A 57,671-nucleotide genomic window follows, 5' to 3' on the forward strand; every position below is an offset into this window, starting at 1 on the left:
CTAATGCTTTTTCGATGTTAGCCGTTGTTTTTTGTTGTGTTGGCACTTCAAATTTTAAAGCAGCATAGGAGTTCTCCCAATAGATTTCTAAAAAGGCAAAATTATTGTCTAAACCACTAATTCCAATAGTAAATGTTTCCACACTTTTATTCACTGTTTCAGGCTTAACAGTAGCTCTAAGCGCCACATTTTCTTCTTTCCACTCTTCTGGATTACCCCAGTTATCAGTAGTTTTATAAAATAGTATCTCCCAGCTTTCTATTTTCGGAATAGTATACAATGAATATTTTCCTTTTTTCAATGTTTTACCATCAATAATCACATCATCGCTAAAGGAAACAGTTGTATTTTCATTAGCTCCAGTTCTCCATACTTTTCCAAAAGGAATTAAATTTCCAAAAACGGATCTTCCTCTGGCACTTGGTCTTGAATAGTTAACTTCTACATCAGTCAAACCAACTGTTTGCATAAGCGTCATTTTCGGACTTGATTGAGGTGTTTTTAACTGAGCCTCAGCGCTGAAACCGGCCATAAATAAAGCCAGTGCAATGATTATTTTTTTCATATTATAATTTTTAAATGTTTTCCAAATTTACAAATTCAATGGCTTTGTACTGTTAATTATTCCTTAATTTAGATTGAATATTCCTAACTGCCTCAAAATCCAATTCGTTAAAATGATTAATCACTACATCTGCTTCCGATAAATCTTGTGCTTCAGAATGAATACTGTTGTAGCCCACACAAAAAATCCCAGCAGCTTTGGCCGCTTTTATTCCATTTGTACTGTCCTCAATAACGATACAATTTGCTTTTGGTGCAACTGATAAACTTGCCGCATGTTCAAAAATAGCCGGATGTGGTTTTGATTTAGGGAAATCTTCACCGCTTACCACATGTGTAAAATAATCATGCAACTTAAACCGGCTAAACACGCGTTCAATAGTCACTTTGGATGCCGAAGAAGCCAAAATCAATTGTATTCCGTTTTGGTGTAATTCTTTAATAAGATGTTCCACGCCTTGCAGTAATTCTAAATCTGCTTTACTATCAAACGCATCATTAAAAATAGTTCGTTTTCTTTGAATCAAATCTTCCACTTCATGTTCAATTTCAAAAACCTTTTTCAATTTTTGAAATATATTCCGAGTAGAATTTCCTGTAAATGAAGTGTACATTTCCTCCGTAACAGGAATATTCAATTCCTCAAATTGTTTGAAATAAGCATAACGGTGTACGGGTTCAGTATCGACAATTACACCATCCATGTCAAAAATTACGGTTTGTATCATTTTTGTTAAATTATTAGACTTTATAGATTTTAAGACTTCTTAACTTTTTAGAACGGAACATTAAAAAACTGAATTCTAACCATTATTTCTTAAGTAAATAACGAATCACGGTTTCTGCAGCATACAAACCAAATAATCCAGGCATGTAACTATTGGTTCCATAAAATGATTTTTTGAAATTAGATCCATCCGTCATTTTTAAACTCGTTTCATCTTGAATTTCCGACGAAAAAACCACTTTCAGTTTATCAATTTTAAATTCTTTCAATCGTCTTCGAATGGTTTTGGCAAAATAACAATTCACGGTATTGGTAATATCAGTCACTTTCACTTTTGAAGCTTCCATTTTCCCACCTGCACCCATACTACTGATGATTTTTACTCTTTTTCGTTTGGCTCCAATAATCAAATTCAGCTTTGGCGTCACACTGTCAATGCAATCTAAAACATAATCAAATTCCTCCGATACAATTTCGAAAGCACGCTCTGGCGAAAGAAATTCCTGTACACGCGTCAATTTTAATTCTGGATTAATGTCCATCAATCGATCCCCAACAACAGTAATTTTTGGTTGTCCTACAGTTGAATGTAAAGCAGGCAATTGTCGGTTTATATTGGTAATATCAACTACGTCACCATCAACAATAGTCATCGTTCCCACTCCTGCTCTTACCAAAAATTCGGCCGCAAAAGAACCAACACCACCCAATCCAACAACCAATATATTTGCCTTTTTTAAATTATCTAAACCTTCTTTTTTGAATAAAAGTTCGGCTCTCTCTGTCCATTCTGCCATTGTTTTTTGTTTAAAGTTTAATGTTTTTGAAAAATTCTTAAATCAAAAACTTCATTATAATTACTATTCACAAGTTCCTGTATTTCTTCCAGCGAAATTCCTCTGTATTTTGCTGCCAATTCATAAACTGCTTCAATTCCTTCATCCACCGTATCTGTTTCCAAAAAAAATCGATTATCAGGAACGCTTTTAAAAACAGTTTCTAGTTCTGGATTAAGCAATAAATATTTCCCAAACGAAATATAAAATCCATTGTTCACTAATTGTTTAGCGACTTGGGCATTTTTGGAAAACCCATGAATCAGCATTGGAACTGAAATATTCAATTTTTTCGTAATTGCAATCACTTCCTGAAAAGCAGCGACACAATGTAACACCACTGGTTTTTGATATTTTTGTGCCAAAAGCAATTGCTTTTCGAAAACTAACAGCTGCAATTCCATCGGAACTTCAATCCGTTTGTCCAACCCACATTCGCCCACAGCGAGACAATTTGCTTCTTGTAATTTACTTTCGATAATTGCCAAGTCAGCTTCTATTCGCTCTTCAATAATAAACCACGGATGAATCCCGATGGAATAATACGGAATTGTTGCATCAAATTCCTGTGGATATTGATTCACTAATTCCAACACATTTGGTTGATTCGTATCTTTATGTGTATGCAGATTAAAGAAATCCATTAGTCGTGAAATTTTTTAACTCCCGCTTTTATCTCGATATTCAAATCATTTTCCAATGGTACTATTGGACAGGAATATGTAAAATTATACGCGCAATACGGATTGTATGACGTGTTAAAGTCAATCACAATAGCATCTCCTTTTGGGATTTTCAAATCAATGTATTTCCCGCCAATGTAACTTTCGTTTCCTGAAGTCAGATCTGAAAACGGTAAAAATAAATAGTCTTTATATTCCTCTTTTTTTGAGAGCTCCATATTCTTGTACACATTCAGTTTCAAATCCCGACCGTCAATTGTAAAAGAAAGCTCCCCATATTTTACATACAATGGTTTCCTGTCCGTTGACGTTTTCATTTCAAAAGGCTTCTCTTTTTTTGTTCTTACTAACTTAGCGACCACATAAAAAGTTTCGTTTGCAGGATAAAAATCAAGTGTTTTGAATTCCGCTAAATCTTTCGGAGTCAACGGACTTGTCTTTGCATCGGCATATTCTGAATTTAATTCCTTTTGAAATTTGGCTACAGCCGAAACGTCAAATTTATATTGGCCAAAGCCTAAATTCAATTGAATCAAAAGAAATAAAGTAAATAGCGTTCTCATGTTCTTATTTTTATGCAAAAATAGTTTAAAAGTTACTAGGACACAAAGACGCATCGGTACAAAGTTTTCTACCTTTGCAAAATATAACAAATACATGTTTCAAACTGCTTTTCAACGCTACATTAATAATTTCAAAGGCTTTACCAGAGAAATTTGGATTCTAACGCTAGTCACTTTTATAAATCGCGCCGGTACGATGGTTTTGCCTTTTTTATCTAAGTATTTAAAAGAAGATTTGAATTTATCCTACGCACAAGTGGGATGGATTATGGTTGCTTTTGGTTTTGGTTCTATGCTGGGATCTTGGCTTGGTGGCAAATTATCCGATAAAATAGGCTTTTATAAAATCATGGTTTTCAGTTTATTCACCAGCGGAATCCTTTTGTTTTTTGTACAATACATTCGGACCTTTTGGGGATTGTGCATTGGAATGTTTGTCATAATGACCGTTGCTGATATGTTTCGTCCCGCCATGTTTGTCTCCTTGGCGACTTATGCTAAACCTGAAAATCGTACCAGAGCACTGACTTTAGTTCGGTTAGCGGTAAATTTAGGCTTCACAGCTGGACCCGCTTTAGGTGGTTTAATCATTATGAATTTAGGTTACAGCGGATTATTCTGGGTGGATGGAAGTTCGTGTATTGTATCTATTTTAATTTTCACCCTACTGGTAAAAGAACGCAAAAAACCTGCCGATTTAGCCTCCGCCAATAGCGAAACTGAGATACCAGCCTCTGTTTTCAAAGACAGAATATTCTGGATCTTCCTTTTTGTTTGTTTCATAACAGCCATGCTTTTCTTTCAACTTTTCACCACTTTACCCTTATATCATAATGAAAAATTTGGATTAACCGAGTTTCAAAGTGGACTTTTATTGTCTTTAAACGGACTGTTAATTTTCTTTCTGGAAATGCCAATTGTAAGTTTCACTCAAAGAAAAGGCATCAGTATACTCAAAATTATTCTTTGGGGCGCATTGCTAATGTCATTGAGTTTTTATGTTTTACTCATCAATATGTGGGCTGGAATATTAATTGTTAGTATTCTTTTTATCACTTTTGGTGAAATGTTCATCTTCCCTTTCTCTAATTCATTTGCGTTGAGCCGAGCACCAAAGGGGCATGAAGGGCGTTATATGGCCTTGTTCACGATGAGCTTCAGCTTAGCACACATTGCGAGTTCTAAAACTGGACTGGAAATCATAGCCGCTTTTGGCTACCAAGCTAACTGGTTTGTCATGGGAAGTTTAGGTATTTTAGCAGTGGTAGGTTGTATCTGGCTGCAAAAACTCGTTCAAAAAGAACACAATTAATTCCATTATCATTCTTTGGGCGTGACCCTATAAAAAAAAGGGGCTTATCAACAAAATCGTTATTAGCCCCTTTTCTTTATAGCGTCGGGTTATACGCGCTACTTCGGTAGCTAGCTTCTACCCCTCACGCAGTCTCCTTGTGATGATAACATTTTTGATTAAAAGGATAATTAATTTCCAAAAAACTGCAAAAACACGTTAAAACTAAAAAAATAGTTAAAAAACTACATTTATAGTTTGATAACTAAAAAAATAGTTGTAGGTTTGGTTTAAATAAAAAATTATGCAAAAGTTAACCAACAAAGAAGAGGAAATCATGCACATTTTATGGAAGCTCAAAAAAGCATTCGTAAAAGAAGTCCTTGCAGAAATCACAGAAGATCAACCCCATTATAACACACTTTCAACCATTGTGCGCAATCTGGAAGAAAAAGGATTTGTGTCACACAATGCCTTTGGAAACACACACCAATACTTTCCTATTATAAGTTTAGAAGATTATAGAAAACGATTCATGAATACTGCTATTGATAATTATTTCAACAGCTCATATAAAAATATGGTATCGCATTTTGCCAAAGAAGAGAAAATATCTGCAGCTGAATTACGGGAAATTTTGGCTATGATTGAAAGTCATAAAGAGGAAATATAAACTTTAGATTAACAATATTAATTATGGAAGTATTTTATATTTATCTCATCAAATCCAGCGGATTAATTGCCTTGTTTTATTTGGCGTATCATTTTATGTTGCGAAAAGAAACCTTTTTCACAAGCAATCGTTGGTTTTTGTTATTGGGATTATTCACTTCCATTCTTTTGCCGTTAGTTGTTTTTACTAAAACAATATGGGTAGAACCTACTCCTATAAATTATGATTGGTCATCATTGCCCATAAGTACAATTATTGATGAAGACCACACGCAAGAATATATTTTTCTGGCATTAGCAGTGCTGTACTGCATTGGCACATTATGCCTTTTCACTAAATTTGGTTTTGAATTTTACAGTTTACAAAAAATAGTAAAAGGAAAAACCATAAAACGTCAAGCGAATTTTAAATTTATAGACTTAAAAGACAACCTCGCTCCTTTCTCTTTTTTTAATACTATCGTTTACAATTCGTCCTTGTACAGCAGCTCTGAACTAGAAAACATTTTAGAACACGAAAAAGTTCATAGTGAGCAAAATCATACTGTTGATGTATTAATTTCAAGATTGTTTTGTATTGTGTTTTGGTTTAATCCATTCATTTGGTTTTATAAAAAAGCAATTATCCAAAACTTGGAATTCATTGCTGACAGCGAAGCCACGAAAAAGATATCCGACAAAAAAGCGTATCAGTTGACGCTTTTAAAAATAACAACACATGAGAATTGTGTTGCCATTACCAATCATTTTTATCAATCATTAATCAAAAAACGAATCGTTATGTTAAACAAAAATCAATCAAAAAAATCGAATTCTTGGAAGTACGCAGTCGTTATTCCTGCTTTAGTAGCATTTGTATTTTTATTTCAAATTGATGTAATTGCTCAGGAGAAAGTAAAAGAAGAAACCGTCAAAGTAGAATCAAAACATCCAGTTACTGCTGCTTTAGAAATCCAGCAAGAAAAAGATAGTATTAAAAAAGCTAAAGTACTTATAGTCAGTAGTTCTAAAAATGACAGTATTGATAAAAATACAGAGATTTTTATCGATGGAAAAAAAGTAAGTAAAGAAGAATTAGATAGAACGAATCCTAATGACATAACTACGATGGATGTTGTTAAGGAGAATAACAAATCTATAATTAGAATTGTAACAAAAGGTAAAACAGCAAAAAGTACAAATATTTTTAATTCTAATACACAAGTAACGGATTTAAGATTAGAAAATGTGAATCCCAATAGTTTAAAAATTCTTCAAAAACCAAAAACCACGTATACGGTTACAAAGATAACGACAGAAAAAAATGGTATTCCTGACGATGCAGAATATTTTATTGACGGAAAAAAAGTAAGCCCACTAGAGGCTGAAAGCATGAATCCAAATTATATTAGCTCAGTAAATATTCAAAAAGATGGTGCTTCAGCTAAGAATTCAATCCGTATTATTACTAAAAGTTATTTAGATGGTAAAGAGATGATACCTGAGCCACCAACACCACCTGCTGCACCAACTTTTAAATCTAAAGCTGCAAAAGGCGACCCTGTTAAAAAGGATAATAAAGGTTGGGAGATCAATTTTGGAACATTTGCGCCAGAAGACAATATTAAGAGAATTCAAAATGATAAGAATGTAAACTATAAAGAAGCAGTTATAGTTATTAATGGAAAAATTAGTGATTATCAAGCTTTGGATAAATTAAAGCCAGAGGATATTTTTTCAGTAGGTGCACAAAAACCATCAAATGGACCCGAAAGCACAAAACAGAATGCGTTAAAAAAATATGGAGAAAAAGCATTAAATGGAATTATTGAAATTGAAACAAAAGAATTTCAAAAAAAATAAAATCCTCATAAAAACCCAGAAAGACGGTCCAGATCAAGATCGTCTTTTTTTATATCTTTACACCAAACAAAATGATATGTATAAAATCCTAGCCCAAATTAACAAAGTTATTTTACCTAGTTTCACCAAACAGCGATTGGATTTGGCTAAAGCCAAGAAATGGCAAATGGCAATTATTGGTTTTAGATATTACGTAACCACACGTGCGCTGGATTAATACGTAATTGCGGCAAAAATTTCATTTCCTTTGATTTTTGCCCTTCCATTTAAGAAAGCTAATTCCATTAGGAAATTGCATTGTACAATTTCTCTATCCAATCTTTTGACCAATTCACAAACTACTTTTGCCGTTCCTTCGGTGGCCAAAACATCATCGTGAATCAGAATTCGGTCTTCTGAAATTGGAAATTATGTCAGCCAATAATAAAATTATTTATAGCAAGAGACTTTTTAAATTACGATAAAAACATAGTCTACTTTATTGTTACCACTTCTCTGCTCCCAATAATTTTTTTCCCAATTCACTAAGCGCTGCCGTTTTATATTTGGTTTGTTCCCATTTACGGGGATCTCCAGGAAAGGCATATCCTTCAGGTGCAATTCTGTCTTTCCAGGAATTCACTCTCCATTGACGTAGTTCTTCATTTTCTTCTTCCGCTGGCATCATAGAAATATATTGTGCCATTCTCACTTTATCTTTTGTAATATTGGGGCGAATGCCATGCGGTTGTGAACTGTTAAAAATCAATAAATCTCCTGCTTCCATTTTTACTTTTACAAATTTGCCTTCAAATTCAGAGGTATCCGGTTGAAATCGATTTCTATCTTCCGGTTGTGTCAGTTTCCAAGTATCATAATTTCGATATAAATCAGGAATACATTGAAATCCTCCCATATTTTCATCCATTTGGTCTGCCAAAGCGAGAACTCCTTGTACGTTTTGAGGTTTTGTTTCAGGATCATAATCCCAATGTATAAATCCTTTGAAATCAAAATCCGGACGGACTGGTAAATTTAGATTTGCTCGGTCAATGGTTACCCATAATTTTTCCGTTCCCCAAATATCTACAAATGCATCGTATACTTTTTTCATTTGTCGATTATCCCATTGGTATTGATGATTGTACACTTCAACCATACCGCTATTGGTAAGTTCTTTCATTTGCATTTCGGCTCTTGGTGGCGCATACCAAGTTTCTGGGTCATTTTGATTTTTCTCTTCAAATTCCCACAGGAAATCGGCCATTTTTTTAGCGTTTTCTTTCGGAACAGCATTTTTTATTACAATATACCCGTTTTCAATCCAAAACTTCCAATCGGCTTCAGTAAGCAAACGCAGAGGTTTACCATTAGAGCGATCATTTAATTTTGTTGTGCTGGATTTTGCTGTCGATGGATTTCCCGGAATATCTTTGTGGGCATTGTTATGTGCCATTGTGGGAACCATTGTGGGAACCATTGATTGCTTATTCTTTTCCATAATTATCTATTTCGTGTTATTACTATTCCAAAATTAGAAAAAGTGAACCTTAATTACTTTCACAAAATGTACTGCTATTTGTACAATATTGATTTATTTTAGTAACTTTAGACAAGTATATGTATTATATTGAACAATTATAGCAGTAACGAGGTATGAAAATAGTTTTTGAGGATATAAAAAGATTAGCCGGTAGTTCCTTTAGAATATTGGTCAATCCAAAATTGAATAATTTTTATTATTGGCATTTTCATCCTGAATTTGAATTGACTTTCATTGTAGCACCAAATGGAACACGACGCGTAGGTGACCATATTGGGGATTTTGAAGGAAGTGATTTGGTTTTTATAGGTTCTAATATTCCGCATTTGAATTTTGATTATGGAATTAAAACCGAATATGAAAAAGTAGTTTTACAGATAAAAGAAGATTTTTTCAAAAATGACTTTATCACCACTCCTGAACTAGCTTTCATTAATCAATTATTTGAGAACTCTAAAAAGGTGGTTTGTTTTCATGGAGCTGTAAAAGATGAAATTGGCAAAAGGCTTCAAAAAATTCATCTTTTATCACATTTTGAACAATTTATAGAAGTACTGTCCATATTTCAGATTTTAGCAACAGCAAATGAAAAGACACTATTACACGATAAACCATTTGAGAATCTGTACAATAACAAAGAACAAGTGCGATTAAAAGTAGTATATAAATTTATAGAAGAAAACTACCAAAGGGCTGTTTCTATTGAAGAAATCTCTCGTTTGACTCATTTATCCAAAGCCGCTTTTTGTCGTTATTTTAAAAAAATGACCCGATTGACTTTTACTGAATTTTTAAATCAGTATCGAATAGAACAAGCTAAAATACTTTTAAAAACTGATAAAAATGCAACAGAAACGTGCTTTGAGTGTGGTTTTGAAAGTCTGTCATATTTTAATAGAATTTTCAAAAAAGTAGTGGGTGAAAATCCGATACAGTTTAAGAAAAGATAAAAAAAGGTATGTTTCCTAAATTTCAGAAACATACCTTTTGTAATTTATTCCGTAATATTAAAACTGGCTACATAAAAGTTTTTATCTATTTCCAATTTTGAATTTTCAGTATTTACAGAAACACGTTGCCATTCTGTCTCTGGTTGTAGCAATTCTTCATTGCCATTCAGCGTTACTTTAACAGGCATGTTAAAACCTGACACACAATTTGTCCAGCGATATCCTAATTGATTATCCTTGAAAAAATATTCTACTGTAGGAATTCTGGTATCTCTTAAATACTGATTAAAAAAGGTAGCTAAATCGATTCCAACTTGCTGACTTAAATAATCTTCAATTTGTTTAGTCGATACCGTTTGATGGTAAAAAGTACTGTTCAAACCTCTTAATATTTTTCTCCATTTTTCATCATCATTTACAATTTGGCGTAAAGTATGTAGCATATTCCCTCCTTTTGGATACATATCACCAGATCCTTCTTTGTTTACACCATAGTTTCCTATAATCGGCTTATCATTGTTTATTCCCTTTCTGGTCCCTCGGATATATTCAAATCCAGCTTCTTTCCCATAATAATATTCTACAAAAAGGCTTTCAGAATAGTTTGTAAAACTCTCATGAATCCACATATCAGCAATATCTTTGTACGTAATATTATTGGCGAACCATTCATGTCCGGATTCATGGATAATGATAAAATCAAATTTTAATCCCCAACCCGTTCCGCTTAAATCCCTTCCTAAATAACCATTTTTAAATTTATTTCCGTAGGTCACTGAACTTTGATGTTCCATTCCTAAATACGGAGCTTCAACTAACTTGTAACTGTCTTCATAAAAAGGATATGGTCCAAACCAGTGCTCAAAAGCTTTCAACATCTTTGGAACATCCTGAAATTGTTTTTTGGCTTTCGCCAAATTGTCTCTCAAAACATAATAGGTACAGTCTAAATCGCCTTTTTCTCCCTTATATTTTTCTGAAAACGAAACATAATCTCCTATATTTATGTTTACACCATAATTATTGATAGGATTTGAGACATACCAATTATAGGTTTTGGTTCCGTCCTTTAATTGCTTAACACTGATCAGACGACCGTTAGATACATTTGTCAAATTTTCAGGAACATTTACACTGATCAGCATATTTTCCACTTCGTCATACATGTGATCTTTGTTTGGCCACCAAACACTCGCACCCAATCCCTGACAAGAAGAAGCAATAAAAGAATTCCCATTAGCATCTTTTTTCCAAGTAATTCCTCCATCCCATGGCGGATTTACAGCAACTTTAGGTTTGCCTCCGTAAAAAACAGTCAACTTTTTTATGGCTCCTTTTGTTTGAGATGCAATCAATTCAATAAAAAATGCATTTCCTTCTCTTCTATATTTTAAAGCTACTCCATCCTGAATGACTTTATAAATTTCCATAGGATTTTGCAAATCAATTTGCATACTATTGTATTCCTGAACGACTTGATATTTTATTGTATTGGAACCTGAAATAGTACTGTCAGCAGGATTTACTTTAATATCAAGATAGTACTGTTTTACATCCCACCACGCTCTTTCTTTGGTGATGCTGCCGCGCAAAGTATCTTGTCTGGTAAATATTTCCTCTTTTTTTTCCAAAAGTCCTTGCGCATTTACACCATTAAAAATAAGGAAAGAGATCAAAATAAGACTGAATTGTTTTTGCATGGTGAATTTACTTTAGACAAAAATAAACTTTAAAACTCTATAATTAAACTTCCTGGAATTTATTTTCCAGGATAGATTTGGACATATTCTTGCAACAGCGTATTTTCTTTTCCACGAATTTCCATGATCACCTTATTGTTTTCAAAATCAAACTTCAGCAACCCAAAATTAATATCTTTGATCACTTCTCCTTTTACATAAGGATTTTCTTCGCCAGAAAAAGAAGCATAGGTATGGGTTAGTCCACTCGAAGTAAAATCGACTAAAGGATACGACAATCCGCGAACTTTTTTGGAAGAAAAAGTAGCAATATGGCGGTCACCAGAAATTATAAAGGTACCTTTTGCTTTCGTTGAAACAATCAATTGCTCTAGTTTTTCAATTTCATGGGGAAAATTTCCCCAAGCTTCAAAACCGTGTTTATTTGATAAAAATTGAATGCTGCTGACAATAACATTAAATTGTGCCTCAGAAGTTTGAAGTTCATTTTCCAACCATTTCCATTGTGCATTTCCTAACACCGTTCCTTCACCTGCTGTATTAGGTTGAAAACGTTTTTTTAAATCGGTGGCTTTAGTCAGTGCCGTTCTAAAAAAGCGAGAGTCCAATACAATGACTTTTATTTTATTTCCATTTACCTCAATAGTTTTAGCAGTATAAACTCCGTCTCTTTTTCGCTCAGAAGCGTTCTTTGAAGTGCCTAAAAAATCCAATAATAACTGTTGGCTTTTTCTTTTAAAGGGATATTCTTCCCCAGCGTCATTTGCTCCATAATCGTGATCATCCCAAGTTCCTAAAACTATTTTATCTTTAATAAAAGTTAGATAATCCGCGTCTTGTTTTTGAATTTCATAATTATTTTTAAGAAACTGCATATCTTCTGTATCCGAGTACACATTATCACCTCCCCAAATCCAAACGGAAGGATGATTTTTGTCTATCGCTGGCCAAAGTTCATTTTTAATCTTTTGATTGTCGCAGGAACCAAAAGCAATCGTAAAGTAAGTGTTTTGAGTAGGTTTATTAGTTTCAAGTACCTGTTGTGTATTCTGAATTTTACAACTAATAAGGGCAAAAAAGCTAAAAATAAAAAGTATTTTTTTCATGTGAAGGTATTATAAAATCTATTTAATTTAAAAAAATTTGTTGCTAAGGTATACTAATATGCTCAATTGAACTTTAAGTAAAGTTTAATAAAAAAGCGACTATCCAATTAAAATAGTCGCTTTTTCATTAGATTAAAACACAAAAATTAATGCAGGTGGGTTACTTTGCTTTGTTCTACTACAGCAGTAAAATCATTGGCTAAACGTTTGCCATACTCCTCTAGCAATTCTAAAATTCTTTCTTGATTATCTGATTTGACAATAAGTCCTGCATGATATTCTAAGGGTATTCTAAAGCAAACTTCCGGATCTGAAAACGAAGATAAATTAGGATGCTGGAATTTTGTTAAAGTCAAAACGATTCCGGCATATCCTTTTTTTACTTTTGGTAAACTGTACTTCGTTCCTTTGACCAAAGCGTCTTCAATTGCCGCCCACTCTTTCCATAAATTAATATTCGAAGCTTCAGCAACCATTTCGGCCAAATGCGCTCCTCCTACTCGTGAAGAAGTTTCCAAGAAATAAATCTGTCCATCTTCATTACTTTTGATGAACTCTGTATGAGCGGCTCCATGTTTCAACCCAAAACCTTTCATCACTTGTTCATTTAATTTTTTTATCGCAATATCATCCTCTGATTTGTATTTACTATTTGCAGAACGGAAAACGCCGCCACCTTGAGATATTTCCATTGGTGTAGCTAAATATCTAGAAGTCAAACTGAAGATTACTTTGCTATCCGAAATCAAACTGTCACAGTGATACACATCACCAGGTTTGAATTGTTCCAATAGATATTTGAATCTGTTATTCCCCATTTCATTAATATGGATCCACAAACGCTCTTTGTCCTCTATTTTTATAATTCCTGTTGCAGAAGCTTCGGAACGTGGTTTCAAAACCCATGGAGCAGGAATAGCATCTGCAAAAGTATTGATGTCATGGTCATTAAACAAAGAACAAAAAGCAGGAATAGAAATTCCACAACTTTTGGCTCTCATTCGCATCGCTAATTTATCTCTAAAATAACGTCCCGTAGTTTGTCCCATCCCATCAATACGGAGGTTTTCCCTTAGATACGTGGCTTTTTCTACATCATAATCGTCTAACGCAACAATGGCATCTACTTTAGTAGTTTTCATAAAATTACCAACACCTAATAACAGATGTTCTAAATTCCAATCGACATCTTGGCCTTCCATATAAAAAATCTCATCAATATGTTCGTGTGGCCATGGCTTGTCTCTGAGTTTTTCGCTTGTCACTAAATAGACTTTGTTGCCTAATTTTTTTAAATTAATTAAAAAATCGGCACCTTTGAAATAATTTGAAATACAAAGAAAGGTTTTAGCGTTTTCCATAGGTTATAAATTTTCTATGAATTTAGTTAATAAATGAACACCATACGCTGTTGCATGCTTACTTTTAGCAAATTCATCCTCACCAAATGCCACTCCAGCTACATCAAGGTGCGCCCAAGCGTTGTGTTCTTGGGTGAAATATTCTAAAAATTTGGCGGCACTTATGGCTCCGGCAACTGGTTTTCCGCTATAATTTTTCACATCGGCAATATCACTTTCTATGTCTGATTTGTAAACATCCCAAAGCGGTAAAGGCCACAAACGCTCTCCTATTGCATCTCCGTTTTCTTGCAATTTCTTAGCCATTTCTGCATTGTTGGTAAACAAAGCACCACATTCATACCCAAAAGTACCCACGCTGCTTCCAGTAAGTGTGGCGATATCCACAATATATTCCGGTTTGAAATTTTTAATCAAATACGATAATCCATCGGCTAAAATGAGTCTGCCTTCTGCATCAGTATCAATTATTTCTATTGAATGTCCACTGTAACTGTGAATTACATCACTAGGTAAAAAGGACTTGCTGTCAACCGAGTTTTCGGCACAAGGAACAATAGCAGTTACTTTGACTGGCAATTGTAAATCGGCTATAAGTTGCATCGCCCCAAATACTGCCGCACCACCAGCCATATCACACTTCATGTGGACCATTCCTGCCGTTTTTATATTTAATCCACCAGTATCAAAGGTGATTCCTTTCCCCACCAATCCAACATGTTTTAAGTGTTTTACTTCAACAACAGGAGTATACTTCATAATGATAAATTGAGGTTCATTCTCGCTTCCTTTTCCTACGGCTAAAAAAGCGCCAAGACCTGCAATTTTAGAAGCTTCATAACCCAGGACTTCCACATCAAATCCATAGTGATCCCCGGTTTCTTTAGCCCAATTCGACAAGTATTTTGGATTGATCGTGTTGGGTGGTAAATCGACTAAATTATAGGTTGCTAGTTGTGCTTTGGCAATTTTAATTCCTTTTTTGGCTGTAGCCAAATGCTCTTTTTCAGATAATAAACTCAAGCTAAAATCTGGTTGTAAAAAAGGATGTACGCTTTTCTCCGATTTAAAATGACCTAAATCATACGTTCCCAAAAACAATCCTGAAATCATAGCTTCAACCTGATCCTCAGTAAATTGTTCTGGTATAACTAAAGCTACACTCAAACTTAAATTTTCTTTTTGTTTCGATGAAATACGGCGAAAAATAGTTTTTAACGATTTATAATCTATCGTTTTTCCCAAGCCAATAAAAACATACGTATTATCATTTTTTTCGGCCAAATAGTGTGTGTCTTTTTTACCAAAAAAAACTTTGGAAGCAATTTCTAATCCATTAAATGTAATGGGAACAATACTTTTTGAATAGGTTTCAAAAACCGGAATTAAAATTGTACCTGAAAAATCATCTGAATTTGTTATTGTACTTGTTCTCATTTATTCTTTTTTTATGGCTGTTGTTATTGGATGAAATTCAACATTAATGTCGTTTTTTTAGCTATACTCTGTAATAGACGCGATAAATCGCATCTCTACACCTCTTTTTCATTAAAAAACAACCATTCAATTGCTTTTGGAAACTCGTCACTCCAATAGGTTTCACTATGTTTTCCTTGCTTGTTAATACTTAAATTAATATTCGATTTTTCTTTTACAAATTCAGTTGAAATCAAACTATCTTTAAAACTTTTGATATGTTCAATCATCTTTATACTTTCATCGCCACCGGCATATAAATAGATTTTTGTATCTGCTGAATTAGCTTTTTCAGTATTGATTTTTAATTCAGGAACGACCCAAAGCGAGGGCGAAAAAATCATTAATTTCCCATACACTTCAGGATTTCTTAATCCACTAAAAATACTAACTAATCCACCCATTGAGCTTCCTCCAATTCCGGTGAATTCCCGTTCTTTTTTGGTTCTAAAATTGCGATCTACGTAGGGTTTTAATGTATCAGTCACAAAGCGAATGTATTTCTTGCCTTGTCCCTTTCCTAGAACAGTTTTCCCTACATTGTATTCTTTGATGCGATCTTCTTCGGCGTGTTCAATAGCAATAATTATAATTTTTCCGATTTTATATTCTGACATAACTGCCAGTTTTTTATCAATTTCCCAATTGCCAAATTCAGCTGATTCATTGAATAAATTTTGAGCATCCTGCAAATACATAACCGGATAACTTTCACTCGATTTGTCATAATCATGGGGTAATAACGCCCATATTTTCCTGGTTTTATTGAGTTGGGGAATTTCAAATTCATCCGAAATCAATTGCACTTGAGGTAAAAAAGATTGTTTAAAAGGCAACCAGTTTTTTCTCCATCTCTCAACGTGTTCTTTTTGAATGCCAGTATGTGCTAATGTAGAGCGATTTTCGGTACGATTCCCATGACTGTTAATCTCAACATCGCTCCAATCTCCTTTCGTAAATTTATACAAAAGCATCTCTGGATAATCAAAATCATGTGGGAATTTGTAATGATACGAACGGTTCCCTATCTTCTCCATCAGAAATTCGTTGTCCTGTGTGCGCCAATTATTAAAATTCCCTGAAATATAAACCGGCCGAGCGTCATCTTCATCAGTAGTTAGAATTATGTGTAGTCCAGTATTTAGTATAAAATTGTTTGCATCAGGATTAAAGGTGGTATTGTCTGAATTCATTACTTGCATGTGCTGCTTTAATTTTAAAATAAAAGTAAATATAGTGGATTGCTATTGGAAATAAAAGAAAAAAGAAAACCCAATAGCAAATGAATTTTCTATTGGGTTTTATGTATAAAAAGTAAGTATGCTAATTTTTCTTCTGACGGCTTTTTAAAACTGTTACCACATCATCTAACTTAAACCCTTTGGCTTGCAATAAGATAAGATAATGAAAAAGTAAATCAGCACTTTCACTCAAAAACAAATCATCATTGTCATCTTTGGCTTCAATAACCACTTCAATCGCTTCCTCACCTACTTTTTGGGCAATTTTGTTCATCCCTAATTTGAATAAAGAAGCAACGTAACTTTTTTCTGAATCTGCATTTTCTCTTCGAAGTTGGATTGTATCTTCTAAATCCGAAATAAAGCCATAATCTGCTTTGTTTTCGTCAGCCCAGCATGTATCTGTACCTTTATGACATGTTGGCCCTTCTGGTTTTACCTGAATCAATAGCGTATCATTATCACAGTCGTTTTTGATGTCAATCAGATTTAGAAAATTGCCACTTTCCTCGCCTTTTGTCCAAAGCCTTTGCTTACTTCGACTGTAAAAGGTTACTTTTTTAGTGTCTATCGTTTTTTGATACGCTTCGGCATTCATATAACCCAACATCAAAACCGTTTTGGTTTCACTGTCTTGAATGATTGCTGGAATTAATCCGTCTGTATTTTTTGAAAAATCTATGTTCATGTTTTTAATTTAAAGATTGAAAATTTAAAGATTGAAAGATTATCTAATCTAACTTTCTTTTCTCTTTATTCTATTATCTATTTCTATATTCTAATCTCGATATTGTTATTTTTAAGGACTTTTTTTAATGTTTTGATTTCAATTTCTTTAAAATGAAATACACTTGCGGCCAATGCTGCATCGGCTTTTCCAGCTACAAAAGCGTCTACAAAATGTTGAATATTTCCTGCTCCTCCTGAAGCAATTATAGGAATATTAACTAACTCAGAAAGTCTAGCCAAAGCTTCATTAGCAAAACCGTTTTTAGTTCCGTCATTATCCATTGACGTGAATAAAATTTCACCTGCACCACGTTCTTCCACTTCTTTGGCCCAATCAAACAAATTCAATTCGGTAGGCACTTTTCCTCCTACTAAATGAACAATCCATTGCCCGTCAATTTGTTTGGCATCAATTGCAACCACTACACATTGACTTCCAAATTTTTGTGCCAAATCATTAATCAACTGCGGGTTTTTGACCGCTGAAGAATTAATAGAAACTTTATCCGCCCCGTTTTGCAGCAAAATTTCAACATCTTCAACGGAGGAAATTCCACCACCAACAGTAAATGGAATATTAATCGTGGAAGCGACTTTACGAACCAAATCAACTAAGGTTTTCCTTCTTTCTTCCGTGGCAGAAATATCTAGAAAGACCAATTCATCCGCGCCTTCATCTGAATATATTTTAGCTAATTCAACTGGATCTCCTGCGTCACGCAAGTCCACAAAATTAATACCTTTTACGGTTCTTCCGTTTTTAATGTCGAGACAGGGAATAATTCTTTTTGTAAGCATTATTGTTTTTATTACACAGAGATTCACGAAGTTTCACAGAGATTCACAAAATTCTTGGTGAATCTTAGTGTCATCTTTGTGTGTCTTTGTGAAACAATCTATTTTATTATATATTTTTCTAATTGTTTCAATGAAATTCGTCCTTCATAAATTGCCTTACCAATTATTGTTCCTTCACAGCCTAATTCGGCTAGTTTTGGTAATTCGTCAAAAGTAGAAATTCCTCCTGAAGCAATTAATTTTATGCCATTGGCTTGCGCCAACTTCTCGCCTCTCGACTGCGCTCGAGATGACGCGCTCGAAGTGACAGTGCATTGATTAATAATTTTTTTATATAAATCAAAGGATGGTCCTTCAAGCATACCGTCTTTGGCAATATCGGTACAAATTACATACTGAATTCCCTTATTTTGATACTCTTGTATAAAGGGAATCAATTCTTCATTAGAATCTTCTAACCAACCAGAGACCGCTACTTTTTCATTGTTGGCATCTGCTCCCAAAATAATTTTATCAGCACCGTATTCTGCAATCCATTTTTCGAATAGTTCTCTATTTTTAACGGCTATACTTCCGCCGGTAATTTGATTGGCACCACTTTCAAAAGCAATTTTCAAATCGGAATCGGATTTTAATCCACCACCAAAATCAATTTTCAATTTGGTTTTAGAAGCTATTTGCTCTAATATTTTATAATTCACAATTTGGCTTGACTTTGCTCCGTCTAAATCAACCAGGTGCAGGTATTCTATACCGTGAGCTTCAAATGATTTGGCCACTTCAAGCGGATTTTCATTGTATATAATTTTGGTATTGTAATCGCCTTTTGACAAGCGAACACATTTTCCATCAATGATGTCTATTGCAGGTATTATTCTCATTTATTTTTAATTTAAAGATTTAAAAATTGAATTATTTAAAGATTGGGAATGTTAATTAAAGAACTATTTGATTCTCTAATTTTTCAATCTTTGAATTTTTCAATCCTTTAATTTTAAGAAATTACCCAAAATTTGTTCTCCAACATCACCACTTTTTTCGGGATGAAATTGAGTTCCATAAAAATTTTCATTTTCCAATGCTGAGGAATATTCTAGCTCGTAATTAGTTGTAGCAATGGTTTCTGTACAAATAGGAGCATAAAAACTATGTACTAAATACATATATTCGTTCTCAGCAATTCCTTTGAATAAATCTGATTTCAAGTTGTAAATTTGGTTCCACCCCATTTGTGGTACTTTTACTTTTGGCGTGAATTTAATCACATCAACATCAAAAATTCCCAAACCTTTGGTATTCCCTTCCTCCGATTTGTTGCACATCAGTTGCATTCCCAAACATATTCCCAAAACAGGTTGTTTCAAGGTTGGAATCAAAGTCTCTAAACCACTTTCTAAAAGCATTTTCATTGCGGAACTTGCTTCTCCAACGCCTGGAAAGATCACTTTGTCTGCTACTTTAATTTCTTCTGGATTATTACTCAAAATGGCTTTGAATCCCAATCTTTCGATGGCAAACATAATACTTTGAATATTGCCTGCACCGTAATTTATGATTACTGTTTTCATTTATATTGGTCTTAATGTTGTAAAGTCAAAAGTCATAAAGTCAATGCCGGAGCACTTTAAGACTTTAAGACTTTTGTCTTTCGACTAAATTAAAGCATCCCCTTTGTACTTGGCAAAATCATTTTTTCTGTATCCCGCTTTACGGCTACTTTTATTGCTTTGGCAAAAGCTTTAAAAATGGCTTCAATCTTGTGATGTTCGTTCGTTCCTTCTGCCTTTATATTGATGTTGGCTTTCGCTCCATCCGAGAAAGATTTGAAGAAATGATAAAACATCTCCGTTGGCATTTTTCCGACCATCTCCCGTTTAAATTCGGATTCCCAAACCAGCCAGTTTCTGCCTCCAAAATCAATAGCCACTTGCGCTAAACAGTCGTCCATTGGCAAACAAAAACCGTAACGTTCTATTCCTAATTTATTTCCTAATGCTTTCGCAAAAACTTCTCCAAGTGCAATTGCTGTATCTTCAATTGTGTGGTGTTCGTCTACTTCCAAATCACCTTTTACAAGAATTTCCAAGTCCATTTGTCCGTGACGAGCTATTTGATCCAGCATGTGGTCAAAGAAAGCAATACCAGTTTCGATTTTGCTTTTACCCGTTCCATCAAGGTTTACGTTGATGTAAATATCCGTTTCATTTGTTTTTCTTTTTATTGAAGCGGAGCGTTCTTCTAATTTCAAAAACTCATAAATTACTTTCCAATCGGTAGTTTGCAAAGCAATAACGGAATCTAATTCCTCTCTTTTTGAAGCAATTTCGTCGCCTCCCAATTCTTCATCGGTATTAATAAAAATCGCTTTTGAACCTAAATTTTTGGCTAATTCAACGTCGGTTATCCTATCTCCTATTACGAATGAATTTGTTAAATCATACTCCGGATTATCAATGTATTTTGTCAACAAACCTAATGCAGGTTTGCGCGTTGGAGCATTTTCGTGCGGAAATGTTTTATCAATTAAGACTTCACTAAAAACCACGCCTTCATTAGCAAATGCTTTCATTATTAAATTATGCACGGGCCAAAAGTTAATTTCCGGATGCGAATCCGTACCCAAACCATCTTGATTGGTCACCATTACGAGTTCAAAATCTAGTTCCAAAGCAATTTTCCCAAGGTATTGAAATGCTTTTGGATAGAATTCCAGTTTTTCAAAACTGTCTAATTGATAATCATTTGGTTCCAAAACCATTGTTCCGTCACGATCTATAAAAAGTATTTTTTTCATTTAGCTATGTCTTAGTTATCTACTGTAAAATTATATTAAAAACATTTTGTGTCTTCTGACATTTTTTCTATTTTCTTTAAGGCTATTTCCTCCATAACTTCTTTAAAATAAAGGTAGTACTCAAAAATACCTATTTCATAGACTAATTGAACATAGGTTATTTTTCCTGCTTCAACTTGAACTTCAAATTTTTCAGCACTTTCCCCTGGCTTCTTTCTGCCACCTTTAACAAAACAATTATGCTTTCCTTCAGCAACTTCATGTACGGAGTATTTTTTATTATTCAGTTTACAAACAAATTTATCATCAATAAACATTTTGAATGCTGAACCAGAGCCAGAAATACCTGTAGAACGTAGGAAATAGATTTTACCAGTTTTTTCTTTGTGTTGAGCATTGATAAAAGAAGTGAAACACAAAAAAATTAAAAAGCTTAACAACAGGTGTTTATTTATTTTCTTCATTTCGTTTTAATTAAGTTATTTACTAATTGCTAATAACACCTCAATCAACTTCTTATTCTCATTCTCTGTTCCAACAGTTAAACGCAATGTATTTTCACAAAGTGGTTGGGTGGTTCGATTTCTGATTACAATTCCTTTTGCAATCAACTCTGCGTATCTTTTATTGGCATCATCCACTTTTACCAAAATAAAATTGGCTTCTGTAGGATAAGTTTTTTCGACAAAATTAATATCAAGTAACACTTTAAGTAATTCCTCTCTTTGCGCTATAATAGATTCAATTTCAAATTTTATCTTTTCCGGCTTGTCTAATCGTTCCAATGCTCTTTTTTGAGTCAGTTCATTCACATTATACGGTGGTTTTATTTTATTCAAAACCGAAATTACTTCAGCAGATGCATAACAAATTCCCAATCTGATTCCTGCCAAACCGTACGCTTTTGATAGTGTTTGAGTAATGACCAAATTTGGATATTCGTCTAATTCATTAATCCAACTTTCTTTTTTTGAAAAGTCAATATATGCTTCATCAATTACTACCAACCCCTTAAAATTTTGAAGAATATACGCCACACTTTCATCCGAATAAGAATTTCCGGTTGGATTATTTGGTGAACATAAAAAAATGATTTTAGTGGTTGCATCAACAGCTTTAATAATTTTTTCTATTTGCGGTTGAAAATCTTCTGAAAGTAATACTTCTCTGTTTTCAACTGCATTGATATTAGCCAAAACACCATACATTCCGTAGGTTGGCGGTAAGGTAATCACATTATCTGTTTTTGGTTCACAAAAAGCTCTGAATAATAAATCCAATACTTCATCACTGCCATTTCCAAGTAAAATTTGGTTGGTCTTTACATTTTTTTGTTTGGCCAAAACTGCTTTCACACTCATTTGTTGTGGATCAGGATAGCGATTTACGCCATTCTCAAACGGATTTTCATTGGCATCCAAAAAAATCATATCAGCAGTATCAAAACCCTCAAATTCATCGCGAGCAGAGGAATACGGCTTCATTGTTTTTACGTTCTCTCGAACCAAATTATTGATATCAAAACTATTTCCCATCTTCCAGTGCTTTTAATCGTAATGTAACTGCATTTTTGTGTGCTTGCAACCCTTCGGCATCAGCCATTATTTCAATAGCTTTTCCTATATTTTGGATTCCTTTTTCCGTTATTTTTTGAAAAGTCATTGTTTTTGTAAAACTATCTAAATTTACACCACTATAGTTTTTTGCATATCCGTTGGTAGGCAAGGTATGATTGGTGCCCGATGCGTAATCACCGGCGCTCTCCGGTGTATAATTCCCTATAAAAACCGAACCTGCATTTTCAATTTCGTCAATATAAAAATCATCGTTGGCAGTGCACACAATAAAGTGTTCCGGTCCGTATTCGTTTATTAAATCCAAAGCGATTTTATCATTTTCGACAAAAATTAATTTAGAATTAGCAATCGCTTTTTCAGCAATCGCTTTTCTTGGCAACGCTTTTATTTGGATTTGGATTTCAGCCTCAACAGCCTCAATTAACTTTCTGGAAGTAGAAACTAAAATTACCTGACTGTCCGCTCCGTGTTCCGCTTGAGATAATAAATCTGATGCTACAAAAGCTGGAACTGCTGTATCATCAGCCACAATCAATAATTCTGATGGACCGGCCGGCATATCAATTGCTACGCCAAACTGAGTTGCGAGTTGCTTGGCTACCGTTACATATTGATTTCCTGGTCCAAAAATTTTATACACTTTAGGGATCGTTTCCGTACCAAAAGTCATTCCGGCAATTGCTTGAATACCTCCTACTTTTAATATTTTAGTCACACCACATAAATTTGCAGCATACAATATTGCGGGATTTATAGCTCCATTTTTATCGGGAGGGGAACACAAAACAATTTCGTTACAGCCTGCAATTTCTGCAGGAACAGCAAGCATTAAGACTGTGGAAAATAAAGGTGCAGTTCCTCCTGGAACATACAATCCAATTTTTTGAATGGGTCTTTTTTCCTGCCAACAATTTACTCCTTCAATAGTTTCTACAGTTACTCTTTCTGTTTTTTGAGCAGTATGGAATTTTTTAATGTTTGACTTTGCAAGTGAAATTGCTTCTTTTAAGTCGGCAGAAATGGAAGCAATAGCCTCGTCAATTTCTGCTTTAGAAACTGCTAAATTTTCGATAATTGCACCATCAAAAAGCGAAGTGTATTTTGCAACAGAAAGATCACCTTTCTTTTGTACTTCCTTAAAAATTTCTTTTACTGTTGCTTCTATATCATCAACCGTTTTTGTAGGTCTTTCTAAAATGGAAGCCCAGCTTTCGGGTTTTGGATTGAATATTTTATTCATTTTTAATTTTATTCAAAGATTAAATGATTTAAAAATTGAAAGATTTTACTTTTAAATCATATCATTCATAATTCTACAAAACCATTTTCTCAATTGGACAAACTAAAATTCCTTCAGCTCCAGCTTCTTTCAATTGATCAATCACATCCCAGAAAGTGTCTTTGTCGATTACCGAGTGTACGCTGCTCCATCCTTCTTGTGCCAAAGGCAAAACGGTTAAACTTCGTAATACCGGAAGAATTTTTCCAACAGCATCAATTTTGTCATTTGGCACATTCATCAAGATATACTTCGATTTTCTTGCTCTTAAAACAGATTCAATTCTGAATTTTAAAGTGTCTATTATTTTTTGAGATTCAGGACTTACTTTTGGAGAAACAGCCAACACCGCTTCACTTTTAAAAATAACTTCAACCTCTTTTAGATTATTTTTAAATAATGTACTTCCACTGGAAACAATATCAACAATAGCATCAGCTAAACCAATGTTTGGAGCTATTTCAACCGAACCTGAAATCTGGTGAATATCGACATTTACACCTTTAGAACTAAAAAAATCAAGTACTGTTTTAGGGTAGGAAGTGGCAATACGCATACCGTCTAAATCCTGAACGGATTTGTAATCAAATGCTTTTGGTACAGCAACAGATACTTTACATTTTGAAAAACCTAATTTTTGAATTACTTCAATATCTCCGCCTTTTTCAACTAATAAATTATCGCCCACAATAGCAATATCCACAACTCCATCAATCAGATATTGAGGAATATCCGAATTTCTTAAATACAAAACTTCTAAAGGAAAATTGGATGCTTCTGCTTTTAATTGGTCGATTCCGTTATCAATTGAAATGCCTGCATCTTTTAGAATTTGAATGCTGTCTTCGTTTAAACGCCCTGATTTTTGAATTGCAATTTTTAATGTACTCATTTTGTTTTTTGTTTTTTTGTTTAAAATATTTTGATTGAGTACAAATATGGGGTAATAAAAAACCCGTTTGATGTACTCAAACGGGTTTTTAGAATATGATGATTTACACACATACCATTAACACATCGCTTGAGAGCAATAATGAAAATGATGATGATGCAATTGATTTGTAAACATTTTTGTCTGCTTTATTTTAATTCTTTTGCAAATATACGAGTTAAATTCTTTAGAAAGCAATTTTTATTTTAACTTAAATGCTAATTTTTGTTAAATGAATATCATTCTTGTTTTTTATTATATTCTTTTTTCACAGCTGTATTCTCATTCACGGGTGCAGAAACAGCGCTGTCTTCACTAATTTCTGTATGACGAATTTCATCCCCAGAATTTCCTACTTTTATTGACAAAAATTGACACTATCACAAACAAAATATACGCCGTATTTTTTAACGAATCTTTCTTTAAAAACATTCCAGCTATCAAAATTCCAATTCCGAAAAAGGTTCCGATAATTAGAATTTTGTTTTCAACCATTTACAAATGAGTGTAATATGTATTTTGGTCTTGATTCCGTTTTCGGTCTCTGAATAAAAATAGTGCAGTTGAAAAGAATTAATATATGCATCTTTATTATTTTTTGTAAATTTAGGGTTTATTGCATTACAAATTTGAAAGCAATGGTAGCAATATTAGCCGTCAAATTATCACTTCGTTTGTAATGATTGAATCTAAAATCAATATTTTTTAAGCCAAATTTCCAAATTTTCCCTGCAGAAAAAATATCTGTATAATTAACGCCAAAACCGTATTGATTGGCATCAAATGTGGCTAAATCAGCATCTGAAGTATAAAATTTTTCTGTTGACAAATGCGTTTCATAAGGCGCATAATATTTAGAAGCCGCTTGTGTATAATAGCGGTACATGGGAAAAACAGTAAACTTATCGGACAATTTCACAGGAAGTTCAATACTGGCGGTATGCGATTGTAAATCCCAATTATCTGAATAAAAACGATAATAAGTTCGTAATATAAATCGGTCATTGATGTAATAATTCAAACGCGCTCCAACGGGAAGTTTAAACCGTGAATCCGGTAATCTTTCGATATCATCTGCTAATTTGTAAACTCCGGTGTTGCTTGGACTTTCGTAATTGCTTATGTATTGCGCTTGTCCAATGTAAAAATTGGCTTTGTCTGCAAAATAAATTCGGTGGTAAGGAGAAGACAATAATCCTTGTTGTTGCAATACATCAAAGAAAACGGAAACTTGTAATTTCTTAGTCAAAACCTGAGAAAACCCTACAGAAGCTGAAAATGAATTTCTGTTAACAGTAGTAACCTGTTTAAATTCAGACGGCAAGTAATCTGTTGAGGATACACCGTTCTGATCCAAAACTGATACACCAAAAAAATAGCCTTGATTTAAAAAATTTGAACCATACAATGAATATTCGTGCAACTCTGTTGGATAAATAGGTCTCCATTGATCTATATATGCATTTACTTTCAAACTCAATTCTGTGTTTTTTTCATTAAAAAGACCAGTGATTCCGCCACCAAAACCAACTGAAGTGTAATCATATTCATTTGAAAAAGAAACATCTGTATTCCAAATAAAATTCCTGGAATCGCTACTATGACTGTAATTAGCAACAACGGATACTAACTCATCACTTCTTGAAGCACCAGATGAAGCTTGCCAAGGCGTTCCACTGGGTCCCGTAGCCGCCGCTTTACTGCCTGCTGTTGGATCATTAGCGCCTCTGCTGCCAGAAGCACCCGTAGAATTAAATGGATTTATATTACTGGACGAAGCTGATGAATAGGCTGATATTCCTAAATCAATAGTCAAGACATCATCCTCATTCAACGGCATTGCCACCACAATATTAGAAGCGACATCTGTAAGTTTCTCTGAACCAATACCCCCAGAAACAGCTGATCTTGATCCATCTTGCTCGTAATAACTCGCTAGAAAGTCCACTTCTGTACTTTCTAACACTCTTTTTTTAAAAACGGGTTCTTTACTATTTTCTTGAGAAAAAGCAGTTACAGTGATTAAGATAAAAAGAGATAAAATTTTTATTTTCATTTTCTAATGGATTGGAATTTACAATCTGAATTGATGCTTTAAATTAATTGCAACCACAGCCGCCACCTGATTTTCCACCATTGGCTCCGCCAGCAGCTTCACGATATACTTGAAAAGACGTTTCATACCGTTCCGCTGTTCGGGCAGAAAGCTTCATGTCAGGATCAGTTATTTTCTCTTTTTCGTATTCTTTTATGGAACTGCACGATTGCAAAATCAAAAGTGTAAAAAATACAAAGGCTATTTTATGTTTCATGAGTGCATTTTGTTATTAATTATATTTTTTGATATCAATTCCATTTGAAGAGTGAATTTTTCCTTTATCGTCAACAATAATACATTCAATCCCTTTAATTTGATTTACTAAATCCAAGCCTACTTCTACTCCAAGTACAAAAATTCCTGTGGCCAACGCATCAGCGATTTCAGTCTGCTTGGAAAAAACAGAGACACTGACCACACCATTTGCCGGATACCCCGTTCTGGGATCAATAATATGCGAATAACGAATACCGTTAAAAATCACATATTTTTCATAACTGCCGGAAGTTTCCACCGCACTGTCTTCTATCGGGAACGTGGCAAAAATTTTATTCTTGTTCAAAGGGTTTACTATTCCTACAGTCCAAGGTTTTCCGTCCGGTTGTTTCCCCCAGGCATTAATATCTCCCGAGACGTTTATAATTCCGGAAAGACAGCCTTTAGAAAACAATAAATCTTTTACTTTATCAGCAATATAGCCTTGTCCAATGCCGCCCAAACCTAATTTCATTCCTTCTGATTTTAGAAAAATAGTCTGTTCTTTCTGGTTTAGAATAATATTTTTATACCCAATTTTCGCGACTGATTTTTTTATGGCTTCATCGGTTGGCATTACTTTCATGGAACCATCAAATTTCCATATTTTGTCCATGGAAGCATACGAAATATCAAAAGCACCATTGGTAATTTGGGAGATTTTAATGGCTCTTTCGACCAATTCAAAAACTTCAGCATCCACTTTTACTGGCTGTATTCCTGCATTGCGATTGATTTCGGAGATTTGCGTTGTTGGAATCCAATCGGAGATTAAATACTCAATTCGTTTTACTTCGGCTACAGCCAAATCAATATATTCGTTGGCCTTTATAGTATCACTTGCAACAGCGGTAACCTCAAAAGGACTCCCTAACATAAACAACTTTCTCTTATGCGTAATTTGCGAAGTTGCTAATGCCGTTGTGAATATAAAACTGAGTACGAGTATTTTTTTCATTATTTCTCAAAGGAATGAATGATTTGAATGTATTCTTGCGGAGTCACATTTTTGTAACCAGTAATTCCTAATACGGTCCCTGTTTTATCCAGTAACAGCACTAAAGGGAAATTTCCAGATTTGTTGTACTGCTCAGCTAATTTTTTATTGCTAGCTGTTAAATTAGCAGCCAGTAAATTTGCTTTTTTCTTAGGAAAATCAGCTTTGTATATGACCCATTTTTGCTTTGCCTCATTTTTAAAATCTTCTGACTTCCAGATTGTATTTTCTAGTTTAATACAAGGCGCACACCAATCAGATCCTGAAAACACAAGAAGGATATTTTTGTTTTCTTTGATTGCTTTTATTTTTGCATCATTAAAATCAGATTCCCAATTTTGAGAATAACCAAATGTTCCTAAGAAAAGAAACAAAATCAGCGTGTATTTTTTCATTTTAGGGTTGTTTTTATTTCTATAAAAGTATTTGTTTTCCCTAAACAACAATTTAGCAGAGAACAAAATTAAGACAGAATTAATTTAACAATAAGAGACTTAAGTAATAACCATGGTATAATGTCGTATTTTAAAATCAGGATAAAATCATGTAAAAATCTGATTTAAAGCTGTTTTACTTAAAGTTAATTCTTTTGACTTTACGACTTTTAAACTTTCGACTTACTTATAGCTCTTTGTTTTAATTTTATTATACAAAAACAGTCAGTGCTGTTCCTGCTAATGAAGTCTTGTACTCTCTTAAATTAGATGCTGCAGGCCCAATTGTAACTACTCCCTTACTGGTAAATTGAGAATTATGTCTTGGACAAACAAATTTGTTACCTGCTTCATCATAATTAACAATAACTCCCTCATGAGGGCATGCAGCAGAGACTGCTAGAAAATCACCTGCGTTGGTTCTAGCGATAATTATTCCTTGGGTTACTAAAAAACCTCCGTTTTTAGCTAAAGTCCCCATGCTTACATCAACTGTGAAATTTGAACTTGCTGAAGGTGTCGGGGTGGTGGTACCTGATGAACCTGAATTTGTATCATCAGAGCTACAACTCACGGCCATGCCAGCAATACAAGCAGGTAGTAAAACTGTTGCTGCTCCAAATCCTACTCTGGAAAAAAATTCTTTTCTAGTCATAATTATTGATATTAGTTTCTAATAATAATAGTTACGTAAAAAACTCAAGTTTAGTTTTTTATTGAAAGAAATTATCAACCATTGCAGCGTATTTATCGATAGACTTAGCAATAGCATCGCCTTTTTCAAAACCACCAAACGGGCAATAATCCGGAGGATAGAATTTTATATTGCCAGAATTCATAGCAAAATTTTGATGCGTTTCTAATAACGAAAACCAAACTGGATTATCTAATTTTTTATCGTTTTGTGTTTTCATAATAATTTAGTTTTTGAAAGTTGATCATCAATTTTACGTACTTTTTCATCCGTTAAAATTAACGGTATTTATGTTTCACTCTTTTTGCGGGTAATGTTAGTTCCTTCAATATAAAAATTAAAATTCATTATTAGTGCTCTAAGAACCGTACTGAATCTAGTTTTGAGCCTAATTTCAAGCTGAATCAATATCTTAAGATAAGAAAAGAGTATATTTGTCCTTGATCTTTAATGTTTAAAATTACTGACACTCCCTTTTATAATTAAAATCCCTTGATTATTAAGCTATTATTGAAAAGCTACTAATGAAAATTGTACTAAAGAAGTGTTTTAAATTTAATAAATTAGGTTTACAAGCATCATTTAAAATGACTCTATAATAAACTTGATGCATTAAAGTCGTTTATTAGAGCGCACTCAGCACTTATATAAAAAATATCCTATGTACTTAGAGAGGTTTGAGATTAAAAAAAACATTCAAAAAACGGATGATAAAAATTTGTCCTTCCGGGTTTTTGACCTTGGGACAGCAAGTGCTGAAGATTATTTGAAACCACATAAAAAAGATCATTTTTGTATCATACTTGTGGAATCAGGAAGTATTAAAGTACATATCGAAGACAAAATTCATTTATTAAACTCAGGAAAAATTTCTATTCTGTTTCCGGATCAAATCCACTTTTTGTCAAATTTGTCAACTGATTTATCTGGCAAAATTATATTATTTGAAGAAGTATTGTTCTGTTCAGATATATTGAAAAATGAGCTCAGTGCCTATAATGTAAACTTATCGGCCCACCTTAATTGTACCGCACTTTCTAGCCTAGAATTTGAACAAGTCCTACCTATTATAAAGAACATACAGGATATTTATAATGCCCCTAGCCTAGTTAAAAAAGAGCAGGCCCGTTTTTATATCAAAATCTTCCTTTTGGGACTCATTGAATCAATCCATGGCCAACATCCTGTTTTACATCAGGACACTCAAGGTCCTGACCAGAATACCTATATAGCCTTTAAAAAACTTTTGAACCATCAATATAAAATGGAGCGCACTGTACAATACTATGCCTTAAAACTGGCTATCAGCACTAAAAAGTTAAATGCACTAAATAAAAAATATTCTGGCGAAACCGCAATAAATGCAATCCACAACCGGATCCTTACCGAAATTAAAAGACAATTACTGTTTACGGATCGCTCTCACAAAGAAATCGCATTTGACCTTGGGTTTAGCTCTCCATCAGCTCTTAATAAATTTGTAAGAGCTAAGCTAAAGGAAACGCCAACGGACCTTCAGAATGGCCTGGCGCAAATTTATACCGCATAGTCTTGTATATATAACATCCCTCCTTTCCTTCTGATCTATCTTTGCATCAGTAATTAATACTATTCAAAATAGAGATTAATTACTGTTGCAAAAAATCGATTACAGCTTTATTATTCTATTTAATTCTGAATAGAAAAAATTAAAATTATAAAGGCATCCTGTAATTTCAATCACGCAATACCTCACACACTCGAAAAAAAATCGATCAAAATTACCCAATTTCATTGGTGTACTAATTTGAATGATAGTAGGAGCGTATCGCTTATTTAAAAATAAAACAAAATGAATAGTAACACTTTGACAAACAAAAATCTGCATGTTATTTTGGAGGAAAACCTAAAATTAGCAAATGAGATTAATCCTCAAGAGATAAAGGTTTTGGTTAACGAAATTAAAGCAGCCAAACGAATTTTTGTAATGGCAGCAGGGAGAAGCGGACTTGCATTAAAAATGGCAGCCATGAGATTTATGCATTTAGGCTATACGGTATTCATAGTAGGAGAAACGAATACACCCGCCATTCTTGAAGGTGATTTGTTACTGCTAGCATCAGGATCCGGCACTACTTCTTCAGTACTCTCATCAGCGGTGAAAGCGAAGGCTCAAAAAGCAACAGTTATTGCGCTGACTGCCGATGCAGAAAGTAAATTAGCAGAAGTGGCAGACCATATCATATTCATAAAAGCGGCAACAAAAACTGACTTTGGGGCTTCGGTCTCCGAGCAGTATGCAGGCAGCCTTTTTGAACAGTTTATATTATTTATCCTGGAGAGCGTTTTTATGTCGCTTTGGCAAGAATCAAAGTTGACCAAAGAAGACCTATGGCCCAAACACGCCAACCTGGAATAACGATTTTTTTAATATTATTAATTTTTTTAAACATTTTAGACATGACAAAATTACAAGTCGCAATTGATTTACTTACTACAGAAGCAGCATTAGAACTAGCACACAAAGTAGCACCTTACGTAGATATTATAGAATTAGGTACTCCGCTTATTAAATCGGAAGGACTTAGTGTGGTAACAGCAATGAAAACTGCTTTCCCTGACAAATTAATTTTTGCAGACATGAAAATTGCAGATACCGGTTTTCTAGAAGCTGAGATTGCATTTAAAGCTGGAGCAGATCTAGTAACCGTTATGGGTGCTGTAGATGATGCAACTGTAAAAGGCGCGGTAGAAGCTGCAGCAAAATATGGTAAAAAAGTAGTAGTTGATACTATTGGAGTTAAAGATAGAGTACAAAGAGCAAAAGAAGTAACTGCTTTTGGAGTTGCGTTTGTTGAACTACACGCTGGTCTTGACGAACAAACATTAGCAGGATATTCTGTACAAACACTTATCAGTGAAGGTAGACTAGCAAAAGTTCCTTTCTCTGTAGCAGGTGGTGTAAACATTGATACAATAAAAGATGTTGTAGCTGCTGGTGCAGATGTAGCTGTTGCTGGTGGTGCCATTTATGGTGCTGAAGATCCAGCTGCTGCTGCAAAAGCATTAAAAGAAGCTATAAATAGTGTTACTGTAGCCTAATAATTGACTAATTTTGGCTGGACTTTATAAATAAAGTCCAGCCTTTTTTTTTCTAATAATAAATTTACATACTAATTATGAATACATTCGATTTTGGTATAGTGGGCCTAGGAGTTATGGGGCGTAATCTACTTTTAAATATGGCCGACCAAGGTTATGCTGTAGCTGGCTTAGACTTAGATGATGATAAAGTTCTTTCTCTCACAGAAGAAGCGAATTCCCAACACCGAATTAAAGCCACAACAGCCGTCGAAGATTTTGTTGCACTTATCAGACAGCCAAGAGCTATCCTGATATTAGTACCAGCAGGAAAACCTGTTGATGCTGTCATTCAAAACCTACTGCCCCACCTAGATAAAGGAGATATTCTTATCGACGGCGGAAATACATATTTTACTGATACTGACCGTAGATATACAGAATTATCGGCCAAGGGAATCCACTTCTTTGGAATGGGAATCTCAGGAGGCGAAAAAGGAGCCCGTTTTGGCCCTAGCCTTATGCCCGGAGGTAATAAAGAAGCCTATGAAAGGCTACGTCCTATTTTTGAATCCATTGCTGCTAAAGTAAATGGAGAACCTTGCGTAGAATACTTAGGCAACGGATCTGCAGGAAACTACGTGAAAATGGCGCATAACGGAATTGAATATGGGATTATGCAGCTTATTTCAGAGGCATACGATCTTATGAAACGCGGATACAAACTAGACGACACTACAATTCAAAAAGTATTTGAAGACTGGAATAACACCGAACTCGAATCCTACCTGATTGAAATAACAGGACACATCCTGAAGAAAAAAGATACCGACGGCCAGATATTAATAAATCTAATCTCCGACTGGGCAAAATCCAAAGGAACAGGAAAATGGACTTCTCAAAATGCCATGGACTTAGAAGTTCCCCTTTCAACCGTAGATGCTGCCGTTGCAATGAGGGAAATGTCTAAAAATAAACCGGAAAGAATTGAGGCTTCCTCAAAATTAATTTGGAATGCAGAACAAACCAATACTGACTTGCCTGCAGCCATAGAAACACTTAAAGGGGCTTTATATTTTTCCATATTAATTACTTATGCCCAAGGATTAGCCTTGCTAACAAAAGCTTCAAAAGAATATAATTACGAATTGAACTTGGAGACAATCGCTAAAATTTGGCGTGGTGGATGTATTATTCGTTCGGTAGTATTGGAAGATTTCCGAAAGGCTTACGCCAAAAATAGTGAACTGAAAAACATACTGCTCGATGATAGCATAGCAAAGACCTTAAATGAGAATCAATCCAGCATAAGGAATACCGTTCAATTTGCCGTTCAAAAAGGGATACCTATTGCCGGTCTAATGAACTCCTTAGCGTATTTTGATGCTTATCGATCAGAAAACCTTCCTACTAATCTGATACAGGCATTACGCGACTACTTCGGGGCTCATACTTATGAGCGTACTGATACTAACGGTATATTTCACACCGAGTGGAATGACTAAATTTTAAATGGAACATAATGGATAATCTCAATACTATAAACCCAACCATCATTCTTGTTTTTGGAGCTACCGGTGACTTAGCTAAAAGAAAGCTTTTCCCCGCTTTTTATAATCTTTATCTTGATGGTCGTATGCCGGAAAAGTTTGAGATCATTGCCTTAGGAAGGGCCGAAAACAGTGATGCGCATTACCGAAACCATGTCAGTGAAAACCTAAATGAGTTTTCGAGAAATAAAATAGCCTCCGAAAAAGAGTTCGAACAATTTGCTTCTCATATTTCTTATTTGCAAAATGATATCGACAAAGAAGAATCATACGTGTTGATGAAACAAAAGTTAGACGCCATAGATGCGTCTTTTGGGGTACGTGCCAACCGACTTTTTTACCTCTCAATAGCACCTTCTTTCATTGAAACCATATCTAATAATATTAAGAAATTAGATCTTGCCGCGAATCCGGAACAGGATCGTATTATTATTGAAAAACCGTTTGGTTATGATAAAAGTTCTGCCGAGCTCTTAAATAAGCTATTGGCAAAAACCTTTGAAGAGGAACAAATCTACCGCATAGACCACTATTTAGGCAAGGAAACTGTACAGAACATCCTAGCTTTCCGCTTTGGAAATTCAATGTTTGAGCCGCTCTGGAACCGTAACTTTATTGATTCGGTACAGATTACGGTTGCCGAAGAAGTGGGTGTTGAAGACCGCGGTGGTTTTTATGAAGGTGCCGGAGCATTAAGGGATATGATACAAAATCACCTGATGCAAATTTTAACGATGGTTGCCATGGAAGCCCCCACTTCGTTACAAGCTGATGAGGTCAGAAACCGTAAAGCTGACGTTTTAAAAGCAATACGCCGTATAACTCCTGATGAAGTAGAACACTACACAGTGAGAGGCCAGTACGAAAAAGCTTCGATAAAAGGAAAACCGATAGCTGGATACCTGCAAGAAAAAGGGGTGAAGGATAATTCCATCACAGAAACATTTGTAGCCATGAAATTTTATTTGGATAACTGGCGTTGGCAAGGTGTTCCCTTTTACGTTCGAACAGGTAAAAGAATGAAGGAAAAACAATCCTCTATCGTTATACAATTCAAACCGGTACCCCATTCTACTTTTTCTTTTGGAAAAGAAGGAATGATGCCAAACCGATTAATCATAAACATTCAGCCCGCAATGGATATTAGGCTGCAGTTTATGACTAAAAAACAAGGCTTGTCTCTTTCGTTAAAACCAGCTGAAATGGTTTTTGACTATTTTTCATGCTCTACCCAAGCAACTGAAGCCTATGAAACCCTTTTATTAGATGCTTTACAGGGAGACCCAACTTTATTCATGCGCTCCGATCAGGTCGAAGAAGCCTGGGATGTGGTAACATCCATTCAGGATGCTTGGGAAAACGATAAATTTTCAAGTCTACACAAATACGAAGCTGGAAGCTGGGGTCCTGAAGCGGCAAATGAATTACTTGCTCGTCAGGGGCATTCTTGGGCATCAAATACACTAGATGCCGAAGAAGAAAAGCTACGAAAGAAAGCAGAGAAAGCGGACAAGGCAGAAAAAGATAAGAAAGCAGTACAAACAAAACAAGTAGAAGTAGCAGCTGATGGTAAGAATTTTTAATACTAAGGAAGACATAACAAGCCAGGCTGCCAATATATTTGTAGCTGCTGCAGAAAAAGCAATACAGAAACGCGGTCGCTTTGTCGTAGCGCTTACCGGCGGTTCCTCACCTGTAGCTATCTATGCCCTTTTGGCAACAGCTTCCTACAAGACAAAAATAGATTGGGAAAAGATTTTTATTTTTTGGGGTGACGAACGCTGGGTACCGCTTGATGATGTACTTAGCAATGCGAAAATGGCTAACGATACGCTACTAAGTCTTGTAAATATACCAAAAAACAATATATTTCCAATGTATAGAGAAGGTGTTACTCCTGAGGATTACGCGTTGGAATATGAAAAATCTATTAAAAATATAACAGGCGAGGACGGACAATTTGACCTTATTTTATTAGGAATGGGCGATGATGGCCATACTGCTTCTCTTTTTCCAGGGCAAGCCGTATTGCAAGAACAGGATAAGTGGGTAGCAGCTTATTATCTTGAGTCTCAAACTATGTTTCGAATAACTCTAACTGCACCTCTTATTAATAGAGCGAAGCAGATTGTAGTAGTGACTTTTGGAGAAAATAAAGCCTATGCCTTAAACGAAGTTTTATATGGAGCGTATAATCCCGAAAAATATCCTATGCAATTAATTAAACCATCGGATGGCGAATTATTGTTCTTGACCGATAAAGCTGCTACAAGTAAGGAAAAATAATTTAGTGCTAAATTACATTGCATTATTAAGTTAGCGGTCTTGTTTAATTATCTTTAGCTACCACAATGCAAAAATATTTTTTTAATTTTATGACTATCCGTTACTAATACCATTTCGTTTTATTTTGTTATTTCGACGGAGGAGAAATCATATCAGTTGCTCTCGTTATGTGATTTCTCCCTTTGGTCGAAATAACAAAAGAGCTAAATTTCATTTGTAAAATGTAGTTTGGTACAAGTAACGGACAGCCATATTTAATTTTATGTCTTTCTGTAATTACTCCTATTAAAAGAAAACTGGCACGGATTCCCGGGTTATACATAGATTTTTTAAAATGGAAAAGCGTAAAATCTGTAGTAAAAAAATATACTTTAGGTATCAGATAAACATATATATTTAAAATATGTTTATCGGCTTATTCATCATTATATTTTTAGTTTTGAACCAAACAAAACACTTCAATAAAAAGCCAAATTCAAAATCCATTTTTCATTCAAATTGTTTATTTTTTGAGAAGGATGGTGTAGCGCTCTTACACGGTTAGATAAAATAAAATAATCTCAGATCATAACTAACTTACTCTACTGTTAGGACTCTAAGGAAAATATATACTTTAAAATTTTTTTTTATCAAAAATAAACACTAACTTTCTTAAAATCAATAAAATATATAATTCTAAAATTACCATTAAAAGTATCAAAAGACTACTATTTGATTGTAAATTCTCAATCCTTTTACAATAAAAAATAGGAAATTCCATTGTGTTAATGGAAACACCAAATTAAATTAACTAAAAGATACCCTTTTTAGCAAAAACACACTGTTTAATAACACTTAATACAGGAAACGTAACGATTATTACTTTTGTTTTTATTTAAAGAACTGCTGAGTACTATTGCTATTTATTGTTTTATTTTCGATACACAAAAATATTATTTTATTTTTTTTATAACATTCTAAAAATGAATACTATAGATTAATATCTAATGGTATTCATCGGTTTTAAAGATCAATTACCCCTTAAGTCCACACCTATGATACCTATTAATGCCGTAATTATTACGAAAGAAAAAGACACTTTACAAATTATTAAAAAATTTGAAAAAGAAAACTTTATAATTCTTAAAATAGTAAACGAAACGAGCTCTATAATTGAAGGAATCAATAGTATACAATTACAAAAACCAGATCTCGTATTTTTAGATATTTCCTTTACAGATGATACTTTTTTTGATATGCTCAATGAATTAGAACAGAGCATTCCTAAACTGGTATTCATTTCTGCCGATAAACAAAATGCTGTAATCGCATTTAAACAAAATGCGATTGATTTTATTTTAAAACCTGTCGATTTTAATTCTCTTCTTTTAGCTGTATACAAAGTAATTAAAAGAATTAAAATGGAGCGATCCTATCAAAATCAGGTAATCAAGGCACTTGAGCTATTAAACTCATTAAATCAGCCAAACGACTATGTTGCGGTTTCCTCCTTGGATAAAATTGAACTCATTCCTATGTCGGAAATAATTTACTGTAAGGCCGAAGGAAGGTGCACTACTTTTTTTCTACAAAATGGTAAAAAAATCGTATCGAGTAAAAATTTAGGAGAATACAGTACAATTCTCGATCCCAACTATTTTTTTAGAATTCATCACTCGTATATTATTAATCTGCGTCACATAGTAAAAATTTCTAAAAAAGAGGGGTATTTCTGCGAATTTCCTAATGGTGTACTTTTGGCTGTTGCCAAAAGACGACAAGATGGTTTTAATAAATTTATTAAACTTAAAGAATAACAATTACACAAAATGATAGGAGTTCTTTTTCGTTGTAAACTAATAAATATTTCCTGTATGACTGCACTTAAATACTAAAACCATGAAAACCGAGTTGAAAGCAAAATTCGAAAAAGTGCTATTAATTGATGATAATCCAATTGAACGCTACATTAATTCTAGAATAATTCTCCATAATAATTTTGGAAAAAAGGTTGTCGAGTTTTCACTTGCAAGGGAAGCACTGACATATTTAGAAGAAAATCAAGAAAGACATGGTCAGCTGCCTGAGATAATTTTTATAGATTTATATATGCCCCATTTTTCGGGTTTTGAATTTCTGGAAGCTTATGATAAATTTCCGCTTACTTTAAAAAATAAGGTTAAAGTATTTATTGTTTCAAACACGATTGATAATCATGATATTATTCGTGTTTGCAGGGACCCAAATGTAGTTTCCTTTCAGCAAAAACCTATTACACAAGAATTTCTGGATCGAATTATACTCAAATGATGCTAATTTTGAAACGTTTAAAAACAACTTGTTTTAAACCGCAAAGACACTCTTTTTTAATTTTCGAAACTAGTTCCATTCGTTTATAAATTATCTTTTTAAACCTTTTAAGAAAATACAATAAATGAACGCATAACTGTAGCAATAATACATTTTTATAAGAATTTTAATTATTAAAAATTCAAGTCCTTTTAGTTAATTTTAACTTTTTAATGTTTTTTTTATCCTTAAAAAGACACGAAAACAATAAAAATTAAGTTTCTCTTAATTTTTATCAAATAATTTTTACTTCGGTTCCTTTTCACTTATGCCTTAGTAGCCATCATTTATTACTTCTCGTTTTACATATATTAACGGACTAAATACATTTGCTCCGGAATTGGCACTTTTGCTAATACAAAACAAATTATTTAAACTGATTAAGGACCAGGGCAAAACCTGCACTTGCTCCTTAATTTTAACCCCAAATTATTTTTACAATGAAAAAAATTACATCACTTTTATCTATTATGGCTTTGACTGCTGTGTTTAGTACAAGTGCTTTGGCACAACAAAGTGCTTCTGCCTCTGCTCCTACAAGCACAACTATTGTTGCGCCAATTGGAATTACTAAAACAACTTCAATGACTTTCGGTTCTTTTGCAACAGGTGGTGCAGGTACATTAGTTATGACTTCTGCTGCTGTTAGATCTGCAACTGGCGGAGTTAAATTGACTACTATTACTGGAAGTCCTACCGCTGCTGAATTTTCAGTAACAGGTCAAGCATCTTATGGTTATGATATTACGTTACCAGCTTCACTTACACTTACAACTACAGCTACAGGAACAGTCAATACTATGATAGTTAATACTTTTACAAGCTCACTTACCAATAGTAAAGGTACTTTGGGTACTGATGGTACTAATAGCTTCACTGTTGGAGCTACGCTAAATGTTTTAGCTAGTCAAGTTGTTGGAACATATACAAATGCTGATGGTTTTGCAGTTACGGTAAATTACAACTAAATTGAATAAAAAGGGTGCTTAGAAATAAACACCCTTTTTAATTAAATTTTAAGGAGCTTAATTCATTAAATAGAAAAACAAAATACCACAAAATTAAAACCCTCATGACTAAAAAAAGTATTCTTATTCTGGTTCTTTTTTTAAATTTTTCATTTCCCTTACTGGCACAAGGCGATTTAATGGTATTCCCAAAACGCATTGTCTTTGACGGAATTCAAAGCCGGGTGCAAAATGTTAATTTATCCAATACCGGTAAGGATACCGCAACTTACAGATTATCCTACAGTCAGATTAAAATGGATGAAGATGGTAAATTCAATACGATAGAAGAACCAGAAGAAAATCAAAATTTTGCCTCACCTTATCTCCGTTATTATCCCCGCACCATAACTTTGGCGCCCAATGAATCGCAGGTAGTAAAAATTCAACTCATCAAAACCAGCGAATTAAAAGAAGGCGAATACCGCTCTCATCTGTATTTTCGAGGTGTTCCTAAAACGAAACTTTTAGAAAACGAAACCACCGCAACAGATACGCTCAAACCAAAAAGTTTAGATATTCAATTAACACCTGTTTATGGGATTTCAATCGCCAATATTATTACGATAGGACAAGCAACTACCGCGGTGACCTTATCTAATTTGGCATTGCTGCCATCACAGGATTTATACTTGGATATAAACCGCACAGGCAATCAATCTGCTTATGGGGAACTGAATGTCAATTATATTTATCCTGAGGGAATTAGTACTAATGTGGGACTAATAAAAGGCTTTGCAGTATATGCTCCTGGAAATTTGCGCAAAACCAAAATTAAACTCAATACTATTCCAGGTATTGATTACAGCAAGGGAAAATTACAGGTGATCTATTCTATCCCAAATCAAGAAACTACTTATGCTGAAGCCTTCCTTAATTTGTCAGACAACGAAGAATATTCACTTGAAACGGAAATTAATAGTAATAAATAAGAATCATCTGTTTGTAATTTTGTTTGTTTTTTGAAAAACATTACGATAAAAAATACAATACCAAAACATCAAAATATTTTCAGATAAATTACGCCGTGAAAGACATCGTTTTTTTCTAAAACAAAGCATGATAATGAGATAAGTGCAATCGCAAAAGAATTATATTACAGATAAACCTTTTGATTTATATATTATTTAATAGAACAGAAAATTAATAATGCCGAAAATTCTTATAACAAGTATCGTTCTAATTATATTCATATTAGACTTAAAAGTACCTCTAGGAGTAGCAATAGCTGTTTTGTATATAATTCCTTTAGTTATTTCATATACTTTAGACAAAGATAAAATAATAAGGCTTGCCATAATATGCACTATTTTAACACTTATTGATACCATTGATTACTACCATATCGAAATGTATTATAGTGTTTTTACTAACAAATTCTTATCCATTCTTTCTATCTGGATATCGTGCTTTATTATTCTACGATACAAAGATATCTTGTTACAAAAAGATACAGAAAAACAGAAATACCTAAAATCCATTACTGAAATGCTTTTTCAAGTTTCCCATCAAGTTCGAAGTCCTATTTCTAGAATGCAAGGTTTGACAAATCATATTGATTCTAAAGCTATATCAAAAGAAGAGTTAGAAAGTTTAAGTATCTATTTAAAAGATTCTGTTACTGAACTTGACATCTTCACAAGAACTTTGACAGCTAGTTTAGAAAAAATCCGAATTCAAAACACTACTGATCAAACAAATTCTAATTAATATTCATAGACGCAACTCAGGCAGTTCTCTAAAAAAATAATTCCCTTTAGCAAAAGTACTTGCTACTCTTCGTTCTTTATGACTAAATTGTACAACATCATATCTCTATTCCTTTTCTCCATGATAGCCTTTTCTGCTACTGCACAAGAGGAAGATTGCGATGAAGTTTTAGTGCTGCTTCAGGTAAAATACATTGGTGCCACCGAAATTTCCTCGGTAATATGCGGATCTAAAGTCTATCTTTCGGTATCCGAAGTTTTGGATTATATTAAAATACGAAATATACCCAATTCTAATTTTACTACTATTGAAGGTTTTTTTATTAATCAAAATAACACCTTCAAAATTGACCAAAACACCAACACCATTAGCTACAAAGAGGAAGTTTACACCCTGAAATCAAGCGATTTTATTCGTACCAAAACAAATTTATTTTTAAACGCTTCTTATTTCAATCAAATATTTGGGCTCGAAAATAATTTTAGCTTTAGGAGTTTATCCGTTGAAATGGTCTCAAAACTCGAACTTCCCGCCATTAGAGAAGCCCGATTGCTAGAAATGCGCGATAACATCAACAAAATGAAAATGGAATTTAAAGCGGACACAACTATCGTACGTGACAAACCACTACTTCATTTTGGAACAGCTAATTGGGCTGTTAATACCATACAACAATCTGAAGGAAGTCATTCAGAACGATTACTCCTCAATTTAGGCGGCATTGTAGCTGGAGGTGAATTGACCACTTTGCTAAATTACACCAGCAACCAACCCATAGTGGCCAAAAACCAGTTTTATCGATGGCGCTATGTGAACAATGAAAACAAATATATTAAGCAGTTCACTTTAGGAAAAATTTCAGCTCCTTCCAAAGCGACAATTTTGTTTCCCATTATCGGAGCTCAGATCACGAATGCCTCTACCCAAATCAGAAAATCTTTTGGCACGTATATCTTGAGCGATCATACCCAGGCCAATTGGACGGTGGAACTCTACATCAACAATGTATTAATCGATTATCTTCAGGCAGATGCCAACGGTTTCTTTTCGTTCAACGTTCCTTTAATGTACGGTCGTACCGAAGTTACACTCCGATATTATGGACCTTGGGGCGAAGAGCAGTTATTTAGCAATCAATTTGTAGTTCCTGCTCTTTTCCTTCCAAAAAAGGAGGTAGAATACACGATCAGTTCCGGGATTATTGAGGATAGCAAAGGCAGTATTTTTACCAGTGCAAAAGTAAATTATGGACTTTCTAATCACGTCACTTTGGGAGGTGGAATAGAATATATTTCCTCTTTAGAATCGAATAAAAGTATTCCGTTTTTGAATTCATCCTTTCGACTCTCGTCTCAATTATTTCTTACGGCAAGCTATTATTCAAAAGTGCTGTATGATCTCAATTTGAATTATACGACACCCAAAAACCTTCGTTTTGACTTTGATTATAGCAAATACGATAAGAACCAACAAGCCGTTCGATTCAATTATTCCGAAATGCGGAAAGCAAGTATTTCCATGCCACATCGCAGTTCTTTTTTTTCGGGAACTTCCCGATTTACCATTCAAGAAAACCTATTTAGTACCACTAAATTTACCACTTCTGAATTTTTACTCTCGGGAAATTCATTTGGATTTAATTTTAATTTTACCACCAATGCCTTTTTTACCAAAAACCAAAAACCATCGGTATACAGCAATATTTCTACCTCATTCCAACTTCCTAAAAGATTTGTCCTTGTTCCCCAATTGCGCTATGGATATGATGCCAATGCCATGACGACATTGCAAACACAATTGAGAAAGCCAATTTTTAAAAAAGGCTATATTCAAGCCTCTTTAGATTATAATTTTAAGAATCAAAACAGTAGTTTTCAAATTAGTTTTACACATAATTTCGATCATATCAATACTGGATTTTCAAGTGTTTTTTATAAAAATAGTGCTTCTTTTTCGCAATCTGCCAGCGGAAGCTTAATCTTTGAACCCCAAGCTAATTTTGTACGTTTTAATAACCAAATAAGTGTGGGCAGAGCGAGTGTAAAATTCGTTCCGTTTTTAGACATCAATGGAAATGGAAAAAAAGAGGCCAAAGAACCTCTGGTAAAAGGAGTCCAGATCATAGTAATGGGCGGTGACCGTCAGCTCGTTAATCCCGATGGAACCACCATTATAACCGGATTAGAACCCTATATTAATAATTATGTGGAACTTAATACCGCCAAAGTTAATTCTATTGCTTGGCGCATAAATAACAAAACTTTAAATTGTATACTAAATCCCAATCAATTAAAAATAATTGAAATTCCGGTTGTGGTTGTGGGAGAAGTTTCCGGAATGGTGTATCGAAAAGAAAATGAGCAACTTCTGGGAACTGGAGGCTTAAAAGTCGCTATCTATGATTTACACGATACATTAATCGCCAGTATTCTTTCGGAACCCGATGGTTATTTTAGTTATTTGGGTTTAAAATCGGGACAATATGTTGCGAAAATGGATTCACTTCAATTGGAAAATTTACAGATGAAGGCAAGTCCCTCCTACCAGAATTTTGAAATCGATAATGGTATCGATGGTGCTTTTGTAGATACTTTGGAATTTGTACTCGAAAAAACAAAATAAGTAGATCTACATAATCTTTACTGAAGTCATACGAGAAGAATCCCCAATAACTTGTATTCAAAAAAGAGCCTGAAATTTTATGTAAGTCGTTTAATGAGTTCATAGCTATTTTTTTTACCGCAAATCCGCAAATTATATATTAAAAATTAAATAGAAAAATTTGCGAATTTGCGGTTATTTTTAGATTTACTCCACAAAATTTTCATCTTTAAATCCGATCAAATATAATTTGTTTTTGGCTCGGGTCATTGCGGTATACAACCACCGAATATAATCTCTATTGATGCCGTCCGGCAAATACGGTTGTTCTATAAAAACCGTATTCCATTGCCCACCTTGTGATTTATGACAGGTTATGGCATACGAGAATTTTACTTGTAAGCCGTTGAAATATTCGTTGGCTTTTACTTTTTGGAATTGATTGAATTTTGTTTGACCTTCGTAATCTTTCAGCACTTCCTGATACAATCGGTTGGACTCTTCATAGGTTAATGATGGCGATTCGCTTTTTATGGTGTCCAATAACAATACTGTTTCAAACGGAATCTGATTGGGATAATCAATCATTCTGATTTTTACTTTGGCAAACTTAAAACCATACAATTCTTTGATATTGAAAATTTCCAAGACTTCGATAATATCACCATTGGCAATAAAACCTGCTTCATCAGAGTCTTTTAACCAGAAATAATTATTTTTCACCACCATCAGGAAATCACCTGTAGAAAGTTCGCTTTCTTTATCGAGGATTTTGGTTCGGATTTGTTCATTATATTGATTCGCTCTTTTATTGGAACGAACAATAAAAGCAGTATCTTCAATACTATAATTACTGTAAGCAGAATTAATGGCGTCCTGAATATCATAGCCATCAGTTAGGCGCACAATATCTTTGAATTTTTTGACATCAAATTTGAATTCAGTTATAAAAGAATCCTTCAATAGTTCTCGAAGTTCCGTGGCATTGTGCAAAATCCCCGAATTTTCTTCCTGACGCATCACTTCGTCCAACTCAATATATTCGACTTCTTTATCGTAGTTAATACTTAATGTTTGAATGTCCAATGCGGGACTGATATCTAAATTTACCGGCGGCAATTGAGCCGAATCTCCCAGTAAAATCATTTTGCAATTCGTGCCTGAATACACATAGGAAATCAAATCATCCAGTAGAGAACCATTTTCATAAAGCTTAGAATCGGAATTGGTGTCCGAAATCATCGAAGCTTCATCAACAATAAAAATCGTGTTGGTGTGTTTGTTTTGTTGCAAAGTAAATGAGACGCCACCTCCGGAAGATTTCTTAGGAAAATAGATTTTTTTATGAATTGTAAAAGCCGGTTTATCGGAATAATTAGCAATCACTTTTGCCGCACGCCCTGTTGGCGCTAATAAAACATACTTTTTATTGATTTCTACTAAACTATTTACAATCGTAGCTATTACGGTAGTTTTTCCGGTTCCCGCATATCCTTTTAAAACAAAAATGGTATCGTTATGCGTGTCCGTTAAAAAAATAGCTATTTTTTGAAAAAAAATATCCTGTTTGTGTGTCGGTTGAAAAGGAAATTTTTTTTGTAAAAGACTATAAAAAGAGGAGGAATTCATTTGGTATAATTTACATGCAAGGTAGAGAATGTTTTTTCAATTTCAATGTCAATAGCAATTTCAATTTTCAATTATTACTATTGATTTTGGCTATTGACATTGCAATTGATATTGTTATTGATTTTAAAATTTGTAAGTTTGCGTTGTTTAGAAAAAGTAATCTTATTATGAACATAGTCGAAAAAAATTATAAAAAACTTTCCATTCAAGTTTCATTGAAGGGACTTTCTTTTTGTACATTTGATATGCTGAACAACACTGTTATTTCATTCAATGAGATACATTTTGATCCATTTGACACCACTACCAAAATTGAAGATTTGTTTGCCAATGCCTTTCAGAATTATCCAGAATTAAAGGATACCTATGACGCCGTTCTGGTGATCCACAACAACAATCTTTCTACGTTTGTACCTACAGCACTTTTTGACGAAAACTTTCTAGGAAGTTACTTACAATACAATACAAAGGTTTTTGAAACTGATTTTTTTGCGTTTGATGAAATACCAAATAATCAAATGAATGCCGTCTATATTCCGTACGTGAATATCAATAATTTTTTTATTGATCAGTTTGGCTCTTTTGATTATAAACACGCCAATAGTATTTTAGTTTCGAAACTTTTGGTTGCCTCCAAAAACATTGACCAAAAAAAGATGTTTATTCATTTCAATTCAGGTCATTTTGAAATCATTGTGGTTCAAAACCAAAAATTATTGCTTTTCAATTCTTTTGAATACAGCACACCTGAAGATTTTATGTATTACATCTTATTTACAGCCGAACAATTGAATTTAAATCCAGAGAACTTTCAACTGGAAATGATAGGGAAAATTGAAACCGAGAGTGCTTTTTTCAAAATAGCTTACCAATACATTCGCAATGTTTCCCTAATTGATGTGGAAGATTTGCGATGGAACAATTATTTTTCTGAGGCCGAAAACAGAAATCATTTTATACTTTTCAACTCATGAGAATCATTTCAGGAAAATACAAAGGAAGACGCATTTTTCCGCCAAAAGGACTCCCAGTTCGTCCCACTACCGATATGTCTAAAGAAGCATTATTCAATGTTTTGAACAACCATTTCAGTTTTGAAGGACTAAAAATATTAGATTTATTCTCTGGAACCGGGAATATCAGTTTCGAGTTTGCCTCTCGTGGCAGCACCCCAATTACCTCTGTCGATGCGGATTTTGGTTGTGTAAAATTCATCAAACAAGTGGCAACCGAATATGATTTTAATATAGCTGCTACAAAAAGTGATGTTTTTACCTATTTAGAACGGTGTAAAACTTCGTACGATATCATTTTTGCAGATCCACCTTATGCATTAGACCAGAATACTTTTGAAAAAATTGTTTCATTGATTTTTGAAAAAGAACTGCTCAATGAAGAGGGAATGATGGTAATTGAACATTCTAAATATACCAAACTGGATCACATGATTCACTTTTCATTTAAAAAAAGTTATGGTGGTTCCATTTTTAGTTTCTTCGAAATTGGCTCTGGCGAGGAAGATTCTGAAAATGAATCAGACCAAAACGATAGTGACGAAGAATAATTCCGGAAACAATTTTAAGACAATTGCTCCAATATTTGCTTATATATTGGAGTATCAACCCCGAATTTCAAACCTTCATTAACTACATATTCTGTCAAGGAACCCACTTCCGTTTTATTACCTGCTAATAGATCTCTGTGCATTGATGATGTATTGTCTTGTGGGGACTTCTCTAATTTAGCAATAGTTTGAGCAACAATGTCAATTGGCATCGCTAATCCTTTTGCTAAAGCAACAGCAGAAATCTCGTTTAATAATGAGCTATAAACTGCCTTATTTTCAGGATTATTTAAAATTCCTCCAATGTTTTGGTTCAAACATGAAGTTGCTGAAGCCAGAGCTGAAATAAAAATAAACTTTTCCCAAATCGTTTCTTCTATATTTTCAACAAGATAACTTTCAATATTTGCCTTTTCGAAGATAGATTGTAATTCCTTTAATTTAGAAACCGGAGCATTTTTTGAACCAAAGAATAATTTTTCATAAGCACCAATTTTTTTGATCGCACCGGGAGCAACAATCATCGAAACAATATACACACAACCCTGTAATACATTATTTTCAGGAAATAGTATTTGTATGCGTGCCGTGGCATCAACGCCATTATATAAAGGAAGAATTATCGTATCTGGAGTGATACAGTTTTTTATAGATTCAAAACTTTTTTCGATATCATAGGTTTTAGTGGCGCAAATAAGGTAATCCAGCTCCCCAATTTCTTCTGGATCGTTAGAAACTAAACTAGGAAAAACAATGGTTTCACTCTCCTCTAAAATAATTTTCAAACCTTTTTGGGCTATTGCTTTTTGGGTTTCGCCACGAGCAATAAAGACAATTTCGATTGCATCCGACTCAGAATAAGCTTTGGCTAATAATCCTCCGAAATAACCGCCTACTCCACCTAATCCTAAAATTCCAATTCGTGTTATCATAAGCACTATTTAAAAAAGTAAACCATTAAGGAATTTAGAAAATTAAGCCGTGGAACTTAATGAAACTAATATCTTAATGGTTTCCTTTTAGATTTTACAATCCTAAATTTTATTAAATCTTTTAACAAAAAAAATGCAGACCTATAAGCCGGATTCTGTCTCCGAATCCCGATAGCTATCGGGTCGGAGCCTTATCATTTATCTAGATCCCGCATTACTGCGGGACTCAAGCTATCTACCCTTCAACAACGGACGAGAAGCCCTTAAATGCTGATATACTTGATATTTCACCGCATAGAGTTTACCTGGTTTCACTACAGCATTACCTGTACATACTTTCTGTTGCACTTGTCCTAATCCAATTACTTGAACCGACGGGTGTTACCCGCTATGCTTCCCTTTGGTGTCCGGACTTTCCTCTCTTTTGATTGCTCAAAACAGCGATAAGGCGGTCTGCGGTGCAAAATTACAATATTTTTTCATGTATCGCCATTTTAGATTATTTACTTTAACATCCTTTTCGCAATGACTTAATAATAAATTAGTTACCTTTATAAATAACAATAAATCTTTCATTAATCATGAAACCAATGTACCATTATACCACCGTAATAGAAGCCTTAGAAGATCTAAAAGAAAAAGGTTTTACCTATGATTTTAATATTCATCAAGATGATATTAAATCTAATCCACATAAATTTGAAGTAAATCACGTCTACCGCTACGAAGGGGATACTGATCCTGACGAAGAATCAGTAGTATATGGAATCAGCTCTGATTCTGGTAAAAAAGGAGTTTTTGTAGCTGGTTTTTCGGCAAATTCAAATAATGACGCCGCAGTTGTTTTAGAAAAATTATGCATCGAAACCGGTGGACAATCCAAACTTTAGGTAACACATAATACCGTTAAAAAAAAACACTTAAAAATCTGATTTTCTCTTCTATCTGGGCTAGGGAATTTGGGAAATAAAAACCATTTGAAAAATTATAAAATCTTTCAATACTTAAATTTTTCCATCTTTAAATTAAAACCTATATTTGCTTTCGAATAAAATTCTATGGAACAATTTGTAGTATCGGCCCGTAAATATCGTCCTCAAACATTTAAAGATGTTGTAGGACAAAAAGCCATTACCAATACTTTATTGAATGCCATAGAAAGCAATCACTTGGCTTCTGCCTTATTATTCACAGGGCCTCGTGGCGTTGGCAAAACGACATGCGCTCGTATTTTGGCTCGAAAAATAAATCAGCCCGGATACGATGATCCAAATGAAGATTTCGCTTTTAATGTTTTTGAATTGGATGCCGCATCAAACAACTCTGTTGATGATATCAGGAATTTGATTGACCAAGTTCGGATCCCGCCACAAACGGGACAATACAAAGTGTATATTATTGATGAGGTTCACATGTTGTCTTCCGCAGCTTTTAATGCTTTCTTGAAAACATTGGAAGAACCGCCAAAACACGCCATCTTTATTTTGGCAACGACCGAAAAACATAAAATTATTCCAACGATACTTTCTCGTTGTCAGATATTTGATTTCAAAAGAATTACCGTAAAGGATGCCAAAGAACATCTTGCTGAAGTGGCTGCCAGTCAAGGCGTAAATTTTGAAGATGACGCTTTGCATATCATTGCTCAAAAAGCTGATGGTGCCATGCGAGATGCGTTGTCTATTTTTGACCGAGTAGTTTCTTTTTGTGGAAAAGAGTTGACACGTCAGGCCGTTACGGAAAACTTGAATGTGTTGGATTACGAAACCTATATTAATGTAACAGATTTGATTTTGGAAAACAAAATTCCGGAATTATTAATCGCTTTCAACGAAATTCTTGCCAAAGGATTTGATGCACACCATTTTGTATCCGGATTAGCCTCTCATTTTAGAGATTTACTGGTTTCTAAAACACCTGCAACTTTATCTTTATTAGAAGTTGGAGAACAAGCACAACAAATGTATGGCGTGCAATCACAAAATTGCAGTCAAGATTTTCTCTTGAAAGGAATCGAAATAGCAAATGATTGTGATTTAAAGTACAAACTGAGTCAAAATCAACGACTTCTTGTTGAGCTTTGCCTTATGCAACTGGCCTCTATCACTTTTGATGGAGAAAAAAAAAAGTTGACCAATTTATAATTCCACCTACTTATTACAGGAAGAATGATTACGCTATAGTAGAAATTCAAAAAAACAATGGCAATGGCAATGTCAAAAATCAAGTTCCAGTTTCCAAATCCGAAACTGTTTCTCAGAACTCAGCCGAAGAGTTTAAACCTGAAGTTGTTCAACCTGAAACCCAAAACCCAAAACCCATAACCCATAACCCATCAGGAAACGAGCCTAAGATTTCAGCTTTTTCGTTATCCAGTATTCGGGCAAAAAAAGCTTTAGAAGAAAGCAATAAAGGAATAATAAAAGAAGTTCTTAATTTGCCTACAGAAACTTTTAGCGAGACTGAAATGTTGCTGTATTGGAATAAATATGCACAACGCTTAGGAGAGAAAGGGTTTCGAATTATGGAATCACTCCTGCTCATTAATGATCCGGTATTAAGTGGGACTGCCATCACAATTGAGTTGCCCAATGAAGGATCAAAACTTGATTTTGAAAAAGAATTAAATGGGCTTTTGGGATATTTAAAAGGGCATTTACACAATCACGACATTACAATTGAAGTGATTGTAAATGAAAGTATTCAAAGCAGAAAAAATTTTAATGACCAAGACCGTTACAACAGACTTCATGAAATAAATCCAAATATTGATCTGTTACGAACAACATTTGGATTAGATTTAGATGCATAATACACATAATTTAGATTGGAAACTTAAATTTTATTGTAGTACATGGCTTTTACAATACCATCTGAAAGTCCAATTTTAGGAACATAAATATTTCTGGCACCACTCCATTTCATAGCATTCAGATAGATTCTGGTTGCAGGAATAATTACATCGGCACGATCCGGATTTAATCCCAACTCAGATATTCTTTGCTCGTAACTAAGGGAATTCAGGAAAGCGTATTGTGAATTCATATAAATGTACGACAAGGGCTTTTCTTGTATTTTTCCGGACATTTTAAAAAGCTTATTAATGTTTCCGCCAGAACCTATTAAGGTAACTTCATCGTATTCCTGCGTATTTGTTTTAATCCATTTTTCTATTTCATCCCAGACTACATCGCAAACCATGTCATTTAATAAACGTACGGTTCCGGCTTTGAAGGATCTTGAATTTTTCATTTTTCCATTCGAAAACAATGTAAACTCGGTGCTTCCCCCACCAACATCTACAAAAAGATAGGTTTGATCCGTCTTTAATAAATGATGTAAATCAGTAGAAGCAATTATGGCTGCTTCTTTTTTACCATCAATAATTTCAATTTTTATATCGGCTTTTTTCTTTATTATTGTCACAACTTCCTTACCGTTATAGGCTTCGCGCATGGCTGAAGTAGCAAAAGCCTTATAGGATTCTACTTTGTGAACTTTCATCAAAAGATTAAAAGCTTTCATGGCATCACACATTCTTTCAATATTTTCTTCTGAAATTTCACCAACGGTAAAGGCATCTTGCCCAAGACGAATAGGAACACGAACCAAGGAACTTTTGTTAAACTGTGGCTCTTTGCCTTCTTGTTCTACTATATTTGTAATTAGCAAGCGCATGGCATTAGATCCAATATCGATTGCTGCATATTTTTTTATTTTAATCATTTTGTTTGGATTCGTTATTCCTTATAAAAAATCATTATTCAATTTAATGTATCAAACAAATGATTACCGGGATGATACTACTTACTTTTTGGATGCTAGTTCTAACTTATTTTGGTAATATTTATAGGTCTCTAGTTGTGCCCTAAAAACAGGATTATGATTTCGTCCTCTGTATTTATTATCTAATTTATAGGAATGAAAACGAGCTTTTACGTTGCCTTTCCATCCGATATCAAAATTATCGATTAATTCATTTTTTATTTCCTGATCATAAATAGGACAGGTTACTTCGACACGGTCATCTAAGTTTCTAGTCATGAAATCTGCGGATGAAATATAAACTTCGGTTTGTCCGGCATTTCCAAAAATATAAACTCTGGAATGTTCTAAATAATTATCCACAATGCTTATGGCCTCTATGTTATTGCTCATTCCAGCAATACCGGGTATTAAGGAACAAATTCCTCTCACTTCAAGTTGAATTTTCACTCCTGCCCTGCTGGCTTCATATAACTTATCTATCATTGCAAAATCAGACAAACTATTCATTTTTAGTTTCATATGTGTTTTCCTTCCGGCTAATGCATGTGTAATTTCACGGTCTATTAATTTTACAAATCGAGTTCTTGTATAGTGAGGCGAAACAATCAGATGTTTGTAACGATTCACCCTGTAGTTAATGTCAAAAAACTCAAAAATCTTCATGATATCTTTCAAAATTTGTTGGTGACTCGTAAAAAGAGTCACATCAGTATAGACTTTGGCGGTAGATTCGTTGAAATTTCCTGTTGAAATAAAACCATATCGTTTTATCTTATCATTTTCATTTCTTTCGATGACACATATTTTACTGTGGACTTTTAGCCCTTTTATTCCAAAAATAAGTTCAATACCTTCTAATTGCATTTGTTCAGCATAGGAAATATTTGAAGCTTCATCGAAACGAGCTTGTAATTCGATTTGAACCGTTACTTTTTTTCCATTTTTAGCCGCATTAATCAGAGAGCTAATAATTTGAGAATTTTTAGCTAAACGATACAATGTGATTTTAATGGAAGTCACTTTTGGGTCCAATGCCGCTTCACGCAAAAATCGTGTGAGATAGGAGAAAGACTGATAAGGAGCATTTAATAAATAATCTCTTTGGCTAATTTTTTCTAAGATACTTCCTTCGAGACTTAGCCCAGGAATGGGTAAAGGATCATTCGTTTTGTACAATAAATCAAATCGCCCAAGATTAGGAAAATTCATATAATCCCTTCTGTTATGATATCTCCCTCCTGGAATAATACTATCTGTTGATTCAATTTTCATTTCATCAAGAAAAAACTGTAAGGTATCTTTTTCAATCAATTGGTCGTAAATAAAGCGAACTGGTTCTCCAATTCTTCGGTCTTTTACACTCAAGGATATCTTTTCGATCATGCTTTTACTTAAGTCACTATCGATATCCAATTGCGCATCTCTGGTAATTTTGATCATGTGTGCTGAAACACTTTTATAATCAAAAATATTAAAGATGCTGCTTAAATTATGTCGAATCACGTCATCAATAAGAATTACATATTGTTTTTCATTATCAGAGGGCAAAACCACAAAACGGTTAATTGTTTTAGGAATTTCGATAACGGCATAGCGAATCTCTGAGGTGTGATTCATCACCAACTTCACTGCCAGGTATCCGGATGTATCTTTTAGCAATGGAAATTCTGCTAAATCATTTAATATAATAGTGACTAATTCAGGACTTAATTTTTGGATAAAAAAGTCCTTCAAAAAAATTTCTTGTTGTGTGGAGATATCATTTTCCGTAATGATAAATATATTTTTTTTCTCGAGTTCCGATTCAATTACACTCAAAATTCGCAAACTTTCGGATTGCTGCTGGATAACAATTTCAGTGATATCTTTGACTAATTGTTGTGCTGAAATACCCCCAAGATATTTTTCTCCGGTTATCCCTGTTAAACTTAATCGTCTGATGGCGGCAAAACGAACTCTAAAAAACTCATCTAAATTATTGGAAAAAATACCTAAAAACCGCAATCTGTCTAGTAACGGAACTGAATTATCTCCAGCTTCCTGAAGCACTCTGGCATTGAATGCCAACCAACTTTTTTCTCTATCAATATATTTATGTGCTACTACTTTATTCATCTTAAATCTTTGGGGAATATAATTTTTTTTATTTTACCTTTTTTTATTTTTTTCCAATTTTCAGTATCAAATTCTAAGGATACAAATCCGGTTGTAGGAATGTTTTCAACGAAAACATCCCCAAATTTATTCACGAAATTTGTAACTGCCCCGTTATGTCCAAAAAGAATAATATTTTCGAAACTGTTACTGCAGGATTTAATAGCTTTCTCAAGCTTTTTTTCATCAAAGGTATAAAGGTCGTCTTTGTAAATGATACAGTCAATAGGATATGCTAAATTTTGAGCAAAAATTAACGCAGTGTCTGTTGCTCTTTTGGCTGTACTCGTCCAGATTAGATATGTTTTGGGTATAAAATGGCTAATATCCGAAGAAACAAGATGCGCATCTTGTATGCCTCTCTTTGTTAAAGCACGATCCTTATCGTGTAACGATACCTCCCAACTTGATTTTGCATGACGTACTATAATTAAATTTTTCATAATGTAAAATAATTTTAGGGTCTCTAAACATAAGAAATTAAATAATCAGATACAATTTACAAAAACTAAGTTTATTATTTAAATTTTTTTATTAAAAACTATGTTATTAGTATCAAAAAGAATCATTACAAGGTGCTTTTTAGTTGGTAAAAATGTTTTTAGTAAACAGTCTAAAAAATAAGTCACCTTAAATCAGTCTATTAGTAAATAGATGGTTAAATTATAAACAAAAATTACAAAACCTCTTTTTATGGCAAATAATTATATCCCTATATTATAAAAAATTAACTTTCTTTTCCGTTTTTTATCTTTTTTTTTTAAAAAATTTTACCTTTCATCGACTTTTTAAGTAGTTTATAGAAAAAAGAAACAAACCTGCTGTATTACCTATAATTTAGCTCTTTTAAACATTGCCCTGTTTAAAAAAACCTGAATATAATCACTCATACCTACATGAAAAAAAATACTTTACCCCAAAAAATATCTTCTCAGATTTATCAAATTTTTTTGAAAAGTCCTTCACTCTAAATATATCATTCATCTTCATTAATGAATAGTCAGACTGACTTTGTAAATACTATTCAGTGTATTAACAGAACAAAGGACTAGAAAAATTTCATTTAAATACAATACAAATAATTGCTAGCAAAACATCATTCAAAAACAGAATGTATGTTATTTAAAAGTTCTGAAGGATAAAACAAAAATTAGGAATTTAAAAAACAAAAAATGAAAATAATTTTACTTTATACAATTACTATCGTGTTCATTTCATCAAATTTAAGCTCGAACAAATGTTCAGATTGGATTTCTTTTGGTCAAAGCAAAACGGAATCCTTACTATTTCTTAGAACTTGTGAAAATGAAAATGGCGATTCTGGATATTTTGAAATTAAGAATGAAAATGAAAAAGATGTAAAACTTACTTATGTCATTACTTTCAAAAATGGGGATCTTTTTACGGCTAACATTATGATACCTCTAGATGACAAAACAGCACAAATAGTTTGTTGGAATTGTTTAGAGTCTAAAGATAGTGGAATTGCTTCCTGGAAATTTGAAAACATTGTTTTTGAAGACCAAGCCGGCTACTAATATCATTTTGTTTTTCAACATTATTATGCTTTAAGACTTGAATTTGATTTTTAAAATTCAAAATAATACTCCTCAATTAATTAAAATTTGATTGTATGAAAACTAAAATTACTCTTTTTTTATTGGCTTTCTTTATGTCTGAAAGTCCTATACATTCTCAAACTAATCCCAACAAAACATTCGATGCAGGCTCTTATATTATTGATATGGGGCAAAACACTACAGTTGCCAAAGGTTTAAAGCCTTATGGCTTAGTTTACACTTTGATTCGCGATAAAAATGTACCAGTATACTGGTCAATAAACTCCTCAAAAGTTAAAGATGGTGCTGATTTTTCAATTGGATCTAAAGCCTATAAAGGGGGAACTTTTATAATTGCTGCTGAGGATGCCGCTATTTTAGGAACCCTTATTGCCACTTGGAGATCAAATGGGGTTGTTATTGATGGCCCGATTGCAGCACCCTTCACTGCACCCATATTTAATAAACTTACCAGCTGGCCAAGGGCACTACTAGATACCGAAAATGGTAGCCTAATAACTCCATATTATCTTAATGCCGGAATTCCATCAAGTTCTTATGTAACACAAAGTAACCCAACTCAACTTACAAATTGTGGTGATATTTACGTACTGCCACATGCTGATCCACAGAATTGGTCTTCGGCGTATGTTATCGCACTAAGAAATTATATGCATAATGGCGGCTATCTTTGGGTAGGCTGTCATGCAGTAAGCGCATTAGACATAGTGAGTGCGGGGAATACAACTCCATTTAATTTTCTTACGGAAAAAGGTCTAGAGCCATGGGGAAATCACAATAAGCCAATCGTTGTTGGAACTTATAATCCATCCGCTAATGCTGATCCGGTGATGCAGTTTATTGGGAAAATGGATGCTTCACTACAAAATGGATCAGAACGAATCTATCTTCCAAAAGCAGAATCTTTATGGAGAAGTACTACTAAAGTAGCCATTTATCAAAACAATTATACGGACTCTGGTAGAAATTACACTTTCCCTGAAAATCCGGCTGCTCTTCTAGCTTATGGACCAACTTATGGTGATGCTACCAAGGGTATGGTAATGTATCAAGCGGCTCATGAATATAACAGTGGAACTACTGAATCTATGATTGCGGCTCAAAGATCATTTTTTAACTTTGTACTATTGGCTGGAATTAAACAACAAATTAATGTAAACCTTAACAGCTCTTTTCCAACTGCATTAACTCCTAGTCAAACGTATCCATTAATAGCAACTGTGACTGGAAATAAGGGGGCGGTTACCTATGAATGGTCCGCTATTGGAGGTGGGACTTTTTCAAGCACTTCAACAAACCCAACAACCTACATCGCTCCTTCTGTAATTGGGAACGTAGCACTCCAACTAAAAGTTACAGATGCCTGTGGTAGATCTAATTTTGTTTCCGCTTTTATGAATGGTGGTTCAATAGTAAGTTGTGCAGCAGAAGCTATTCTACCTTCAACTCCTACTTTTAAAAACAATTGCGGTAATGATATCATATTTACAGGTCTAACTATTAAAGAGCCTAATTCATCTTCAATTTGTAATACTACAAAAACTTACACGTGGTCTTATGTAGATTATACAACATGTAATCCAAGTGAAACTCCATATACCCGCAACTGGTCTTATACATATACAATAAAAGATTTAGTAGCCCCAATAATAAGTGCTGCCGGTCAAAATATTACAATTAATTCTCCGACAACACCTGTTTTTAGTCCGCCAACTGCAACTGATACTTGTGGAATAACCACAGTTAATATACTTTCTACCACTCAAACACCTGGCAGTCGACCTGGATTATACAGTACAACCAGAACTTGGGATGCATCCGACAACTGTGGGAATCGCAGTGATTCAGTAAGCCAGACTATAACAACAAATATTGTCTCAGCTCAATGTAATTCAGATACTCCACTTCCTTTTATTGATAGCACTTACGGTAACCTATTAGCAACAGCAAGTATCAACGGTGTGTGTGTGCTTTGTGCGGTTCCTAATGCTTCTAGGTTAATAGATACAGACTTGAATAATTTTGCAACTGCATTTGTAACTATTGGCGCAGCAGGTTCAGCAAATTATAGAGTGACAGACACAGATACGGATTATTCTGCTGGTACTTATGTAGGGTACAGGATTGATACTGGTAATTTATTGAGCTTAAATTTACTGGGCTCAATTACAATTAGAACATATCTGAACGGTACATTAAAAGAAACAGCTTCGGGTTCTTCTCTTTTGGGTGTAGGATTGCTTAACGGTTCAGGAAATAATTATGTAGTAGGTTTTAATACAACTCAAGATTTTGATGCGATTGAAATTTCTGTAGAAGGTTTGGCTAGTTTGTTAAATACTATTGATGTTTATTACCCAGTTATCCAAAACTATTGTACAG

The 57,671-nt window shown here is 34.0% G+C and carries 55 protein-coding genes, 1 other RNA gene and 1 pseudogene (2 of these 57 cut by a window edge); 24 read left to right on the forward strand and 33 right to left on the reverse strand.

The features are described 5' to 3' along the window. The 5 genes from EKM01_RS05985 to EKM01_RS06005 form a co-directional block, all read right to left on the reverse strand. Positions 1–565: the 5' portion of a DUF2911 domain-containing protein gene (locus tag EKM01_RS05985; protein ID WP_126561532.1), read on the reverse strand. The gene continues 281 nt to the left of window position 1, outside the view; the window shows 565 of its 846 coding nt (coding positions 1–565); the start codon lies at positions 563–565; its stop codon lies beyond the left edge, outside the window. Between the two features lie 52 nt (positions 566–617). Beyond that, a complete protein-coding gene (locus EKM01_RS05990; RefSeq protein WP_126563705.1) occupies positions 618–1,292 on the reverse strand; it encodes an HAD family phosphatase in 675 nt (224 codons plus the stop codon). Between the two features lie 82 nt (positions 1,293–1,374). Next, entirely contained in the window at positions 1,375–2,088 is a 714-nt protein-coding gene (locus EKM01_RS05995; protein WP_126451503.1) for a ThiF family adenylyltransferase, read from the reverse strand. 17 nt (positions 2,089–2,105) lie between these two features. Continuing rightward, entirely contained in the window at positions 2,106–2,771 is a 666-nt protein-coding gene (locus EKM01_RS06000) for a TatD family hydrolase (protein WP_126767387.1), read from the reverse strand. Then, on the reverse strand, positions 2,771–3,373 hold the full coding sequence (locus EKM01_RS06005; RefSeq protein WP_126553387.1) for a DUF1684 domain-containing protein: 603 nt from the start codon (positions 3,371–3,373) through the stop codon (positions 2,771–2,773). The genes EKM01_RS06000 and EKM01_RS06005 overlap by 1 nt, the downstream gene beginning before the upstream one ends. A 94-nt stretch (positions 3,374–3,467) precedes the next feature. On the opposite strand from EKM01_RS06005, the gene EKM01_RS06010 reads away from it, so the two are divergent. The 4 genes from EKM01_RS06010 to EKM01_RS06025 all read left to right on the forward strand — a co-directional run bounded on the left by EKM01_RS06010 (position 3,468) and on the right by EKM01_RS06025 (position 7,395). Beyond that, entirely contained in the window at positions 3,468–4,685 is a 1,218-nt protein-coding gene (locus EKM01_RS06010; protein ID WP_126459343.1) for an MFS transporter, read from the forward strand. A gap of 283 nt (positions 4,686–4,968) precedes the next feature. Continuing rightward, a complete protein-coding gene (locus tag EKM01_RS06015; RefSeq protein WP_126459340.1) occupies positions 4,969–5,337 on the forward strand; it encodes a BlaI/MecI/CopY family transcriptional regulator in 369 nt (122 codons plus the stop codon). A gap of 23 nt (positions 5,338–5,360) precedes the next feature. After that, positions 5,361–7,178 (forward strand): M56 family metallopeptidase, encoded by a 1,818-nt coding sequence (locus tag EKM01_RS06020; RefSeq protein ID WP_126767390.1) that lies wholly within the window; start codon positions 5,361–5,363, stop codon positions 7,176–7,178. A gap of 76 nt (positions 7,179–7,254) precedes the next feature. After that, positions 7,255–7,395, forward strand: a complete 141-nt coding sequence (locus EKM01_RS06025; RefSeq protein WP_091170625.1) for an SsrA-binding protein — start codon at positions 7,255–7,257, stop codon at positions 7,393–7,395. On the opposite strand, the pseudogene EKM01_RS06030 reads toward EKM01_RS06025, so the two are convergent. After that, positions 7,392–7,571 (reverse strand): annotated as a pseudogene (locus EKM01_RS06030) (adenine phosphoribosyltransferase); the annotation flags it as partial. The gene EKM01_RS06025 and the pseudogene EKM01_RS06030 sit on opposite strands and share 4 nt — an antisense overlap. Positions 7,572–7,662: 91 nt before the next feature. Beyond that, a complete protein-coding gene (locus EKM01_RS06035) occupies positions 7,663–8,658 on the reverse strand; it encodes a phytanoyl-CoA dioxygenase family protein (RefSeq protein ID WP_126553393.1) in 996 nt (331 codons plus the stop codon). A 155-nt stretch (positions 8,659–8,813) separates the two neighbouring features. Between EKM01_RS06035 and EKM01_RS06040 the strand changes: the two genes are divergently transcribed. Then, positions 8,814–9,650: an AraC family transcriptional regulator gene (locus EKM01_RS06040; RefSeq protein WP_126459331.1), complete on the forward strand. Its 837-nt coding sequence runs from the start codon at positions 8,814–8,816 to the stop codon at positions 9,648–9,650. 44 nt (positions 9,651–9,694) lie between these two features. Here EKM01_RS06040 and EKM01_RS06045 read toward each other — a convergent pair whose 3' ends face one another. The 20 genes from EKM01_RS06045 to EKM01_RS06140 all read right to left on the reverse strand — a co-directional run bounded on the left by EKM01_RS06045 (position 9,695) and on the right by EKM01_RS06140 (position 29,340). Continuing rightward, positions 9,695–11,350, reverse strand: a complete 1,656-nt coding sequence (locus tag EKM01_RS06045; RefSeq protein WP_126576163.1) for a M1 family metallopeptidase — start codon at positions 11,348–11,350, stop codon at positions 9,695–9,697. Positions 11,351–11,409: 59 nt separating this feature from the next. Beyond that, positions 11,410–12,456: an alkaline phosphatase D family protein gene (locus EKM01_RS06050; protein WP_126569039.1), complete on the reverse strand. Its 1,047-nt coding sequence runs from the start codon at positions 12,454–12,456 to the stop codon at positions 11,410–11,412. 146 nt (positions 12,457–12,602) lie between these two features. After that, on the reverse strand, positions 12,603–13,817 hold the full coding sequence (locus EKM01_RS06055; protein WP_126767393.1) for an acetyl-CoA carboxylase biotin carboxylase subunit family protein: 1,215 nt from the start codon (positions 13,815–13,817) through the stop codon (positions 12,603–12,605). Positions 13,818–13,820: 3 nt separating this feature from the next. Beyond that, positions 13,821–15,254: a M17 family metallopeptidase gene (locus tag EKM01_RS06060; RefSeq protein ID WP_126767396.1), complete on the reverse strand. Its 1,434-nt coding sequence runs from the start codon at positions 15,252–15,254 to the stop codon at positions 13,821–13,823. A gap of 95 nt (positions 15,255–15,349) precedes the next feature. After that, on the reverse strand, positions 15,350–16,495 hold the full coding sequence (locus tag EKM01_RS06065) for an alpha/beta hydrolase (RefSeq protein ID WP_233589301.1): 1,146 nt from the start codon (positions 16,493–16,495) through the stop codon (positions 15,350–15,352). Positions 16,496–16,616: 121 nt separating this feature from the next. Further along, the gene (gene hisIE, locus EKM01_RS06070) at positions 16,617–17,222 is read right to left on the reverse strand and encodes a bifunctional phosphoribosyl-AMP cyclohydrolase/phosphoribosyl-ATP diphosphatase HisIE (protein WP_126451645.1); all 606 of its coding nucleotides are present in this window, start codon (positions 17,220–17,222) and stop codon (positions 16,617–16,619) included. An 83-nt stretch (positions 17,223–17,305) separates the two neighbouring features. Continuing rightward, entirely contained in the window at positions 17,306–18,061 is a 756-nt protein-coding gene (gene hisF, locus EKM01_RS06075; RefSeq protein WP_126561523.1) for an imidazole glycerol phosphate synthase subunit HisF, read from the reverse strand. A gap of 98 nt (positions 18,062–18,159) precedes the next feature. After that, positions 18,160–18,942: a HisA/HisF-related TIM barrel protein gene (locus EKM01_RS06080; protein ID WP_126561522.1), complete on the reverse strand. Its 783-nt coding sequence runs from the start codon at positions 18,940–18,942 to the stop codon at positions 18,160–18,162. A gap of 99 nt (positions 18,943–19,041) precedes the next feature. Continuing rightward, positions 19,042–19,629, reverse strand: coding sequence for an imidazole glycerol phosphate synthase subunit HisH (gene hisH, locus EKM01_RS06085; protein WP_126561521.1), 588 nt, complete (start codon positions 19,627–19,629; stop codon positions 19,042–19,044). Between the two features lie 89 nt (positions 19,630–19,718). Further along, entirely contained in the window at positions 19,719–20,855 is a 1,137-nt protein-coding gene (gene hisB / locus EKM01_RS06090) for a bifunctional histidinol-phosphatase/imidazoleglycerol-phosphate dehydratase HisB (RefSeq protein ID WP_126561520.1), read from the reverse strand. Between the two features lie 35 nt (positions 20,856–20,890). Beyond that, positions 20,891–21,319, reverse strand: a complete 429-nt coding sequence (locus EKM01_RS06095; RefSeq protein WP_126561519.1) for a DUF2846 domain-containing protein — start codon at positions 21,317–21,319, stop codon at positions 20,891–20,893. Positions 21,320–21,334: 15 nt separating this feature from the next. Continuing rightward, positions 21,335–22,390, reverse strand: a complete 1,056-nt coding sequence (gene hisC, locus EKM01_RS06100) for a histidinol-phosphate transaminase (protein WP_126561518.1) — start codon at positions 22,388–22,390, stop codon at positions 21,335–21,337. Continuing rightward, on the reverse strand, positions 22,380–23,672 hold the full coding sequence (gene hisD, locus EKM01_RS06105) for a histidinol dehydrogenase (protein WP_126767399.1): 1,293 nt from the start codon (positions 23,670–23,672) through the stop codon (positions 22,380–22,382). Before hisD ends, hisC begins: the two co-directional genes overlap by 11 nt. Positions 23,673–23,745: 73 nt before the next feature. Further along, on the reverse strand, positions 23,746–24,603 hold the full coding sequence (hisG, locus tag EKM01_RS06110) for an ATP phosphoribosyltransferase (RefSeq protein ID WP_126553413.1): 858 nt from the start codon (positions 24,601–24,603) through the stop codon (positions 23,746–23,748). Between the two features lie 652 nt (positions 24,604–25,255). After that, positions 25,256–26,698, reverse strand: a complete 1,443-nt coding sequence (locus EKM01_RS06115; RefSeq protein ID WP_126767402.1) for a DUF3570 domain-containing protein — start codon at positions 26,696–26,698, stop codon at positions 25,256–25,258. 43 nt (positions 26,699–26,741) lie between these two features. Next, positions 26,742–26,954, reverse strand: a complete 213-nt coding sequence (locus EKM01_RS06120) for a DUF4266 domain-containing protein (protein ID WP_126451655.1) — start codon at positions 26,952–26,954, stop codon at positions 26,742–26,744. A gap of 15 nt (positions 26,955–26,969) precedes the next feature. After that, positions 26,970–27,953, reverse strand: coding sequence for an FAD:protein FMN transferase (locus tag EKM01_RS06125; protein WP_126459289.1), 984 nt, complete (start codon positions 27,951–27,953; stop codon positions 26,970–26,972). Beyond that, complete coding sequence (locus EKM01_RS06130; RefSeq protein WP_126767405.1) at positions 27,953–28,387, reverse strand: thioredoxin family protein; 435 nt, start codon at positions 28,385–28,387, stop codon at positions 27,953–27,955. The genes EKM01_RS06125 and EKM01_RS06130 overlap by 1 nt, the downstream gene beginning before the upstream one ends. Positions 28,388–28,637: 250 nt before the next feature. Continuing rightward, positions 28,638–29,081, reverse strand: coding sequence for a ubiquinol-cytochrome c reductase iron-sulfur subunit (locus EKM01_RS06135; RefSeq protein ID WP_126767408.1), 444 nt, complete (start codon positions 29,079–29,081; stop codon positions 28,638–28,640). A 58-nt stretch (positions 29,082–29,139) separates the two neighbouring features. After that, positions 29,140–29,340, reverse strand: a complete 201-nt coding sequence (locus EKM01_RS06140) for a hypothetical protein (RefSeq protein WP_126767411.1) — start codon at positions 29,338–29,340, stop codon at positions 29,140–29,142. Positions 29,341–29,781: 441 nt separating this feature from the next. Between EKM01_RS06140 and EKM01_RS06145 the strand changes: the two genes are divergently transcribed. The 12 genes from EKM01_RS06145 (at position 29,782) to EKM01_RS06200 (ending at position 43,683) form a co-directional block, all read left to right on the forward strand. After that, on the forward strand, positions 29,782–30,669 hold the full coding sequence (locus tag EKM01_RS06145) for a helix-turn-helix transcriptional regulator (RefSeq protein WP_126576154.1): 888 nt from the start codon (positions 29,782–29,784) through the stop codon (positions 30,667–30,669). Positions 30,670–30,951: 282 nt separating this feature from the next. Then, the gene (gene hxlB / locus EKM01_RS06150) at positions 30,952–31,518 is read left to right on the forward strand and encodes a 6-phospho-3-hexuloisomerase (protein ID WP_126576153.1); all 567 of its coding nucleotides are present in this window, start codon (positions 30,952–30,954) and stop codon (positions 31,516–31,518) included. Positions 31,519–31,559: 41 nt separating this feature from the next. After that, positions 31,560–32,201, forward strand: coding sequence for a 3-hexulose-6-phosphate synthase (gene hxlA, locus EKM01_RS06155; protein WP_126451662.1), 642 nt, complete (start codon positions 31,560–31,562; stop codon positions 32,199–32,201). Between the two features lie 77 nt (positions 32,202–32,278). Continuing rightward, a complete protein-coding gene (gene gndA / locus EKM01_RS06160; protein ID WP_126459266.1) occupies positions 32,279–33,685 on the forward strand; it encodes an NADP-dependent phosphogluconate dehydrogenase in 1,407 nt (468 codons plus the stop codon). Between the two features lie 17 nt (positions 33,686–33,702). Continuing rightward, positions 33,703–35,313, forward strand: coding sequence for a glucose-6-phosphate dehydrogenase (gene zwf, locus EKM01_RS06165; RefSeq protein WP_126459263.1), 1,611 nt, complete (start codon positions 33,703–33,705; stop codon positions 35,311–35,313). Further along, positions 35,297–36,016, forward strand: coding sequence for a 6-phosphogluconolactonase (gene pgl / locus EKM01_RS06170; protein WP_126742089.1), 720 nt, complete (start codon positions 35,297–35,299; stop codon positions 36,014–36,016). Before zwf ends, pgl begins: the two co-directional genes overlap by 17 nt. A 1,034-nt stretch (positions 36,017–37,050) precedes the next feature. After that, a complete protein-coding gene (locus EKM01_RS06175; protein WP_126767414.1) occupies positions 37,051–37,812 on the forward strand; it encodes a LytTR family DNA-binding domain-containing protein in 762 nt (253 codons plus the stop codon). Between the two features lie 82 nt (positions 37,813–37,894). Beyond that, a complete protein-coding gene (locus EKM01_RS06180) occupies positions 37,895–38,305 on the forward strand; it encodes a response regulator (protein ID WP_126569050.1) in 411 nt (136 codons plus the stop codon). Between the two features lie 479 nt (positions 38,306–38,784). Next, on the forward strand, positions 38,785–39,312 hold the full coding sequence (locus EKM01_RS06185) for a DUF4402 domain-containing protein (RefSeq protein ID WP_126459250.1): 528 nt from the start codon (positions 38,785–38,787) through the stop codon (positions 39,310–39,312). Positions 39,313–39,416: 104 nt separating this feature from the next. Then, positions 39,417–40,283: a molecular chaperone gene (locus EKM01_RS06190; RefSeq protein WP_126767417.1), complete on the forward strand. Its 867-nt coding sequence runs from the start codon at positions 39,417–39,419 to the stop codon at positions 40,281–40,283. A gap of 217 nt (positions 40,284–40,500) precedes the next feature. Beyond that, entirely contained in the window at positions 40,501–41,061 is a 561-nt protein-coding gene (locus EKM01_RS06195; RefSeq protein ID WP_126767419.1) for a hypothetical protein, read from the forward strand. A 120-nt stretch (positions 41,062–41,181) separates the two neighbouring features. Next, on the forward strand, positions 41,182–43,683 hold the full coding sequence (locus EKM01_RS06200) for a hypothetical protein (RefSeq protein ID WP_126742094.1): 2,502 nt from the start codon (positions 41,182–41,184) through the stop codon (positions 43,681–43,683). A 186-nt stretch (positions 43,684–43,869) separates the two neighbouring features. Here the strand turns inward: EKM01_RS06200 and EKM01_RS06205 are convergent, their stop codons facing one another. Continuing rightward, positions 43,870–45,291 (reverse strand): ATP-dependent RecD-like DNA helicase, encoded by a 1,422-nt coding sequence (locus EKM01_RS06205; protein ID WP_126459238.1) that lies wholly within the window; start codon positions 45,289–45,291, stop codon positions 43,870–43,872. A gap of 167 nt (positions 45,292–45,458) precedes the next feature. Between EKM01_RS06205 and EKM01_RS06210 the strand changes: the two genes are divergently transcribed. Next, complete coding sequence (locus EKM01_RS06210) at positions 45,459–46,265, forward strand: DUF3822 family protein (RefSeq protein WP_126459235.1); 807 nt, start codon at positions 45,459–45,461, stop codon at positions 46,263–46,265. Further along, positions 46,262–46,855 (forward strand): RsmD family RNA methyltransferase, encoded by a 594-nt coding sequence (locus EKM01_RS06215; protein WP_126451673.1) that lies wholly within the window; start codon positions 46,262–46,264, stop codon positions 46,853–46,855. Before EKM01_RS06210 ends, EKM01_RS06215 begins: the two co-directional genes overlap by 4 nt. Positions 46,856–46,869: 14 nt before the next feature. On the opposite strand, the gene EKM01_RS06220 is transcribed toward EKM01_RS06215, so the two are convergent. Beyond that, a complete protein-coding gene (locus EKM01_RS06220; RefSeq protein WP_126767422.1) occupies positions 46,870–47,787 on the reverse strand; it encodes a ketopantoate reductase family protein in 918 nt (305 codons plus the stop codon). Positions 47,788–47,915: 128 nt separating this feature from the next. Then, an RNA gene (gene rnpB, locus EKM01_RS06225) (RNase P RNA component class A) lies at positions 47,916–48,247 on the reverse strand. Positions 48,248–48,368: 121 nt separating this feature from the next. Between rnpB and EKM01_RS06230 the strand changes: the two genes are divergently transcribed. The 3 genes from EKM01_RS06230 (at position 48,369) to EKM01_RS06240 (ending at position 50,599) form a co-directional block, all read left to right on the forward strand. Then, complete coding sequence (locus tag EKM01_RS06230) at positions 48,369–48,677, forward strand: hypothetical protein (RefSeq protein ID WP_126459229.1); 309 nt, start codon at positions 48,369–48,371, stop codon at positions 48,675–48,677. A gap of 168 nt (positions 48,678–48,845) precedes the next feature. Further along, the gene (gene dnaX, locus EKM01_RS06235; protein ID WP_126451676.1) at positions 48,846–49,931 is read left to right on the forward strand and encodes a DNA polymerase III subunit gamma/tau; all 1,086 of its coding nucleotides are present in this window, start codon (positions 48,846–48,848) and stop codon (positions 49,929–49,931) included. 293 nt (positions 49,932–50,224) lie between these two features. Continuing rightward, positions 50,225–50,599 carry a DNA polymerase III gene (locus EKM01_RS06240; RefSeq protein WP_231507343.1) on the forward strand — a complete coding sequence of 125 codons (375 nt, stop codon included), beginning with the start codon at positions 50,225–50,227 and terminating at the stop codon, positions 50,597–50,599. A gap of 23 nt (positions 50,600–50,622) precedes the next feature. Here the strand turns inward: EKM01_RS06240 and EKM01_RS06245 are convergent, their stop codons facing one another. The 3 genes from EKM01_RS06245 to EKM01_RS06255 form a co-directional block, all read right to left on the reverse strand. Beyond that, positions 50,623–51,513, reverse strand: a complete 891-nt coding sequence (locus tag EKM01_RS06245; protein ID WP_126767425.1) for a Ppx/GppA phosphatase family protein — start codon at positions 51,511–51,513, stop codon at positions 50,623–50,625. An 81-nt stretch (positions 51,514–51,594) separates the two neighbouring features. Further along, the gene (gene ppk1 / locus EKM01_RS06250; RefSeq protein ID WP_126459224.1) at positions 51,595–53,670 is read right to left on the reverse strand and encodes a polyphosphate kinase 1; all 2,076 of its coding nucleotides are present in this window, start codon (positions 53,668–53,670) and stop codon (positions 51,595–51,597) included. Next, the gene (locus EKM01_RS06255) at positions 53,667–54,152 is read right to left on the reverse strand and encodes a histidine phosphatase family protein (protein WP_126459221.1); all 486 of its coding nucleotides are present in this window, start codon (positions 54,150–54,152) and stop codon (positions 53,667–53,669) included. The genes ppk1 and EKM01_RS06255 overlap by 4 nt, the downstream gene beginning before the upstream one ends. A 729-nt stretch (positions 54,153–54,881) precedes the next feature. Between EKM01_RS06255 and EKM01_RS06260 the strand changes: the two genes are divergently transcribed. Both EKM01_RS06260 and EKM01_RS06265 read left to right on the forward strand, forming a co-directional pair. Further along, a complete protein-coding gene (locus EKM01_RS06260) occupies positions 54,882–55,247 on the forward strand; it encodes a hypothetical protein (RefSeq protein WP_126459218.1) in 366 nt (121 codons plus the stop codon). Between the two features lie 95 nt (positions 55,248–55,342). Next, positions 55,343–57,671: part of a hypothetical protein coding region (locus EKM01_RS06265; protein WP_199749405.1), annotated on the forward strand (this coding region is incomplete at its 3' end). Its footprint extends 1,655 nt past the window's final position; the window shows 2,329 of its 3,984 annotated nt.

The organism is Flavobacterium sp. RSP46 (assembly GCF_003984825.1).
Taxonomy (GTDB): Bacteria; Bacteroidota; Bacteroidia; order Flavobacteriales; family Flavobacteriaceae; genus Flavobacterium.

What these genes read in the sequence shown, in the direction of transcription:
- EKM01_RS06080 (WP_126561522.1), bottom strand. Translation starts at nt 18,942, where the DNA reads ATGAGAATAATACCTGCAATAGACATCATTGATGGAAAATGTGTTCGC.
- hisF (WP_126561523.1), bottom strand. Translation starts at nt 18,061, where the DNA reads ATGCTTACAAAAAGAATTATTCCCTGTCTCGACATTAAAAACGGAAGA.
- EKM01_RS05995 (WP_126451503.1), bottom strand. Translation starts at nt 2,088, where the DNA reads ATGGCAGAATGGACAGAGAGAGCCGAACTTTTATTCAAAAAAGAAGGT.
- EKM01_RS06045 (WP_126576163.1), bottom strand. Translation starts at nt 11,350, where the DNA reads ATGCAAAAACAATTCAGTCTTATTTTGATCTCTTTCCTTATTTTTAAT.
- EKM01_RS06200 (WP_126742094.1), top strand. Translation starts at nt 41,182, where the DNA reads ATGATAGCCTTTTCTGCTACTGCACAAGAGGAAGATTGCGATGAAGTT.
- hxlA (WP_126451662.1), top strand. Translation starts at nt 31,560, where the DNA reads ATGACAAAATTACAAGTCGCAATTGATTTACTTACTACAGAAGCAGCA.
- EKM01_RS06185 (WP_126459250.1), top strand. Translation starts at nt 38,785, where the DNA reads ATGAAAAAAATTACATCACTTTTATCTATTATGGCTTTGACTGCTGTG.
- EKM01_RS06145 (WP_126576154.1), top strand. Translation starts at nt 29,782, where the DNA reads ATGTACTTAGAGAGGTTTGAGATTAAAAAAAACATTCAAAAAACGGAT.
- EKM01_RS06180 (WP_126569050.1), top strand. Translation starts at nt 37,895, where the DNA reads ATGAAAACCGAGTTGAAAGCAAAATTCGAAAAAGTGCTATTAATTGAT.
- EKM01_RS06005 (WP_126553387.1), bottom strand. Translation starts at nt 3,373, where the DNA reads ATGAGAACGCTATTTACTTTATTTCTTTTGATTCAATTGAATTTAGGC.
- EKM01_RS05990 (WP_126563705.1), bottom strand. Translation starts at nt 1,292, where the DNA reads ATGATACAAACCGTAATTTTTGACATGGATGGTGTAATTGTCGATACT.
- EKM01_RS06195 (WP_126767419.1), top strand. Translation starts at nt 40,501, where the DNA reads ATGCCGAAAATTCTTATAACAAGTATCGTTCTAATTATATTCATATTA.
- EKM01_RS06050 (WP_126569039.1), bottom strand. Translation starts at nt 12,456, where the DNA reads ATGAAAAAAATACTTTTTATTTTTAGCTTTTTTGCCCTTATTAGTTGT.
- EKM01_RS06190 (WP_126767417.1), top strand. Translation starts at nt 39,417, where the DNA reads ATGACTAAAAAAAGTATTCTTATTCTGGTTCTTTTTTTAAATTTTTCA.
- EKM01_RS06205 (WP_126459238.1), bottom strand. Translation starts at nt 45,291, where the DNA reads ATGAATTCCTCCTCTTTTTATAGTCTTTTACAAAAAAAATTTCCTTTT.
- EKM01_RS06095 (WP_126561519.1), bottom strand. Translation starts at nt 21,319, where the DNA reads ATGAAGAAAATAAATAAACACCTGTTGTTAAGCTTTTTAATTTTTTTG.
- hisG (WP_126553413.1), bottom strand. Translation starts at nt 24,603, where the DNA reads ATGAGTACATTAAAAATTGCAATTCAAAAATCAGGGCGTTTAAACGAA.
- zwf (WP_126459263.1), top strand. Translation starts at nt 33,703, where the DNA reads ATGGATAATCTCAATACTATAAACCCAACCATCATTCTTGTTTTTGGA.
- hisIE (WP_126451645.1), bottom strand. Translation starts at nt 17,222, where the DNA reads ATGAACATAGATTTTTCAAAAAATACAGACGGATTAATTCCAGCAATC.
- EKM01_RS06015 (WP_126459340.1), top strand. Translation starts at nt 4,969, where the DNA reads ATGCAAAAGTTAACCAACAAAGAAGAGGAAATCATGCACATTTTATGG.
- hisB (WP_126561520.1), bottom strand. Translation starts at nt 20,855, where the DNA reads ATGAAAAAAATACTTTTTATAGATCGTGACGGAACAATGGTTTTGGAA.
- EKM01_RS06245 (WP_126767425.1), bottom strand. Translation starts at nt 51,513, where the DNA reads ATGATTAAAATAAAAAAATATGCAGCAATCGATATTGGATCTAATGCC.
- EKM01_RS06220 (WP_126767422.1), bottom strand. Translation starts at nt 47,787, where the DNA reads ATGATAACACGAATTGGAATTTTAGGATTAGGTGGAGTAGGCGGTTAT.
- EKM01_RS06020 (WP_126767390.1), top strand. Translation starts at nt 5,361, where the DNA reads ATGGAAGTATTTTATATTTATCTCATCAAATCCAGCGGATTAATTGCC.
- EKM01_RS06260 (WP_126459218.1), top strand. Translation starts at nt 54,882, where the DNA reads ATGAAAATAATTTTACTTTATACAATTACTATCGTGTTCATTTCATCA.
- EKM01_RS06035 (WP_126553393.1), bottom strand. Translation starts at nt 8,658, where the DNA reads ATGGAAAAGAATAAGCAATCAATGGTTCCCACAATGGTTCCCACAATG.
- EKM01_RS06025 (WP_091170625.1), top strand. Translation starts at nt 7,255, where the DNA reads ATGTATAAAATCCTAGCCCAAATTAACAAAGTTATTTTACCTAGTTTC.
- EKM01_RS06125 (WP_126459289.1), bottom strand. Translation starts at nt 27,953, where the DNA reads ATGAAAAAAATACTCGTACTCAGTTTTATATTCACAACGGCATTAGCA.
- EKM01_RS06055 (WP_126767393.1), bottom strand. Translation starts at nt 13,817, where the DNA reads ATGGAAAACGCTAAAACCTTTCTTTGTATTTCAAATTATTTCAAAGGT.
- EKM01_RS06000 (WP_126767387.1), bottom strand. Translation starts at nt 2,771, where the DNA reads ATGGATTTCTTTAATCTGCATACACATAAAGATACGAATCAACCAAAT.
- pgl (WP_126742089.1), top strand. Translation starts at nt 35,297, where the DNA reads ATGGTAAGAATTTTTAATACTAAGGAAGACATAACAAGCCAGGCTGCC.
- EKM01_RS06010 (WP_126459343.1), top strand. Translation starts at nt 3,468, where the DNA reads ATGTTTCAAACTGCTTTTCAACGCTACATTAATAATTTCAAAGGCTTT.
- hisH (WP_126561521.1), bottom strand. Translation starts at nt 19,629, where the DNA reads ATGAAAACAGTAATCATAAATTACGGTGCAGGCAATATTCAAAGTATT.
- EKM01_RS06215 (WP_126451673.1), top strand. Translation starts at nt 46,262, where the DNA reads ATGAGAATCATTTCAGGAAAATACAAAGGAAGACGCATTTTTCCGCCA.
- hisC (WP_126561518.1), bottom strand. Translation starts at nt 22,390, where the DNA reads ATGGGAAATAGTTTTGATATCAATAATTTGGTTCGAGAGAACGTAAAA.
- EKM01_RS06175 (WP_126767414.1), top strand. Translation starts at nt 37,051, where the DNA reads ATGATACCTATTAATGCCGTAATTATTACGAAAGAAAAAGACACTTTA.
- gndA (WP_126459266.1), top strand. Translation starts at nt 32,279, where the DNA reads ATGAATACATTCGATTTTGGTATAGTGGGCCTAGGAGTTATGGGGCGT.
- EKM01_RS06040 (WP_126459331.1), top strand. Translation starts at nt 8,814, where the DNA reads ATGAAAATAGTTTTTGAGGATATAAAAAGATTAGCCGGTAGTTCCTTT.
- ppk1 (WP_126459224.1), bottom strand. Translation starts at nt 53,670, where the DNA reads ATGAATAAAGTAGTAGCACATAAATATATTGATAGAGAAAAAAGTTGG.
- EKM01_RS06135 (WP_126767408.1), bottom strand. Translation starts at nt 29,081, where the DNA reads ATGACTAGAAAAGAATTTTTTTCCAGAGTAGGATTTGGAGCAGCAACA.
- EKM01_RS06255 (WP_126459221.1), bottom strand. Translation starts at nt 54,152, where the DNA reads ATGAAAAATTTAATTATAGTACGTCATGCAAAATCAAGTTGGGAGGTA.
- EKM01_RS06120 (WP_126451655.1), bottom strand. Translation starts at nt 26,954, where the DNA reads ATGAAACATAAAATAGCCTTTGTATTTTTTACACTTTTGATTTTGCAA.
- dnaX (WP_126451676.1), top strand. Translation starts at nt 48,846, where the DNA reads ATGGAACAATTTGTAGTATCGGCCCGTAAATATCGTCCTCAAACATTT.
- hxlB (WP_126576153.1), top strand. Translation starts at nt 30,952, where the DNA reads ATGAATAGTAACACTTTGACAAACAAAAATCTGCATGTTATTTTGGAG.
- EKM01_RS06115 (WP_126767402.1), bottom strand. Translation starts at nt 26,698, where the DNA reads ATGAAAATAAAAATTTTATCTCTTTTTATCTTAATCACTGTAACTGCT.
- EKM01_RS06230 (WP_126459229.1), top strand. Translation starts at nt 48,369, where the DNA reads ATGAAACCAATGTACCATTATACCACCGTAATAGAAGCCTTAGAAGAT.
- EKM01_RS06140 (WP_126767411.1), bottom strand. Translation starts at nt 29,340, where the DNA reads ATGAAAACACAAAACGATAAAAAATTAGATAATCCAGTTTGGTTTTCG.
- EKM01_RS06060 (WP_126767396.1), bottom strand. Translation starts at nt 15,254, where the DNA reads ATGAGAACAAGTACAATAACAAATTCAGATGATTTTTCAGGTACAATT.
- EKM01_RS06130 (WP_126767405.1), bottom strand. Translation starts at nt 28,387, where the DNA reads ATGAAAAAATACACGCTGATTTTGTTTCTTTTCTTAGGAACATTTGGT.
- EKM01_RS06065 (WP_233589301.1), bottom strand. Translation starts at nt 16,495, where the DNA reads ATGCAAGTAATGAATTCAGACAATACCACCTTTAATCCTGATGCAAAC.
- EKM01_RS06210 (WP_126459235.1), top strand. Translation starts at nt 45,459, where the DNA reads ATGAACATAGTCGAAAAAAATTATAAAAAACTTTCCATTCAAGTTTCA.
- hisD (WP_126767399.1), bottom strand. Translation starts at nt 23,672, where the DNA reads ATGAATAAAATATTCAATCCAAAACCCGAAAGCTGGGCTTCCATTTTA.